Annotated in this window: 57 protein-coding genes, 1 tRNA gene and 1 pseudogene (1 of these 59 running past the window's edge); 37 read left to right on the plus strand and 22 right to left on the minus strand. The window is 43.0% G+C overall.

From position 1 onward, the window contains the following. Positions 1–651: 651 nt before the first annotated feature. The 4 genes from DQQ10_RS15470 to asnS all read right to left on the minus strand — a co-directional run bounded on the left by DQQ10_RS15470 (position 652) and on the right by asnS (position 4,782). Entirely contained in the window at positions 652–1,002 is a 351-nt protein-coding gene (locus DQQ10_RS15470) for a hypothetical protein (RefSeq protein WP_133259666.1), read from the minus strand. Positions 1,003–1,254: 252 nt separating this feature from the next. Beyond that, complete coding sequence (locus tag DQQ10_RS15475; RefSeq protein ID WP_112747803.1) at positions 1,255–2,283, minus strand: hypothetical protein; 1,029 nt, start codon at positions 2,281–2,283, stop codon at positions 1,255–1,257. Between the two features lie 109 nt (positions 2,284–2,392). Further along, positions 2,393–2,929 (minus strand): hypothetical protein, encoded by a 537-nt coding sequence (locus DQQ10_RS15480; protein ID WP_112747804.1) that lies wholly within the window; start codon positions 2,927–2,929, stop codon positions 2,393–2,395. Positions 2,930–3,348: 419 nt separating this feature from the next. After that, positions 3,349–4,782, minus strand: a complete 1,434-nt coding sequence (gene asnS, locus DQQ10_RS15485; protein ID WP_112747805.1) for an asparagine--tRNA ligase — start codon at positions 4,780–4,782, stop codon at positions 3,349–3,351. 310 nt (positions 4,783–5,092) lie between these two features. On the opposite strand from asnS, the gene rpoN reads away from it, so the two are divergent. The 3 genes from rpoN (at position 5,093) to DQQ10_RS15500 (ending at position 8,062) form a co-directional block, all read left to right on the plus strand. After that, positions 5,093–6,547, plus strand: a complete 1,455-nt coding sequence (gene rpoN, locus DQQ10_RS15490) for an RNA polymerase factor sigma-54 (RefSeq protein WP_112747806.1) — start codon at positions 5,093–5,095, stop codon at positions 6,545–6,547. A 1-nt stretch (position 6,548) separates the two neighbouring features. Beyond that, positions 6,549–7,172, plus strand: a complete 624-nt coding sequence (locus DQQ10_RS15495; protein ID WP_112747807.1) for a hypothetical protein — start codon at positions 6,549–6,551, stop codon at positions 7,170–7,172. Between the two features lie 104 nt (positions 7,173–7,276). Next, positions 7,277–8,062, plus strand: a complete 786-nt coding sequence (locus DQQ10_RS15500; protein WP_112748036.1) for an enoyl-CoA hydratase-related protein — start codon at positions 7,277–7,279, stop codon at positions 8,060–8,062. Between the two features lie 137 nt (positions 8,063–8,199). Here the strand turns inward: DQQ10_RS15500 and DQQ10_RS15505 are convergent, their stop codons facing one another. Further along, entirely contained in the window at positions 8,200–8,937 is a 738-nt protein-coding gene (locus DQQ10_RS15505; protein ID WP_112747808.1) for a porin family protein, read from the minus strand. 156 nt (positions 8,938–9,093) lie between these two features. Here DQQ10_RS15505 and DQQ10_RS15510 point away from each other — a divergent pair. The 6 genes and pseudogenes from DQQ10_RS15510 to DQQ10_RS15535 all read left to right on the plus strand — a co-directional run. Beyond that, positions 9,094–9,167: transfer RNA gene (locus DQQ10_RS15510), tRNA-Arg, on the plus strand. 500 nt (positions 9,168–9,667) lie between these two features. Continuing rightward, positions 9,668–10,519 (plus strand): helix-turn-helix transcriptional regulator, encoded by an 852-nt coding sequence (locus DQQ10_RS15515; protein ID WP_112747809.1) that lies wholly within the window; start codon positions 9,668–9,670, stop codon positions 10,517–10,519. Between the two features lie 186 nt (positions 10,520–10,705). Beyond that, positions 10,706–11,200 (plus strand): hypothetical protein, encoded by a 495-nt coding sequence (locus DQQ10_RS15520; RefSeq protein ID WP_112748037.1) that lies wholly within the window; start codon positions 10,706–10,708, stop codon positions 11,198–11,200. 6 nt (positions 11,201–11,206) lie between these two features. Then, the gene (locus tag DQQ10_RS15525) at positions 11,207–11,824 is read left to right on the plus strand and encodes a redoxin domain-containing protein (RefSeq protein WP_112747810.1); all 618 of its coding nucleotides are present in this window, start codon (positions 11,207–11,209) and stop codon (positions 11,822–11,824) included. 39 nt (positions 11,825–11,863) lie between these two features. Continuing rightward, on the plus strand, positions 11,864–12,607 hold the full coding sequence (locus DQQ10_RS15530) for a DUF72 domain-containing protein (RefSeq protein ID WP_112747811.1): 744 nt from the start codon (positions 11,864–11,866) through the stop codon (positions 12,605–12,607). Between the two features lie 171 nt (positions 12,608–12,778). Next, positions 12,779–13,216, plus strand: a pseudogene (locus DQQ10_RS15535) (glycosyltransferase family 4 protein); the annotation flags it as partial. Between the two features lie 199 nt (positions 13,217–13,415). Here the strand turns inward: DQQ10_RS15535 and DQQ10_RS15540 are convergent. Both DQQ10_RS15540 and DQQ10_RS15545 read right to left on the minus strand, forming a co-directional pair. Further along, positions 13,416–13,796 (minus strand): hypothetical protein, encoded by a 381-nt coding sequence (locus DQQ10_RS15540; protein ID WP_112747813.1) that lies wholly within the window; start codon positions 13,794–13,796, stop codon positions 13,416–13,418. 5 nt (positions 13,797–13,801) lie between these two features. After that, the gene (locus DQQ10_RS15545) at positions 13,802–14,035 is read right to left on the minus strand and encodes a hypothetical protein (protein WP_112747814.1); all 234 of its coding nucleotides are present in this window, start codon (positions 14,033–14,035) and stop codon (positions 13,802–13,804) included. 337 nt (positions 14,036–14,372) lie between these two features. Here DQQ10_RS15545 and DQQ10_RS27960 point away from each other — a divergent pair, with 337 nt between their 5' ends. Next, the gene (locus tag DQQ10_RS27960) at positions 14,373–14,870 is read left to right on the plus strand and encodes a hypothetical protein (RefSeq protein WP_165823957.1); all 498 of its coding nucleotides are present in this window, start codon (positions 14,373–14,375) and stop codon (positions 14,868–14,870) included. Between the two features lie 102 nt (positions 14,871–14,972). Next, positions 14,973–16,079 (plus strand): mechanosensitive ion channel family protein, encoded by a 1,107-nt coding sequence (locus tag DQQ10_RS15555; protein ID WP_112747815.1) that lies wholly within the window; start codon positions 14,973–14,975, stop codon positions 16,077–16,079. Positions 16,080–16,099: 20 nt separating this feature from the next. On the opposite strand, the gene DQQ10_RS15560 is transcribed toward DQQ10_RS15555, so the two are convergent. Beyond that, a complete protein-coding gene (locus tag DQQ10_RS15560) occupies positions 16,100–16,561 on the minus strand; it encodes an SRPBCC family protein (protein ID WP_112747816.1) in 462 nt (153 codons plus the stop codon). A 416-nt stretch (positions 16,562–16,977) separates the two neighbouring features. Here DQQ10_RS15560 and DQQ10_RS27965 point away from each other — a divergent pair, with 416 nt between their 5' ends. The 11 genes from DQQ10_RS27965 to DQQ10_RS15610 all read left to right on the plus strand — a co-directional run bounded on the left by DQQ10_RS27965 (position 16,978) and on the right by DQQ10_RS15610 (position 28,391). Then, a complete protein-coding gene (locus DQQ10_RS27965; protein ID WP_165823958.1) occupies positions 16,978–18,102 on the plus strand; it encodes a GAF domain-containing protein in 1,125 nt (374 codons plus the stop codon). 197 nt (positions 18,103–18,299) lie between these two features. Continuing rightward, complete coding sequence (locus DQQ10_RS28315; protein ID WP_262511770.1) at positions 18,300–18,434, plus strand: hypothetical protein; 135 nt, start codon at positions 18,300–18,302, stop codon at positions 18,432–18,434. A gap of 114 nt (positions 18,435–18,548) precedes the next feature. Continuing rightward, positions 18,549–19,322, plus strand: a complete 774-nt coding sequence (locus DQQ10_RS15570) for an alpha/beta fold hydrolase (RefSeq protein ID WP_112747817.1) — start codon at positions 18,549–18,551, stop codon at positions 19,320–19,322. Between the two features lie 226 nt (positions 19,323–19,548). After that, the gene (locus tag DQQ10_RS15575) at positions 19,549–21,513 is read left to right on the plus strand and encodes a tetratricopeptide repeat protein (RefSeq protein ID WP_112747818.1); all 1,965 of its coding nucleotides are present in this window, start codon (positions 19,549–19,551) and stop codon (positions 21,511–21,513) included. Between the two features lie 9 nt (positions 21,514–21,522). Further along, entirely contained in the window at positions 21,523–22,266 is a 744-nt protein-coding gene (locus DQQ10_RS15580) for a LytR/AlgR family response regulator transcription factor (RefSeq protein ID WP_112747819.1), read from the plus strand. Between the two features lie 107 nt (positions 22,267–22,373). Next, complete coding sequence (locus DQQ10_RS15585; RefSeq protein ID WP_133259667.1) at positions 22,374–23,537, plus strand: hypothetical protein; 1,164 nt, start codon at positions 22,374–22,376, stop codon at positions 23,535–23,537. A 185-nt stretch (positions 23,538–23,722) separates the two neighbouring features. Continuing rightward, positions 23,723–24,334 (plus strand): CGNR zinc finger domain-containing protein, encoded by a 612-nt coding sequence (locus DQQ10_RS15590; RefSeq protein ID WP_112747821.1) that lies wholly within the window; start codon positions 23,723–23,725, stop codon positions 24,332–24,334. Positions 24,335–24,339: 5 nt separating this feature from the next. Then, positions 24,340–25,254, plus strand: coding sequence for a PD40 domain-containing protein (locus DQQ10_RS15595; RefSeq protein WP_112747822.1), 915 nt, complete (start codon positions 24,340–24,342; stop codon positions 25,252–25,254). Between the two features lie 64 nt (positions 25,255–25,318). Then, positions 25,319–26,188 carry a helix-turn-helix domain-containing protein gene (locus tag DQQ10_RS15600; RefSeq protein WP_112747823.1) on the plus strand — a complete coding sequence of 290 codons (870 nt, stop codon included), beginning with the start codon at positions 25,319–25,321 and terminating at the stop codon, positions 26,186–26,188. Positions 26,189–26,298: 110 nt separating this feature from the next. After that, positions 26,299–27,504: an epoxide hydrolase family protein gene (locus tag DQQ10_RS15605; protein ID WP_245970434.1), complete on the plus strand. Its 1,206-nt coding sequence runs from the start codon at positions 26,299–26,301 to the stop codon at positions 27,502–27,504. A 101-nt stretch (positions 27,505–27,605) separates the two neighbouring features. Then, entirely contained in the window at positions 27,606–28,391 is a 786-nt protein-coding gene (locus DQQ10_RS15610; RefSeq protein ID WP_112747824.1) for a hypothetical protein, read from the plus strand. A gap of 140 nt (positions 28,392–28,531) precedes the next feature. On the opposite strand, the gene DQQ10_RS15615 is transcribed toward DQQ10_RS15610, so the two are convergent. From DQQ10_RS15615 to DQQ10_RS28430, 5 genes are all read right to left on the minus strand, one after another. Then, positions 28,532–29,902, minus strand: coding sequence for a HAMP domain-containing sensor histidine kinase (locus tag DQQ10_RS15615; protein ID WP_112747825.1), 1,371 nt, complete (start codon positions 29,900–29,902; stop codon positions 28,532–28,534). Beyond that, positions 29,899–30,582: a response regulator transcription factor gene (locus DQQ10_RS15620; protein ID WP_112747826.1), complete on the minus strand. Its 684-nt coding sequence runs from the start codon at positions 30,580–30,582 to the stop codon at positions 29,899–29,901. The genes DQQ10_RS15615 and DQQ10_RS15620 overlap by 4 nt, the downstream gene beginning before the upstream one ends. Positions 30,583–30,603: 21 nt before the next feature. Continuing rightward, the gene (locus tag DQQ10_RS15625) at positions 30,604–30,978 is read right to left on the minus strand and encodes a response regulator (protein ID WP_112747827.1); all 375 of its coding nucleotides are present in this window, start codon (positions 30,976–30,978) and stop codon (positions 30,604–30,606) included. A 406-nt stretch (positions 30,979–31,384) separates the two neighbouring features. After that, a complete protein-coding gene (locus DQQ10_RS15630; RefSeq protein ID WP_112747828.1) occupies positions 31,385–31,912 on the minus strand; it encodes a YciE/YciF ferroxidase family protein in 528 nt (175 codons plus the stop codon). Between the two features lie 119 nt (positions 31,913–32,031). Then, positions 32,032–32,190, minus strand: coding sequence for a zinc ribbon domain-containing protein (locus DQQ10_RS28430; RefSeq protein WP_112747829.1), 159 nt, complete (start codon positions 32,188–32,190; stop codon positions 32,032–32,034). Positions 32,191–32,360: 170 nt separating this feature from the next. On the opposite strand from DQQ10_RS28430, the gene DQQ10_RS15640 reads away from it, so the two are divergent. Beyond that, positions 32,361–33,062 (plus strand): DUF2541 family protein, encoded by a 702-nt coding sequence (locus DQQ10_RS15640; RefSeq protein ID WP_112747830.1) that lies wholly within the window; start codon positions 32,361–32,363, stop codon positions 33,060–33,062. A 69-nt stretch (positions 33,063–33,131) separates the two neighbouring features. On the opposite strand, the gene DQQ10_RS15645 is transcribed toward DQQ10_RS15640, so the two are convergent. Beyond that, positions 33,132–33,893 carry a DUF2490 domain-containing protein gene (locus DQQ10_RS15645; RefSeq protein WP_112747831.1) on the minus strand — a complete coding sequence of 254 codons (762 nt, stop codon included), beginning with the start codon at positions 33,891–33,893 and terminating at the stop codon, positions 33,132–33,134. 103 nt (positions 33,894–33,996) lie between these two features. On the opposite strand from DQQ10_RS15645, the gene DQQ10_RS15650 reads away from it, so the two are divergent. Beyond that, complete coding sequence (locus DQQ10_RS15650; protein ID WP_133259668.1) at positions 33,997–34,416, plus strand: hypothetical protein; 420 nt, start codon at positions 33,997–33,999, stop codon at positions 34,414–34,416. 8 nt (positions 34,417–34,424) lie between these two features. On the opposite strand, the gene DQQ10_RS15655 is transcribed toward DQQ10_RS15650, so the two are convergent. Beyond that, positions 34,425–34,832 (minus strand): hypothetical protein, encoded by a 408-nt coding sequence (locus tag DQQ10_RS15655; protein ID WP_112747833.1) that lies wholly within the window; start codon positions 34,830–34,832, stop codon positions 34,425–34,427. 134 nt (positions 34,833–34,966) lie between these two features. Here DQQ10_RS15655 and DQQ10_RS15660 point away from each other — a divergent pair, with 134 nt between their 5' ends. The 5 genes from DQQ10_RS15660 to DQQ10_RS15680 all read left to right on the plus strand — a co-directional run bounded on the left by DQQ10_RS15660 (position 34,967) and on the right by DQQ10_RS15680 (position 38,332). Beyond that, a complete protein-coding gene (locus DQQ10_RS15660; RefSeq protein ID WP_112747834.1) occupies positions 34,967–35,242 on the plus strand; it encodes a hypothetical protein in 276 nt (91 codons plus the stop codon). 165 nt (positions 35,243–35,407) lie between these two features. Next, on the plus strand, positions 35,408–35,662 hold the full coding sequence (locus DQQ10_RS15665) for a hypothetical protein (protein ID WP_112747835.1): 255 nt from the start codon (positions 35,408–35,410) through the stop codon (positions 35,660–35,662). A gap of 76 nt (positions 35,663–35,738) precedes the next feature. Next, positions 35,739–36,098, plus strand: coding sequence for a response regulator (locus tag DQQ10_RS15670; RefSeq protein WP_112747836.1), 360 nt, complete (start codon positions 35,739–35,741; stop codon positions 36,096–36,098). A 396-nt stretch (positions 36,099–36,494) separates the two neighbouring features. Further along, the gene (locus DQQ10_RS15675) at positions 36,495–37,901 is read left to right on the plus strand and encodes a sugar MFS transporter (protein ID WP_112747837.1); all 1,407 of its coding nucleotides are present in this window, start codon (positions 36,495–36,497) and stop codon (positions 37,899–37,901) included. Positions 37,902–37,981: 80 nt separating this feature from the next. Continuing rightward, a complete protein-coding gene (locus DQQ10_RS15680) occupies positions 37,982–38,332 on the plus strand; it encodes a winged helix-turn-helix domain-containing protein (RefSeq protein WP_112748039.1) in 351 nt (116 codons plus the stop codon). On the opposite strand, the gene DQQ10_RS15685 is transcribed toward DQQ10_RS15680, so the two are convergent. Then, positions 38,329–38,823, minus strand: coding sequence for a molybdopterin-dependent oxidoreductase (locus tag DQQ10_RS15685; protein ID WP_112747838.1), 495 nt, complete (start codon positions 38,821–38,823; stop codon positions 38,329–38,331). The genes DQQ10_RS15680 and DQQ10_RS15685 overlap by 4 nt on opposite strands. 199 nt (positions 38,824–39,022) lie before the next feature. Here DQQ10_RS15685 and DQQ10_RS15690 point away from each other — a divergent pair, with 199 nt between their 5' ends. From DQQ10_RS15690 to DQQ10_RS15700, 3 genes are all read left to right on the plus strand, one after another. After that, positions 39,023–39,520: a VOC family protein gene (locus DQQ10_RS15690; protein ID WP_112747839.1), complete on the plus strand. Its 498-nt coding sequence runs from the start codon at positions 39,023–39,025 to the stop codon at positions 39,518–39,520. Positions 39,521–39,633: 113 nt separating this feature from the next. Further along, a complete protein-coding gene (locus tag DQQ10_RS15695) occupies positions 39,634–40,611 on the plus strand; it encodes a glycoside hydrolase family 43 protein (RefSeq protein WP_112747840.1) in 978 nt (325 codons plus the stop codon). A gap of 76 nt (positions 40,612–40,687) precedes the next feature. After that, on the plus strand, positions 40,688–41,317 hold the full coding sequence (locus DQQ10_RS15700) for a hypothetical protein (protein WP_112747841.1): 630 nt from the start codon (positions 40,688–40,690) through the stop codon (positions 41,315–41,317). A 17-nt stretch (positions 41,318–41,334) separates the two neighbouring features. Here DQQ10_RS15700 and DQQ10_RS15705 read toward each other — a convergent pair whose 3' ends face one another. The 3 genes from DQQ10_RS15705 to DQQ10_RS15720 all read right to left on the minus strand — a co-directional run bounded on the left by DQQ10_RS15705 (position 41,335) and on the right by DQQ10_RS15720 (position 45,245). Next, the gene (locus DQQ10_RS15705) at positions 41,335–42,273 is read right to left on the minus strand and encodes a carboxylesterase family protein (protein ID WP_112747842.1); all 939 of its coding nucleotides are present in this window, start codon (positions 42,271–42,273) and stop codon (positions 41,335–41,337) included. A 283-nt stretch (positions 42,274–42,556) separates the two neighbouring features. Continuing rightward, positions 42,557–43,936, minus strand: coding sequence for an ATP-binding cassette domain-containing protein (locus DQQ10_RS15715; RefSeq protein WP_165823959.1), 1,380 nt, complete (start codon positions 43,934–43,936; stop codon positions 42,557–42,559). Positions 43,937–44,018: 82 nt separating this feature from the next. Beyond that, entirely contained in the window at positions 44,019–45,245 is a 1,227-nt protein-coding gene (locus DQQ10_RS15720; protein WP_112747845.1) for a hypothetical protein, read from the minus strand. 244 nt (positions 45,246–45,489) lie between these two features. On the opposite strand from DQQ10_RS15720, the gene DQQ10_RS15725 reads away from it, so the two are divergent. Together DQQ10_RS15725 and DQQ10_RS15730 are read left to right on the plus strand one after the other, a co-directional pair. Then, complete coding sequence (locus DQQ10_RS15725) at positions 45,490–46,767, plus strand: DUF4270 family protein (RefSeq protein WP_112747846.1); 1,278 nt, start codon at positions 45,490–45,492, stop codon at positions 46,765–46,767. Then, positions 46,748–47,779, plus strand: a complete 1,032-nt coding sequence (locus DQQ10_RS15730; protein ID WP_112747847.1) for a Kelch repeat-containing protein — start codon at positions 46,748–46,750, stop codon at positions 47,777–47,779. Before DQQ10_RS15725 ends, DQQ10_RS15730 begins: the two co-directional genes overlap by 20 nt. Positions 47,780–48,157: 378 nt before the next feature. On the opposite strand, the gene DQQ10_RS15735 is transcribed toward DQQ10_RS15730, so the two are convergent. The 3 genes from DQQ10_RS15735 to DQQ10_RS15745 all read right to left on the minus strand — a co-directional run bounded on the left by DQQ10_RS15735 (position 48,158) and on the right by DQQ10_RS15745 (position 50,758). Continuing rightward, positions 48,158–48,877: a LytR/AlgR family response regulator transcription factor gene (locus tag DQQ10_RS15735; protein ID WP_112747848.1), complete on the minus strand. Its 720-nt coding sequence runs from the start codon at positions 48,875–48,877 to the stop codon at positions 48,158–48,160. Continuing rightward, positions 48,874–49,941, minus strand: coding sequence for a sensor histidine kinase (locus DQQ10_RS15740; protein WP_112747849.1), 1,068 nt, complete (start codon positions 49,939–49,941; stop codon positions 48,874–48,876). The genes DQQ10_RS15735 and DQQ10_RS15740 overlap by 4 nt, the downstream gene beginning before the upstream one ends. Positions 49,942–50,152: 211 nt before the next feature. After that, on the minus strand, positions 50,153–50,758 hold the full coding sequence (locus tag DQQ10_RS15745) for a DUF3347 domain-containing protein (RefSeq protein WP_112747850.1): 606 nt from the start codon (positions 50,756–50,758) through the stop codon (positions 50,153–50,155). A gap of 150 nt (positions 50,759–50,908) precedes the next feature. Here DQQ10_RS15745 and DQQ10_RS15750 point away from each other — a divergent pair, with 150 nt between their 5' ends. From DQQ10_RS15750 to DQQ10_RS15760, 3 genes are all read left to right on the plus strand, one after another. Then, positions 50,909–52,738, plus strand: coding sequence for an alpha-amylase family glycosyl hydrolase (locus DQQ10_RS15750; RefSeq protein ID WP_133259670.1), 1,830 nt, complete (start codon positions 50,909–50,911; stop codon positions 52,736–52,738). A 379-nt stretch (positions 52,739–53,117) separates the two neighbouring features. Further along, on the plus strand, positions 53,118–56,138 hold the full coding sequence (locus DQQ10_RS15755; RefSeq protein ID WP_245970435.1) for a SusC/RagA family TonB-linked outer membrane protein: 3,021 nt from the start codon (positions 53,118–53,120) through the stop codon (positions 56,136–56,138). Between the two features lie 13 nt (positions 56,139–56,151). Then, on the plus strand, positions 56,152–57,671 hold the 5' portion of the coding sequence (locus DQQ10_RS15760; RefSeq protein ID WP_112748041.1) for a RagB/SusD family nutrient uptake outer membrane protein. 166 nt of this gene lie beyond the right edge of the window; the window shows 1,520 of its 1,686 coding nt (coding positions 1–1,520); it begins with the start codon at positions 56,152–56,154; its stop codon lies off the right edge, out of view.

Genomic DNA, 57,671 nt, shown 5'->3' on the forward strand with positions numbered 1-57,671 from the left:
GTGAGCATGACTGGAAAGGTGCACTCACCTACAGAAGGCATAGATCGCTACGAAGCTCATTGGTCGAATGCGCATGGTCTGCCATTCAAAAAGATCCGGTAATGTCGCAGCGATATAATGAACTCAAACAACGACTCACTGGCAAAAGAGCGATAATAGTCATCGCACGAAAATTAATTTCCAGAATATATGCCGTCTTAAAAAACCAGACGCCGTATCAACTAGGATATGCATAAACTGAAATTGAAGAAGATATCAATGATGTCTACAACGTAAACCCAGGAAATAAAAAACAAACCCAGGACCACTTAACACTGTGTGAGACTAGATCTCTTCTTATAGTTTGTGGCCTGGGTTCTTAAACTACCTTACGGGAAACTGTGATCACCGCTTTTCGTGAATCACTAATGGAAGCATGGCAGTTTTTGATTTTTCTTCAAATGAAAGTTACAAAAAGATGAACGCCCTTTCAAGGGCATGGTGAATGGACGCTCCATATCGCACAGGCGAATTACGCGTCCACCCTTGACAGAGCGTTCATTTTTTCGAATACAGCATTTGTAGAAAAATGAATTTTAGTATGCATCCTGAGAATAGAAACACTAAATTCGTCTCAACGTTAGCAAAAGGGATTATTCATGGAAGCTTTTGTTAGCGGTTGTTTTTAATTCTCCACTCTGAAATCGCTCGGTTGAAGAACCTCCGGACTTCAATACTGTCACCGTCAACATAAACCTTAAAAGTCCTTCCGTCATGCATTACAACTTCCAGGTAGGAAGCGTATGTCAACGAACGGGACAGGTCCTTTGTTAAAATGGTATCAATGTCGCTATAAAGGCCAAAGTCTCTTGATGATTTCGTCTCGTCCCTTTTATCAATCCAATAGGATGCTATTCTTTTGTCGGTGAAGAAATTACCACTTGTCTTAAAATCTGATTGCCCATCAAACAGAATCAATGTTTCATCGTCATCCAAAAGCCCCAGTCCTTTAATGTATTTCATGTCTGCTGTCGAAAGCTCTGTCCCTCTTCTTACACTATGGTCGCATGACAACAAAATTGTCCCGATAGTTAGAATTGTCAGTACTAAATTCTTGGAGTATCTCATTTTAAAAATAACCGCTAACGTCTGTGTTTATGCAGTGGTGGGCTTTCGAAAACGTATCTATCCACCGTGACCAAACGTTGATCGAAGATAAAACTTAAAGCTTGCACGCACCCCACCATTGCATAAACATTTTGTTGTGGCTCGTTTTTACAATGTCCAACCTCCTTCACGGTTGTATGTCCATTTCGATTCACGTGTGTCGTACTTGGTCAACCCTTTCTCTTTAAGTTTACTTGTGTCTATCCAGTCCGTCCACTCCAAAATGTTTGTTCTTTTGATCTGGGGTAGATTTACCAGAATATCAATTGCTTGAGTTAATACTTTTCGAGCAAGCTGTCTGTTTACATTTTCAGGAAATGTGAGAACGAATTCTTCTAAGCTGTCCGCGTCACTTAACCCTTTCAGGTCTGATAGTCTTGCCATGTTCTCAATGTAAATCTTCTTTAGGGACTTTGTCCCTGTCAAACTGGGTAATACCTCAACCCGACTCATTCCCTCAAAATGGAGAAACTCAATAGTCTGCTGGTCTATCACAAAACGATAGTCCTCGACTCCCCTAACTCTGCTAAGTCCAATGTATACCAGGCTTGGTAAATGGTTTAAAATGGATAGGTCATCATAGTGCCCAAACATTAATTTGATTAATCTCAATTGCCTGAAGTCCTTTATAAAATTCAAGTCCTTCAGTTTTACACCTCTTAAATTCAGGTTTTCAATATTCTTTAACGACTCAATTTTAGAAATGCCTTTTTTCATTCCATCAATTGAAAGGGTCTTTAAATCACTAAATTCCGAAATGAAACCGATGTCAACTGCAGAACTCTTTGTGTCGGAGATTAACAATTGAATCAAATCACTTTTTTGTCTGAGGGCCGAAAAGTCTTTCGTTAAAAAACTCTGGATTTTAAGATTTTTAACATTTGGTATGTAGTCCATAAACTTCCAGTCCAAGGGGTCATACCAGAAAATTGAGAGTCCAATCTCTGGCCTCTTTGAAAACAGTTTGTCATTCAGAACCTTAAAGGTCTCAGGTTTCGGTTTTTTGAATTCGTAGAACTGTATTGAGTGAATGTAAGGAGTTGTCAGAATGTCCGCGATGTCGTCCTCTACTAGATCGTCATAGATGTTAACATTTCCACTGAAGTCCTTCCATTTTTTCTCTGTCGCTGTAAACATATCTGTCCAGTAAAAATGAGCCACAACGGTTGTATATAAAACGTGCCGGCACGCCAAAATAATAAATTAACATCAACGGTGCCGGCATGTTTTATATATGTTGTTATGCTCAGTTTTTCTTTGTCCGACCTTTCCTGTAGTAATTGAAAGTAGTTAGTCCAGCACCGGCAATTACTACGAGTGAAAGCAAAAATGTCCCCGTCAGAAAACTAAAATTTGACGCTTTATAGTTCTTGCCAAAATGTTCATTCAAAAATTCAATTTGGGTTGAAGCATTTTCCAGAAAGGCATTGTCGTTGCACATGGTAGTATAAAGTCCACCGTCACATTTGTACACCACTACCAAATACTCATAGTTTTCATGAAGGATTCCACCACAACTTCCACCACCTTGTCCACCGAAAATTGTTATCCTATCACTTACCTCTTCCTTGTAGGAGAATTCAACCTCAAACTCAAATGCCACGTCAGGTACATAGTCACTGCATTCTAGAGTTTTTGAGGTCGCAGAGATTACCCTTCCAACGACTATGTCGTATGCCTTGTCGGCATCCTTGTCAATACTTCTTGTTGGACATGTACATGCAAGGCTGTCTACCGCGGTAATAATGAGAATTATTGTCAGTAGTTTTTGAAATCTCATCATCTTAGAAAAATTGAGCATAACGTCCGAATATATGTAATTACCTGATATTTCCTTATAGCGGTGTGGCGCGCTTTAGTGTCGAAAATCGCGTGTTTTAATTGATTTTCTTCATAATACGTTGATATTTTTTTCTGGTACATGCGGTCAAAGCTGCGAGTTTCGAGCTACGAGCTACGAGAAAATGCGGTTGTTGGAAAGCTGCGAGCACCATGAAAGGCGCATTCAACACCAACACGCCAACACATCAGCACGTTCCTAGAAAGCCGCGAGTCACGAGCTTCGTGCTACGAGAACTAAGGCAACGGCTTCTGGGTTCATGGCGATAAAAATGGGATAGCATCCTATTGAAGGCAGCGTCGCGAAACGCGCCGTCGATGACCTTCCTACTTTAAACTTTCTACTTTGAACTTTGAACTATTTTAAAACGCTGCGTTGCCTGGAAAGCGTGGATAAGCAATTACGTCGCGGATGTTTGTCATTCCGGTTACGAACAAGATAAGGCGTTCGAATCCGAGACCGAATCCGGCGTGTGGCGCCGAGCCGAACTTGCGCAGTTCGAGGTACCACCAGAGTTCTTCTTCCGGAAGGTTTAGTTCGTGAATGCGATTGAGTAGGCGTTCGTAACGTTCTTCACGCTGAGAGCCACCAATGATTTCACCAATGCCTGGGAAAAGTACGTCCATCGCTGCAACTGTTTTGCCATCTTCATTCTGTCGCATGTAGAACGCTTTGATGTTCGCAGGGTAGTTATACAGAATGACAGGTTTCTTGAAATGCTTCTCGACAAGAAAACGCTCGTGCTCCGATTGCAAGTCAACACCCCACTCGTGGATGAGGTATTGGAATTTCTTCTTTTTATTCGGTGTAGAGTTTTTCAAGATATCGATTGCCTCTGTGTAGGAGAGATGTTGGAAGTCGTTTTCAGCAACGAACTTTAAACGATCGAGTAGACCGAGTTCGCTGCGTTGATCTTGTGGTTTTGCTTGCTCTTCTTCTTGCGCACGCTTGTTCAAAAATTCAAGGTCTTCACCGCAGTTGTCGAGTGCATAGCGAACAAGATATTGCAGAAACGCTTGCGCGAGTTTCATGTTGTCGTTGATGTCGTAGAACGCCATCTCAGGTTCGATCATCCAGAACTCTGCGAGGTGACGTGTGGTGTTTGAATTTTCGGCGCGGAATGTAGGACCGAACGTATAGATGTCGCCGAGGGCGAGGGCATACGTTTCACCTTCGAGCTGACCAGAAACTGTTAGGTTAGTTTCACGGCCAAAGAAATCTTCTTTGTAGTTGATCTTACCGTTCTCATCGCGTGGCGGATTCTGCGCGTCGAGGGTAGTGACGCGGAACATAGCACCAGCACCTTCGGCGTCAGAGCCGGTGATGATGGGTGTGTGGATGTACGAGAAGCCGCGGTCGTTGAAGAACTTGTGAACAGCGAAAGCCATGGCATGACGAACGCGCATCACCGCACTAAAGGTGTTGGTGCGCGCACGTAAGTGGGCCTTTTCGCGGAGAAACTCCAGCGAGTGTTTCTTCGGTTGAAGCGGATATTGTTCGGCGTCACAGTCGCCAAGAATTTCGAGCGTTGTTACTTTGATTTCACAGGTCTGACCTTTGGCAGGGGAGGGTATGAGTTCACCCGTAACCGAAATACATGCGCCTGTTGTGAGTCGCTTTAAAATTGATTCGTCGGTGGTTGTAAAGTCGACAACGGCCTGAATATTTTGGATTGTAGAACCATCGTTGAGCGCGATAAATTGATTATTTCTGAAAGTTCTTACCCATCCTTTAGCCGTTACAGTTTGTCCTGTTGGTGGAGTAGCCAAGAGTTCTTTAATCTTAATGCGCGTCATAATTCGGTGATCGTTGCTTGTGAAATGGTTCGTTTAAGGGCTTTTTTAGCAAGAATTGACTCTTGCGGGTAAAAAGCAGGTCGCAAAAAACGAAAAAACTTGCCGATTTTCATAGCACAGGCGGCATTACAAACGCTGCTTTCCGAGAACAATTAGTTTGGAGAGATGTTTGATTGGGCATGAATGGCTGTCTGGTTTTGCCCCGGCTTTGTCGGTGGAATGAATAGAGACAGTGCAGTATTTTTATAAATTTGCATGGCGACCCTTCAAAATGGTGGTTGTGCTATAAAACGAGGTTCAAATATTCTTCATGCAAAAACTTGGTCTTAGTCAAAGCTTATCTCAGAAACTGTCGCCCCAGCAAATTCAGTTTATCAAATTGCTGCAGGTACCTACGGCCGAGCTTGAGACCCGCATCGAGGAGGAACTTGAGATCAATCCCGCGTTAGAGGAAGGTGAAGATCAGGAACGAACGGAAGACAATAATAGCCAGGAAGAGACTGAGTTTCAGGAGTCGTCGGGAAGCGAAGAGGAACTTGATATTAAAGACTACCTCCGCGACGACGATTATAGCGGCTATAAGATGCAGGGCGATGGCGACGATGAAGACGACCGCGATATGCCACTGCCGATGTCTACGTCCTTGCATGAGCAGTTGATGAGTCAACTCGATTTCCTTGGATTAGAAGAAAAACAATATGCGATCGGCAAACAACTCATTGGTAGCATTGAGAGTGACGGTTACATTCGCCGCGAACTCGAAGCCATTGTGAATGACCTTGCTTTCGCACAGGGCATCGAGACAACCGCAGAAGAAGTTGAGGTTGTTCTAAAAAACATTCAAACGTTCGATCCTCCCGGAATCGCGGCAAGAAATCTTCAGGAGTGTTTGTTGCTCCAACTCGATCGCATGGATAATGGCCACGATATCGATGTGGCCGTTGCCAAACAGATCATCACGGAGTGCTACGACGAATTCACCAAGAAGCACTATCAGAAAATTCAGAAGAAGTTGGATACGGAAGATGAAGATTTTGTGCGCGATGCCGTCGAATTGATCATCAAACTTAATCCGAAGCCGGGTGGTGGTAGCACCAATACAGCGGTTAAAAATCAGTATATCATTCCCGATTTTATTGTCACCAACAGCAATGGTAAAATTGAGTTGGCGTTAAACTCCCGTAATGCGCCAGAGCTGAGAATAAGTCGTTCCTATACTGAAATGTTCAAGGCTTACGATAAGAGCAATAAACGCGATAAAAAACTGAAAGAAGCGGTATCGTTTGTGAAGCAGAAACTTGATGCTGCGAAGTGGTTTATTGATGCCATCAAACAGCGCCAACAAACGTTGCTTCGCACCATGAAGGCCATCATCGATTTTCAATATGATTTCTTTTTGGAAGGCGATGAGACGAAGCTCAAACCCATGATCTTAAAGGACATTGCCGGGATGATCAATATGGATATTTCGACCGTGTCGCGTGTTGCCAGTAGTAAGGCAGTGCAGACTGACTTCGGAATTTTTCCGTTGAAGTATTTCTTCTCGGAAGGTATTGCTACAGATTCGGGTGAAGAAGTGAGTAGCCGCGAGGTAAAACAAATTATCAAAGATATTATTGAAGCGGAAGACAAGAACAAGCCGCTTTCTGATGATAAACTCGAGAAGATCTTAAACGACAAGGGCTATAACATCGCCCGTCGTACTGTTGCTAAATATCGTGAGCAACTTAATATTCCCGTTGCGCGGTTAAGAAAAGAACTATAGTATGAATCAGATCGCGCGTATTGTTTCCGTCATCTTTCATCCGCTTTTATTACCTACTTATTGGACGATCCTGATGGCGAAAGTTTTGCCGCGTGGGTTAGCACCTTTCATTGAGGCGCAACACCTTCATTTGGTAGGACTCATGTTCATTATGACATTCTTCTTGCCGGTGGTATTCTTCGGATTATTAAAAGCTATTGGACTGATTCCTGCCATGGACATGCATCACCGTAAAGACCGCGTCAAGCCGTTTATTTTTATTACGCTGTGGTATGCCATTGTAGCACTGCAAATGCTGTTACGCGATCAGATCACCCTGAATGATAGCTTCATGAAGTTTCTGATCATCATCGATGTGCTCGTCTTTTTGGGAACATTATTTACATTTTTCTTTAAGATCAGCATTCATTGTATCGGTATGTGGGGATTGGTAGGGATGTGTTTGGGATTAAGTTTCTTTCAAGAAGACAATACCTTGCTCATTCCATTGGTCGTATTGCTGTTGCTTTCAGGGATCGTGATGTCGTCGCGCTTACAACTCAATGCCCATACGCCGAAAGAGATCGCTGCCGGAAGTATCGTCGGGCTCGTGGTGAGTGTTGCAGCAGTATTTATTCTTTTCTAACAAACTTTGAATTAATCGTTGGGTAATGAACCTGATGACAATTCACACATCACGATTAACGATTAACGTTTACCGATTAACGCCTCATGATTAACGAAAAAGAAATGAACGCATACAAATTCCTTACCCTCGAAACAAAAGACGGCGTTGCTACACTTACCTTAAATCGCCCGGAGGTGTTCAATGCACTCAATGATGAGATTACCTTTGAGATGCAAGATGCGTTAAAAGCCATTGCCAAAGATGATGCAGTCCGTGTAGTTGTTTTGACAGGTTCAGGAAAAGCATTCTGCTCGGGACAAGATTTGAAATCGGCAGCGGGACAGGAGAAGCGTTCGTTTATGGAGTCGCTGCACAAGCGTTACAATCCCATCGTGCGTGCGATGCGTAATTTGCCGAAGCCCATCGTTGCGCGCGTCAATGGCGTGGCAGCAGGCGCGGGATGTTCGCTGGCGTTGGCATGCGATATCATCGTGGCGTCGGAAGATGCTTCGTTGATTGAAGTGTTTATCAATATCGGGCTGGTTCCAGACTCAGGCTCTTCGTATTTCCTCCCGCGACTTGTCGGTATGGCAAAGGCATTTGAATGGGCAACGATGGGGACGAAAATCAAAGCAACAGAAGCAGCGCAATACGGCTTGATCAACAAAGCTGTACCTGCCGATCAATTGGACAATGCTGTGGCTGAATACACCAATTACTTCGCGAAGGCACCAACAAAATCTATTGGCCTGATCAAGAAGATGCTCGCCAAGTCAGCAACCTCATCCTTAGATGAAATGCTCGACTACGAAGCGTATTGCCAGGAGATAGCGGGATCATCCAACGATTATAAAGAAGGCGTGAAAGCATTCCTGGAAAAACGTAAGCCGGAGTTTACAGGCCGCTAACCATTTGACTAATCTGCAGCGTACGTCTGATTAGTTCTCCAAAATAAAATTACCCGGACACCAGCAGCGACGCCACTGGTAACCGGGTAACTGGCAACTGGACAACCGGAAACTTGTTAACCGGCAACCATGTCATTTTAGAACGACGATAATGAAATACCGATCGTGAATGTGTTGAAATTGTCAGGGCGAACTGCAGTGCCGCCTTCGCCTACCCATGGACCTTTATCTGTCTCGAACAAGCTATTCAGGTTGTAGTAAGTGAACACGCTGAAGTTTCCGATGCCGACGCGGCCGGTAAGACCATAACGGATTTTATTTAGATCGAAAGACTGATTGTCTTTATACTTTTTGACTTCGCCGTCTTCTCTATATTTTACTTTCGTGAAAGCATCATAGAGGACGCCGACACGACCACCCACAGCAATTTTAAAAGAGCGTGCCGGATCATCAGGGCGCGTGCGATACACAAACTCAACTGGTATTTCGAGGTAGTTCGTAATCAGTTTTGATTGTTTTAAGCGGAGAAGACCAGTCTCTTTTGGTGTCTCGAGAAGCAAAGAGTCGTTTGCATACATGAGTACGCGGCCATCTTTAAATTTCCAACGCTCGAGGCTAAGTCCGATACCCGGAACAAAGCTGAAGCGTGATTTTAAGATTCGGATGTCGTACGTCCAATAAAAATTGAGTGTGCGCGAGCCCCAAAATGCTTTGTTAAAATTGTCTGGCGCACCTTTGGCTTGGTTAAGGCCAAGTTCGAGTACGAATGTTCCAGGAATATCGGGTCTTTTTGAAGTTTTCTTAGTCGTGGTTTCCTGGCTAAAGGCAGGCGAAAAGACGAAGGCCAGGAGGCTTAATACAATGATTTTCTTCATTATTGCGTAATTACTGTATAAAAGAGGTTCAAAATTAGCTTTTTTGTTGGCAGAGACAAGTCAAATATTTGGCTGACTCAATTTATTCTCTACATTTGCAGTCCAAAATTCACAGAGCCAAACGCAGATCACCGGATCTGCCAAGTTCGTGAAACCGCACTCGTAGCTCAACTGAATAGAGCATCTGACTACGGATCAGAAGGTTTGGGGTTTGAATCCCTACGAGTGCACGAGTGAAAGACGCAAAGCCCCGACGATAGTCGGGGTTTTTGTTTTTTGTTGGGTCGCCAAGTGTCTCACTTAAGCGGCACAACGGAAAACAAAAACCAAGCGCAGCGCGGCTTTGTCTCTTTTGGACCTCTGCAAAGGCCGGGATCGTGCAAACCAATCCCTACGAGTGCACTCCTTAAAAGACCGAACACCCTTCGGTCTTTTTTTATTCCCACCGTATTGCCTTGGGCCTCGGTGCTAACGCAGGGAGTCGCGGCAGTGGTTGCTTAACGTTCTGTCGGACCCATCCGTTGCTGCTAGTGATGTGCGCGCCGGAAATAAAGTTGTATCTGGTGCCACGAATCTTTCTGTGATAGCCATGGTTTAAAACGTCGAGATCTTTATTCGTGTACAATTATTCCGTCCCATTAAGATTTAGTTTAGTTTCAGGGGCCGCGCATGTCCATTAAACGATGTGTACACGTGAATCATATCCTCGGGATCATCATAAAAATCGCAGATGGTTATTGACTACAAAAAAATAGAGCTGTACGGAAAGCCACTCATGCAGAAGGTGGTTTTGAAAACTCCCTTTGAATTTGAATTTCCGGTTTCAGATTACGCTTGCTTTTTGTTTTCCTTGCAAGGCGAGATGTATTTCCATATCGACGATGATCAAGTCATCGTGCCCACCAACTATTCGTTGTTTCTAAACTGTTTCGACAACGGAAAGAAAATAACCAATTCAAATGCAGAAGCTAGAAATGAGTTGGTCGTCATCAGTTTTCATCCCGACATCCTCAAAAAGATTTACGAAAAAGATCCGCCATTCATCCTCCAACAGCCCATTAATAGAATATCGAATCAGTCGAGTGAAAAAATCAACAACGACTTTTTAATACAAAAATATATCGAGGGACTGCTCTTTTATTTTGAGAACCCATCTTTGGTGAACGATGAAATCTTAATTCTTAAATTGAAAGAAATTGTACTACTCTTGTCGCAAACACGAAATGCGAGCATTATACAAACAATATTGTCCCAACTCTTCTCGCCTGTCGCTTATACTTTCAAGCAAGTAATCGAGGCTCACATATTTTCGCCAGTAAGTATCGATGATCTCGCCAGGAAAACGAACCTGAGTGTTTCATCCTTTAAGCGTGAGTTTGCTAAACATTATGATGACTCGCCAGCGAACTATATCAAAAACAAAAGACTTGAGCGTGCGGCGGAATTGTTGTTCGCTACCGATAACCGCATTACAGATATAGCCTTCGAATGTGGTTTTAATGATCTCGCCAATTTCACAAAAAGCTTCCACGATAAATACAACGTGGCTCCTTCAAGTTACCGCGGAAAAAATGAGCGGTAGTTGAGAGAATAGCCAGTTAGCCAGTTGCCGGTTAGCCAGTTACCGGATAGCCAGTTGCCGGTTAACCAACATGTAATCGGGTGACCCAAATTGCCAAACACTTGAACTAATTTACCAAGCCCTTCTGTGTTTTGAAGTTCATTTTTGCATCGTCAAGCAATCATAAACTTAACAATCACAGGTTACATGGTACTCACAAATCTAGGAATTTTTCATACGATCATCGGCGTTGCGGCAATAGTTGCTGCGTTGACGTCATTTATCAAACATGGTAAAATCAATATCGCGGCGTTATCTGGGAAGATATATTTCTATGGAACAGTCGTTGCTTCATTAACAGCGCTGGGACTATCCAAACGTGGCGGTTTAAATCCAGGACATGCTTTTGCACTATTCATTTTCGTGTTGGTTTTAGTAGCCTACTACTTGCACCTTCGTGAGAAGGGAAATAACCGCGCACGTTTCGTTGAAAACTTTTGCTTTTCGTTTAGTTTCTTTTTGTCGTTAATCCCGACTGTAGCCGAAACATTTCAGCGTGTTCCAATAGGGAGTCCGTTGGCAAAAGATCCAGCAGATCCGGTCATTGGAAAAACACTGCTGGTGCTTTTCGTCTTCTTTGTTGCAGGATCTATTTATCAATATAGAACTCAAAAGAAGATCAATACTTCTATTGCTAAATAATTTCTCATGACAATTCTAAAAGATATGAAACTACACGATCACCAAACAGCGATTGATTTTACAGTCGCAGATATTTACGGAAACAAAATCAGCTTGTCTGACTTCAAAGGAATGAAGATTCACTTAGGTTTTTTTCGTAATGTAAATTGTCCGTTCTGCAATCTGCGCGTTCATCAATTGTCGAAAATGAATAAGACATTTGAAGCACATGGATTAAAGCTCATATACTTCTTTGAAAGCGATTCGAAACTACTCCGCAAGAGCATCTTTCACCAGGAGATATCCCCCATTCCATTGATTGGCGATCCACAGAAAAAAATCTATGGACAATACGGTGTCGAGGCGTCTGCTTTTAAAATGATCAGCACCCTTTTTGTAAAAGGTACAATGAAGGATCTAAAGGCATCCAAAGCTCTGCAGTTGCCAGCGGAAAAAGATAAGGATGCTACATTAACGTTGATGCCTGCAGACTTTTTGATCGACGAAAACTTCATCATTCAAAAAGCACACTATGGTAAAAACGTAAATGATCACATCGCTATCGAAGAAATAAAAGCATTCGCCGGTATAGGTGTTGCTGAGTGTAATGGAAGCGGCAATATCAGCGCTCTGGGTGGATGCTGACATCGTACGCGCTGGTATGTTAATTTGAGCAACGTTACGATGAAACATGGCAACATTTACATCGGTACGTCAGGCTGGCATTATAAGCATTGGACAGGTTCATTTTATCCGGCCGGCACTAAACCATCTGATCAGTTCAGCTTGTATAAAGAACACTTTAATGCTGTCGAAATCAATAATTCCTTCTATCGATTGCCGTCGCTCAACGTTTTTAAAAAATGGCACGCTGAGAGCCCCGAAAAATTCTTGTTCGTCGTAAAGGCAAATAGGTTTATTACGCACAATAAAAAATTGAAGGATCCTGAAGAAAGTATTAAGCGTTTTTTTGACAACGTAAAATTTCTTCGCAAGAAACTCGGGCCGATATTGTTTCAGCTACCGCCATCGTGGAAGAAAAACGTTGTACGTATCGAATCATTTTTGGAAGCACTGCCGAAGCGATACCGCTATGTGTTTGAATTCAGGAACAGTACTTGGTACGATGAGGATATTATTCAAGCGCTTCGGCGACATCGGAGCGCATTCTGTATTTATGAGCTCGCTGGTCATCTATCGCCGGTGTTTATTACGGCCGATTTTGTGTATGTGAGACTTCATGGTCCGGGTGCCGGTAAGTATCAAGGAAGTTACACTGACAAGCAATTGGCGGAATGGTCTAAGCAGTGCGAGGAATGGAAGCGTGAGGGATTAGACGTATTTATTTTCTTTGACAATGATGAAAAAGGATATGCGGCGTTTAATGCGAAGGCATTTCAAAAAATCGTCTCAAAGCATAAACCATGAAATAACAGCTTAATCAATTCGCTGTTAGATGATATGTTGGAAGCTATTCCTCATTGGATCCGAATCGAACCAAATGGACGCGACAGGTTTTAATCAAACATTATCAGGTCGATTCCACAAAGATATCCGTTATTCACAATGGTATTGTGAAAAAAAACAAGCCACAATTTTCCGGGGGCAAAGTTAGGTTCACACATCATCACTTTCTTGGCTAGGATAACGCATCAAAAAGGACCACGATATTTTTTAGACGCAGCCGTGGAAGTTCTCAAGGAGTTTCCAAAAGCACGTTTTGTCGTTGCTGGTTCAGGGGATCTGTTCGGGGAAGTAATTGAGCACGTAGCACGAATGAAGCTTTCGGCGAAGTTTCATTTTACTGGATTTTTACGAGGCAGTGAGATCGATCGGATCTGGGCTATGACCGATGTGTATGTGATGCCTTCTGTTTCCGAACCTTTTGGGATAACACCATTGGAAGCAGTGCAGGCGGGTGTCCCGGTCATCATTTCAAAGCAGTCAGGTGTTGCTGAAGTAATGCCGAATGCAATTAAGGTTGATTTCTGGCGTACGGATCAGCTGGCTAAGGAAATTTGTCGACTGTTGCATTAGCCCTACCGTTGCAAATAGGATTGCGGAAAACAGTCAAAAAGATTTGCAATCGCTTACTTGGAATAACGCAGCAGAAAAGCTGATTAACATATATAAGGCCGAGCTTAACGTAGCTGCTTTCGACCACACTCAACAACGCGACGAAATGAATGCATTGAAGCCATTCTCAATGCCTGTTAAAACGAAAAGTATGCTTTAGTTATCTTGGGTGACGACCATTTGTCGCATAATATAAATGGTAGATCCATGCGAGTAGGAAAACGCATTCAACCGCAGCATCCAGCAAATAAACGTCTGATATCACATCATTAAGCGCGTATACTAAGTCGATGCCCATAAAGGCAAGTGCTGTACTTGCTCCAAGGATTATCAAAGGAAATGGCTCGGCTTTGAAGCATAGAAAAGACAGCATTGTTAACGAGATAGGAAGAAGCAACGCACCGACTGTCTTAACAAGCCAAATGTCAGTTTTGTAACCGGTGACAACCATGAAGCTAACGATGTCGACCAGCGGCCACAATGAAGTTACAAGAATGTAGACCGCATGGATGATCAACGTTAGCTTCAGCCCCTTTGTCATATTGATTAATCTCCTGGAGATGATTGTTTTCCTCCGCCAGTTTTCTTTTCTGAAACATCCGTCGAACGATTACGTTGTTCGTTGGCATTTGATTGAGGCCCCGTAGATCTATATTCATTTTCAGTTTTGATCTTCTCATTCAACGCTTTATCAATGGCCGACTGGTGTGTTGTAAATGCTGTACCCGTTCCGTCGTCTTTAGTATTAGTAGTGTTAGTATTTTCTTTCTGGTTTTCCATAATGTTTGGTTTTATGTGGATTGCTCTCGTACCCTTGGGTAGAGAAAAAACTAGTCCATCTAAAATGAAACATCGTAGCGGTAAATTTCACCGCAAGGAGTGGCGTAAACGTAGACGATCATCACCACGGAATTTTTTGAATGCTGATCTGATCCTTTAGAAGAACGGCTGTAGAAAGTTTTCTAATAACGCGGTTAGTGATAAAAAAATGCTTGGAAAAGAGTATGCCACGATCAAACCAAATGCGCAAAGAAGCTCCCCTGCGTGCAAGCGTTCACAAACAATTAAGGGTGGGCATGATGTTATATGGTGTTGATGTAAAATAATAAAGTATAACATGATAAAACATCTTTTAGCGGCCGCACTTATAGTAAGTGCTTCTGCGGCAGCAACTGCACAACAGCAATCAGCCGATTCGACGCGAAGAACACAGCCGTCAGAAAACCAACAGCAACCAAGTAATCAGTTCAATAGCCGTGACTATACACAGATGCAATCAAGTGATGTTCCGCAATCGTTGCGCACGACGCTACAGGGCGATACGTACAAAGGATGGGAACGCGGCAAGCTGTATCGTCGTAACAATGGTGACGGTTATTACTTGAGCACAGGTTCAGGTACGAACACTCAAAATTATTATTTTGATAAGAATGGCAAAGCTATTCAGCGCGGCGCTTCTGGATCAGATCGCTCCAACTCGTCAGGTGCGGGCGTGGGTCCTGGAACAGGTAATGAATCAGGCTCTGGTAGTGGATCTGGATCAGGTTCTGGTAGTGGATCTGGATCAGGTTCTGGTAGTGGATCTGGGTCAGGTTCTGAAAAACCAAGACAGTAGTTTTTTATTATTAATTTCTTTTATGTAAAGGGCGCCGGCTTTAGTCTGGCGCTTTTTTATTTGGTCCCCCATCGAGGCATCATCTTTTTTGACGCTGACCGCATGAACGACTTCCTACAACAAACATATTACGGTAACACCGTGGCCGATTACGCTATTGTTATCGGTGTTTTACTATTTGCTTTCATCTTTCTTAAGATTTTGAAGCGCGTCGTAATCACTCGTGTCAATAAAGTGGCGCTTCGTACAACAAATACGTTTGATGAATACGTCGTTCACAGCATAGACAGCTTCGCGTTGCCTATCTTGCTGGTCATCGTTGTATATTCAGCATTAAGCTTTTTATCGTTATCAGGCCGTGTAGCGTCTGTTATTGATATCGCCTCGACAGTCGCGATTACGTATTTTGTGCTCAGATTAATTTCGTCGCTCATCCTGAGATTGTTGGAGACAAGAATTCGCGGTCGGGAACATGGGGAGACCAAAATTAAACAACTCGGCGGATTAATGTTGGTAATTAATATTGTGATTTGGATCGCTGGGATTGTTTTTGTACTTGATAACATGGGCAAAGACGTTACCACCATTGTTACCGGCCTTGGCATAGGTGGTATTGCAATCGCGCTGGCTGCCCAAAACATTCTCGGGGATCTGTTTAACTATTTCGTGATTTATTTTGATCGACCGTTTGAAGTCGGCGATTTTATTGTCGTCGATGATAAGATGGGCACTGTAGAATATCTCGGTATCAAGACCTCCCGCATTCGAAGCTTAAGCGGCGAAGAGATTGTAATCGGCAATTCTAATCTAACAGGTTCTCGCATTCACAATTTTAAAAGACTCGCCGAGCGGCGTGTAGTGTTCACGTTGAATATAGATTATCGCACACCTGCAGAGAAGTTAAAGTTGGTACCGGACCTTATCCGACTTATCATCACGCGTCAACCCAATGTTCGATTTGATCGTTCTCATTTCGCGACCTACGGTGATTGGAGCTTAAAATTTGAAACCGTATACTTCGTGTTAGATCCCGATTACAATAAATTTATGGACATTCAGCAGCAGATTAACTTTGACCTATACGCCGCGTTGGAAGACCATCAAATATTTATGGTCACTGGCTTCCATATGTCACTGGCACCACCATCGCAGCCATCGGCAGTGAAGCAGGAAGAAAAGAAAGATAATGGGCTGGTAGAAAAAACTTAATTGACTTTTGAACAGCAACATCACGCCTGATTCTCTGCCAGCTTCTTAATATGTTCGAGTGCGTTTCTCCAAGATGCATTCATTTTTTCGAAGGATGAGGACGCAACATCTGCTTCAATTTTTAGCGTAACGGATTTCTCATTTGTGGTTACTGTGTATTTTTCTCCTGCGCCATGCAGGGCTTGAGCACTTTCTGATGTAAAGTCTTCGTAACCTGAATTAAGAAGTCCTTTGTAACTGATCTCAAGCGTAGTGTGTGTTCTCTTTGTAATTACGCCGATAACACCGCTTTGGAAATCATCTAGGTAAAGTACAAAGCTGCCTTCTTTCCAGTCGGACTGAATAACCGTGAGCGATGGAAATTCTTTGCACCAGGAGTCTACGCCAGGGCCGCCTGTAATCACCTTCCATACCGCTTCCGCGGGAGCGTTAACGCTGATGTCCAATTTTATTTTTTCTATTGCTATAATTCGTTCACTCATATATTCACATTTGACCGTTAGTATATCGCCAAATGTGAATTGACTATTATCAATTTAAATGCTAATGCAACCACGAGATCCATTCTATATTAATCGAGGGCAGAAACACGAAGTGGCATAAAATTGTAGATGCGATTTATCTCACGCTGGCTTGATGTAATGCGTCTAAGACATTTATGACTATTAATTTTTTGGAAACTATTATTTGTGGAGATTTTAGGATATAGTTTTTGGATTCTTGTTTGTGAGAGCGAACAGCATTGAACAACTATAATACGTAGTTCTTGGTATTGCTGGCTTCACTACGTTTAAGTAATTTTTGATTGTGCGAAAGGCACTTTGCGTCTCATGCTTGTTTTGCTGACATGTTTCAACTTATGCAACTGTCGGCTGTTCTGTAAACTTAATACGGTTGTATGGCAGTGAATGAACATGCTAGGTTAGTCGAGTTGTTGGAATATCAAATTCTTGATACAGCGCCCGAGAAGGATTTGGATGACCTGATTGAAATCGCATCGGCGTTATGTGAAACACCAATGTCGTTGATCACCTTCATTGACGAAAAGCGACAATGGTTTAAGGCCGCGAAAGGAATTGATGGCACAGAAACATTACGAGAAGATTCTTTTTGCGTGCATGCACTCAACAAACCCAAAGAAGTACTCGTTGTACAGGATCCCTTGAACGACGATCGTTTCAAACATAATCGTTATGTGGTCGGGCATCCCAATATTCGGTTCTATGCTGGCGCTCCCCTCGAAACACCGAGTGGTAATGTGCTCGGTACGTTATGTATCATAGATGATAAACCACGGGAGATTTCAGAAATACAAAAACGTGGCTTGCAGTTGCTGGCTAAGAAGGCCATGGACTTTCTGAATGCACGTAAAACGTTATATCAACAAGGCGAGGAGATTGCTGCAAATAGTGCACGCTTGAAAAAGTTAACGGATCTGGCGCCTGGGTGTATTTACCAATTTGAAATGAATAGAAGTCATGAATGCTTTGTTCATTTTGTGAGTGACGGTATTTCTCGGCTTAGCGATAAACTAACGCCCGAAAAAGTTAAATACGAGACCAAGGCATTTTATAATGTAGTTCATGTAGACGATCGCGTTAAGCTGCGTCAGGCGTTACAAAAATCGTTTGAACAACTCGTCGATATCAGCATCGCGTTTCGCGTTCCGGTAGCCGATGGCACAATGACGTGGTATTGGGCGAAAGCCATTCCAGAACGCATACCCAGCGGGAATGTAATGTGGTACGGCGTATTGCAAGATATCACCGATAGCAAAGCCTACGAGGAGGCACTCGAACAAATTTCTTTTGACATTTCCCACGTGCTGCGACGCCCCGTAGCGACCATGCTCGGCTTGACTTCTGTGATTGAAAAAGAAGATCTCACGCGAGAACAAATGCTGGAATATGTGAAGTACATCAAAATTGTTTCTGGTGAGATGGATAACTTCACACGCAGGCTTAATCAGATCTACTACGACAAAAAGCAAAATTGGCAAGCACATCACACGCAGGACCACTGATACATTCCGCTAATATTCTCTTGTGACATTCTGATCACTTCCTTTCTTATTAGTTCAGAGCTATTTACGACGCTTGAACTGCGCGGTAGTCTTGTTCATCCTTTGATTGATGTGGTAATTTTTGTTTCATGGTGAATGGTTAAACGCTCACCGTGCCGCAAGCCACACGTCGATCAATACCGGACAAATATTGAGCTATGGAAATTGGAGATAGAGCACGCACACCGCTTGAAGCTTTTTTATATAGGGAAAGAAAAACACCAGACACAATTTTTCTTTCGCAGCCGATACTGGAAGGTTTTAAACGCGCCATTGCTTTTACCGACAACTAATGCGACGCTCCGGAAGCCTCCTGCAGGCGCGTGACGTCAATCAAATTAGCACTAAATAGCCCTATCGCGGTGTAGGATGGTTTTGCTCCTTTGAAAAAAAAATACTAATAGAATATGGATAGGAAAAAGTTTTTAGTTGCAAGTGCTCTCGCTGTTGGACTTCCCGGTGCAGTATTGTCTTCATCGAAGGAGGCCAGGAAAAAAAAGTTTGTGCTCGTGCATGGCGCGTGGTTTGGAGGATGGTGTTGGAAAAAACTAACGGCATTGCTACACGCCGCGGGTCATTCCGTTTATGCACCAACGCTCACAGGCCTAGGTGATCGCGCACATCTGTTGAACGCTGATGTCAGTCTTGATACACATATTGAGGACATTGCTTCGCTCATTGAGTTTGAAGATTTAGAAAATGTGACACTCGTAGGGCACAGCTATGCGGGCATGGTTGTAACGGGTGTTGCCGAGAGAATTCCTTCGCGGCTATCTTCTGTTATTTACCTCGATGCTTTTTTGCCAGAGAATGGGAAGGCATTGGTGGATTACGTTCCTCCAGCACCTCCATCACCTCCGTCGGCTGAGCCATGGCGCGTAAAGCCGATGACAACGGCCGAGGGTTTTGGCATCACTGATCCAGATGACATCGCATGGGTGAATAAGAGGCTTCGCGATCAACCGTTAAAAACAATTCTTCAGCCCATTCAAACAACAGGGAAAGATAAGGATGTAAAGAAGTCCTATATCCAGTGTTCAGAAACACCGTGGTTTTCCGAAGCTGCAGCACGCGCGAAGAAAAAACAGTTTATTACTTATGAACTATTCGGTGGTGGGCATAATGCGATGATCACGAAACCAAAGGAACTTGCTAAAATTCTTTTGAATGACAGCATCTAACACGAGCGCATAGCCTCAACGTTAACACGTGGATAAAAAGACCGGATAATGATTCGGTCTTTTTTACTTGTAGGCCGACGACCTGTCGGTTTTGGTGGTTGCTGGCTCGGCAATGGATCATTGATCGGATGCCATCTACGGGCGCAATGCTGTCCGGGTTTTTCCCCTTATCGTCGGAGTAGACAAAATCTTTAAATCGTATTCTTAAATTTATCTACTACCCAATATGCGTTACGTCATCTTCATCATGCTAGCCGTGGGATTTTCGACCACGCTTCAGGCACAGTTGAAACTGGATAGCCTGCTTAATCTGTTGAGAAATAATCCAAAAGAGACCGATAAGTCCACCATTTATGGACGAATTGCATGGGTATACATTGCCAAAGGAAATTATGATGTCGCACGCCGATATGCCGATAGTGTTCTTGATGTTTCCACGAAGCTTGATGATAGCGTTGGAATCTACAGAGCGCACTACTACTATGGTGTTATCGGACGCTATACAGGTGAACATGCTTCGGCGCTAGACTACCTGGGAAATTACTTAAGATTCCATGCGTCGAGAGGCGATTCATCGCGTGTGGCAGGTGCATTGTTCCAGATCGGTGTCGTGCATTCACACTATGGAAACTACGAAAAAAGTCTTGCTGCGCATCAGCGAAGTCTCCGTATTGAGGAAGATGCGAAAAATGCATACAGTGTGGGAAATACGCTCAATTCCATAGGAACAATCTACAAAGAAACCAAATCGTATGATCTTGCTATCCTTAATCTGCGTAAGTCCCTTGTCATTTTCGGCACACTTCAGGAATGGTCGGATATGACTAATGCATTAGTCAATCTAGGTAACACCTATTCCGAGCTCAATGAATTTGATAGCGCCATGTCGTACTATCGGCGAGCGATCGAGATCGATAAGCGGATCGATAAACAGCGTGGTGTCGCGGTGAGCTATGCAAACATTGCCTTTTTATTTGACAGGATGGGAGAATTTGATAGTGCGCTAGTATATCACCACAAAGGTCTGGCAATACGTGAAAAATTTACGGACGCTGAAGATCTAACACGAAGCCTCATCGGTGTGGGACGCGGCTACATTAAACTGGGCCGTTATAAAGAAGCTGGTCCATATTTATCGCGCGCGCTTGAACTCAGTACGCATACGAATTCGAAACCATTGCTGCGCGACGTTCACATGAACTTTGCCGAAATGTTTGAAGGAATGAAAGATGAAAGGAATGCGTTGAAGCATATTAAACAATTTCAAATCTACAAGGACAGCATATTCAATGACGAAACACAGCGGAAGATAACGGAGTTGGGCGTAAAGCACCAGTTGTCGGACAAAGTGAAACACATTGCGTTACTTGAGAAAGAAAAACAAATTCAACAACAGCAGGCAGCACGCGAGGCGACGATCAAGAACGCCTTAATCGTGGGAAGTATTTTGATTGCCATTTTGGCTGGCGCAGCTGTTTATGCATTTCGTCAACGACTGTTGTTGGTGAGCAAGGATAAGGAAATTCAAGAGGTGAATCTGCGGCATCAGCTTAGCGAGTTGAAAATAAAAGCTTTGCGAGCACAGATAAATCCGCACTTTATGTTCAATTGCCTCAACTCAATCAATCGGATGATCGTGCGGGGTGACAACGAAAATGCCTCGATATATTTGAAGAAATTTTCCAAGCTGTTGCGGCTTATCGTAGAGAATGGCGAAGAGAATCGTGTTTCATTGGATAATGAGCTAACATTGATCGAATCATATATTCAATTGGAAGAATTACGTTTTAAGAATAAGATCGGCTATGAAATTTCTATCGATGAAGGTATCGCGCGGGAGAGCACGTTTCTTCCGCCCATGATATTGCAGCCCTTTGTAGAGAATTCGATATGGCATGGTTTAATGAATAAAAAGGACGACGAGGCCGGGAAGATTAAGATTGCCGTAAGAGAAGAAGATGAAACATTGCTGTGCATGATTGAAGATAATGGCGTCGGTCGCGACAAGTCACGTGAGTTCAAAGAAGATATTCCGGGTAAGACACATTCTGTGGGGATAAACATCACAGAAGAAAGATTGAAATTGATTTCGCGTGAAAGGTTGAATCAATGGATCAAGATCGTAGACCTAAGGGATGGTGGAAACGAAGCTATCGGCACTCGTGTGGAGATTAGGATACCACTTTCATAAATGCGATGAATGATTAAGACAATCCTCATTGACGACGAACGCGACGGTTTAGAAGATCTACAAGATCTGATCAAAAAGTATTGTACCGATATCAACGTGATCAGTGTCTTTTCGAATCCGTTGGAGGCCCTCGCTGCCATTCGCAGACTGAACCCAGACCTGGTTTTTCTCGACGTTCAAATGCCCGGCATGTCTGGATTTGAATTGCTGGAGCAGCTATCACCCGTATCGTTTGACGTTATCTTTGTGTCGGCATTCGATCGATATGCTATCAAAGCTATCCGTTTCAGTGCGTTAGATTATCTTCTTAAGCCAGTAGATGTAGATGAGTTGATGCGCGCTGTGACACGGGTGAAGGAACGAAAGTCGGGTGCGAAATTTTCAATACAATCGGCACTTCATAACGCGTCGTCCAGGACGGGTATTGTCGAGCAGTTAGCCGTACCAAGCACAGAAGGAATTGATTTCTTTAACACAAGAGACATCATCTACTGCAAGGCCGATGGTTGCTACACAACGCTTTACCTTACCGGAAAACAATCAAAGGTGGTAACGCGTGTACTTAAAGACTTTGAAGATTTCTTGTCGGAATCTGGTTTCTTTCGTGTACATAATTCTTTTCTTATCAATGTGAGTCATGTGAAGAAATACGTTCGCGGAGAAGGAGGTCATGTCGTATTGACCGACGATCATGAAGTTGATATCTCCAGACGACGTAAAGAGGAGTTTCTTTCGATACTCAATAAAATCTAACGCAGGTGTTGCCGGTAAAAGCCGCCATTTACTTAACCAAGTCTGCCAGCTACTGAATCGGGCTAAGTCGTGTTCAATGTTAGCTTAGATTAGCTCAAAAAGACAAAATGAAAATCTTCATGAGCTTGCCACGCGCAGCCAGGTTCGTTGTGCTGGCCGTAGTATTAATGTGTTGTTCGGATCCGAGCGTTGACCCTCCGGAAGAAGGCGGTAACAACGAACCATTGTCGCCAGAAAAGGCTGACGCAATAATGGAAACTTTTTCATTTATTTCAGCTGCTAAAGTCACCGGGAATTTACCGTCGGTTTCGAATACGACGCTCACAAAAACATCGAGTAGAGATACAATTTACACACTACCTGGTGTGCGCGATGTTCTTCGTATTTCGCATCCAGAATCACGAATCGTGAAAGGCGTGTATTTCGCTGTATCTGGTTCAACATTTTATTACAATGTAGAGATTGAGCGCAGAGAGAGTACCGACACAGTCGGGATAACATATTTCGATATAGACCCTGTGAAAATTAATGATGAAATTTCGGATGGATCAACCTCACTGCCCGTCGATATTATTCCTTATGACGAAAGCAATCAACCCATAGACATTATCGAGCGGGTGATGACAATCGAAAAACCAGGTGATGCCTGTAATATCCTTAACCACACCTGGTTTTGGCAATGGTCGATGTTGACTGATCCGACAGGGCATCCGTATAATTTGAATACACGGGGCGAAAGAAATATGAACGAATACATCTTCAAAGATTGCTGCCTTGGTGTTCCCGCTTGTCCTGTATACGACGAAAACCAAGACCCCATCTATGATGTGGAGATTCCAATCTCACTTTACTATACGATCGTGGCGGAGTGGTTTCGTTTCCATTCGGATGGGACCTTTGATCGGCAGACACGTGAACAAGAAAGCTATATCAGCAATCCAGGTGACGATCCCTATACATTCGATCCCTGTTCATGGACACCGGAAATCGATCATCGGATGGAAACTGTAAACTACTGGGGTACGCATGACTACGCGCCTGGTGATAATGTCATTACTTATCTAGCCACGGGTAGCACGTGCCCGCAAGGAGAAATAGGTTGCGGCTATGCCGGATCGGTTTCAAATGCGCAGCTCATCACTACGTGTCATGTGATGGCGGTCATAAAAGGATCGGAGGGAGGTAAGTCGGTGAAGTTACTCGCCCGAGGAAGCTCAAGCGAAAGCGATGTCGAACAAGATATTTTGGATATGGATAGATTTTGGGAATGAATTTGTTGAGGTTAGGATCAACATTTTTTCAGAAGCGAAAAAGGCCGAGTTCTTCGGTCTTTTTTGTTTTCATTCTACTTAAGGATGACGATATCGCCTCAATTACTAAAAATATACTTTACCTAACAATCGTGTTTTAATAGTAAAATACATATTTTACGTATAAAAAGTAATTTACTGGTAAAATGATAAGGACGCTGGAAACGCTGCAACTTGATGGTGGGTTGCATGCATTTGATTTTATCAACACGGTAAACACGCGCCATGGAGAGCCTGTATTTGAGTACCTGAACACCTTTGAAGATCTATTGTCGTGGTCAGGCAAGGCAGGCATCCTTCGGCCAAAGCAGTTGCAGTGGTTACGGCAAGAAGCAGGTCTACGACCTAAGGTAGCGGCGGTTAAACTCCGTGAGGCCATTGCTGTTCGCGAGAACCTGTGTCTTCTTTTTTCATCCATTGCAAATGGCAAAGTGCCGGACGCATCGGTCGCATCGAACTTTAACGATCGACTATCCGTAGCTTTCAAGAATCTTAATGTACGGTTCCGTTCAGCTGCAGTTGATATTCATCTTCACCGCGAAGAAATATCTTTCGATGAACCGTTAAACCTCATCATGAAATCTGCTTTCGATGTCTTAACCGAGGGTGATTTCCATCGCATAAAGGAGTGTCCGCGATGCGGATGGATATTTTTGGATACATCCAAGAACGGAAAAAGAAGATGGTGCAATATGAACGTTTGTGGAAGTCGCGAGAAGGCGCTTGAGTATTATTATCGGAAATCTAAAAATGCATAACGACGATGAGTTTACTGAAATCAATAGCCACAGCACTTGCCATGATCACGATCGCGTTACAGGCATGGCAATGCACGACAGACAATAAGCAACGCAAGAATCGATATCCTCATCCGACGCCAGACTCTGTTGCATTAACGTTTCTTCCTGGTATCGTCAGTGGAGATTCACTTGACTTCAATGCTTGTTTTTCTCCGGATGGTGAACGTTTTTATTTCTCGCGGTCACGGCATGGGAAGTGGGTGATTTACATGACAGAATATAAAGATACCACGTGGGGAAAGCCTGTGTTGGCACCTTTCTCAGATACAACGTATTCACAAGCGGATCCTTTCATCACCGGGGATGGGACGCTGCTATTCATTTCAAATCGTCCACGCGATATGCGTGATTCGATTGCCGACTATGATATCTGGTCCGTACGTTTGCAAGGCGATGGATCGTGGACAACTCCCGTGAATGTGGCCGCCGTAAATTCAGATAGCACGGAGTATTATGTGTCTGCATCAGCGAATGGCAATTTGTATTTTGCTTCGAATCGCGAAGGGACGTTGGGATCGCACGACATTTATGTGAGCCGTTACGTTGATGGTATATACACGACGCCTGAAAACCTTGGTCCCGCTATAAACGCGACGGTGATGGAGCACGATCCAATGATCTCGCCCGATGAACAATATCTGATTTTTACCTCGGTTGATCGGGCTGACTCTTACGGGAGTGGTGATCTATATTATTCCCGTCGCGGTAGTGACGGTGTCTGGACACAAGCTCAGAACATGGGTAGCAGAGTGAACACAAATACGTACGAGTACTGCAGCTACCTGACATCTGATGGTGCGTATCTGTTTTACAGTACTAACTATGACGTGAAATGGATTAGTACGAAGTATCTTCTCACGGCGATAAATCGAAATTAAACTATCATGATACTTATTGGATTAACTATATTGCCATAGTCCGTCAGTAATTAATGTATTGGTGATGCAGAAGAAATTCAACCTGAAGTCATTTAACCTGTATGAATATTTAAAGCATCAAAATGCGCATAGTTTCAATTTGCCTTTCTTTTTGGCGGATCGACATACATACAAGAATGCTCACGTCAATTTCCCGTTTCGAACATTTGCTTACGGATTGGGGATCACTTATTCTGGTAAAGGTGATGTGTTTAAAATCGGTAGTACAGATTATTCTCTCAAGGCACGGTCACTGACCACCATCGGGCCGGGTATGGTTTGTCAGTGGGCAGGGAATTATACCGCTGAACACGATACTGTATATTTTACTGAGGAATTGCTGGAGGGAATCAATGCAAAGTCATTCCTCCATACATTGTCTTTTTTCTTCCACGGTGGCAATCATGTACTCCAATTGACCGACGATCAAGTTGACAAGTTAAAGTCTTTGTTTACCACATTGAAAATGTTGAAGGACGACAAAGATGCAATTCCGGGCATTGTTCATTCGATGTTGGTACTGGTGAATTCATTTCATGCGCTTCAAAGCAATAAGCCGAAAAGTCCCACGGTGTCGCGACGCGAGGAGATTACACATGCATTCAGAAAGTTAGTCGCGCAGGATTTTACCAAGCACAAGGAGGTCGCTCACTACGCAACAAACCTCAGTATTACACCCAAGTATTTAAGTGAGGTACTCCAAACCGAGTTAGGCAAGAGTGCAAAAAATTTCATCGATGAGTTTGTGATGATGGAAGCGAAAAGCTTGTTAAAACAAACCACGATGTCTATACAAGAAATATGCTATTGGCTCGGCTTCGAAGACGCTTCATACTTCACCAAGTCATTTAAGAAATTCTCTAAGTTTACGCCGAAAGAGTATCGCAAAGCGTAGCAATTCGGTGTTTGGTGAAAGAACCGAAATTTGTACCATTTCTACCGACATGTTATCAATTCGCATAGGGGCTTGATGTCATAGCTTTGTTTTAACAAAACAAAAGACCTATGAACAAGTTGTATGTAGTCATGTTCATGCTCCTGCTGAATGTGACGTTTTCTTATTCACAAACAAAAAAAGCACCCATCATGAAGAATGTAACAGAATTTAAAGTAGCGATACCTCAGTCGGTATTAGATGATTTGAAAAGCAGATTGAAGAACACACGTTGGCCAGGTGAGGCAGAAGGCTCTGGTTGGAATTTCGGCACGAGTGAATCCTACTTACGTGAACTATCGCAATACTGGGCAAACAGTTATGACTGGCGCAAGCATGAAGCACAGCTTAATAAATATCCGCAATACATCGCCAAAGTTAACGGCACGAAAATCCATTTTCAATACATCAAAGGGAAAGGTAAAAACGCGAAGCCGCTCATTCTAACACACGGTTGGCCTGATAGCTATTATCGTTTTCATAAAATCATTCCCCTTCTTACGGAAGGAGAGCAAAGTTTTGATCTCGTGATTCCATCTGTTCCAGGATTTGGTTTCTCCGATAAGGTAGCGCTTACCAGTGAGGCTGTAGCTGATCTTTGGAAAGCACTGATGACAGAGAACTTAGGGTATGAAAAATTCTTCGCTGCTGGTGGCGACATCGGCATGGGTGTAACAAAGGCGCTCGCCTCGAAATATCCCAACGTAGTGGCTGGTGTACATTTCACTGACGTAGGATACCCAATGGGACAGGAAGATCCTTCGACGATGACGGAAGCAGAAAAACAATTCGCAGGCTTTGTGCAGCAATGGTGGTACTCTGAAGGTGCCTACGCCATGGTACACGCAACAAAACCGCAGTCACTTGCTTATGGCTTGAACGACTCACCGGTAGGCCTTGCTGCGTGGATATTAAGCTTCGTCAACGCTGGGGCTACACCTGAATTGCTCGAACAAGCTATGGGCGGGAAAGATGAATTCTTGACCAATGTGATGATCTACTGGGTAACACAAACAATTGCCACATCAACGCGCATGTATAAAGTGGATGCGATTGCACAATGGAGTGGTGCACAACAATTGCAAAAAAGTAACGTGCCCGCTGGCATAGCCTTGTTCCCGAGAGAGGCACAATTCCCACAAGAATGGGCCGAACGCTCTGTGCGCGTGGTAAGCTTCAAGAAAATGAAGGACGGTGGTCACTTCGCAGCATTAGAAGTCCCTACAATTTTTGCCGACGAAATCCGAACGTTCTTTACAGTATTAAATAATCCGTAAAAGTTGAAAGATCCCGGCAGTTTTACCGGGATCTTTTTTTGTGTTATTGGTGTGTTCAAAATTTAGTAGCTTCAGCCCCGAATTACCATAACCCCGATAATATGTCAATATCAAAGTTCGAATTGCTGTTGTGCATCGCTTTTCTCAGCGTCGTTTTCAGTTGCTCGGAAAAATATGAAGAAAAAGGATTCGCCGTCAGCGCATCTACATCTTCGGAAGACGACACTGAAAAGCCGGATGGTATTGCCAATGATTCATTGATTCTTCAAAGTCAGCCCACCGATGTGTTGTTGACAGGATATCCTCAATATCGATTGACCACTATTTATAAAATCAATTACCGACGTGATAGCACTACCTATATCGGTGAGAACGATTATTACGGTGGCTATGAGGGCGATCGCGCCGAGGGTAATGCATGGCATTATAACTTCATGCCGGGACTAGAAGCGTTGACTGGCTACAATATGATCAATGTCTCTCACTTCAATGCAGAAACCAATGCTTCAAAAAATCTTTTCGAAAAGCCGGTGTTGATGCGCACGTTGTACTATCCGTCATTCTCGAAAGACACACTCAATTATCAACCGGTGCGCCGTAATTATTTTCTTGCTTCGGTGTATGATGAGGATACCAACAAAGATGGTTTTATCAATATCAAAGACCTTCGGCGACTTTATTATTTTGATATTAACGGAAGCAATAAGAAAGCATTAATACCCATGAACTATTCCGTGGTTAAATCGCAGTACGATCAGGGCATTGATCGCATGTACGTATTTGCGAGATTAGATGCAGATGCTAACGGCAAAGTAAATAAGCAAGAATCTATACATATTTTTTGGGTTGATCTTAAAAATCCCCTCTTGACGGGAAGACAATATTGATTGCGTGGTTATGTCCCGAATAGACGCGCCATCAACAACAATGTAAAAAGCGCTAGCAACGCGAAGATACCAATGTCTTCGCGTTGTATTTTTTTAGGTCTTATTGTATTCTTTTTGCTCATGTTGTTGCTAGTTAGTCTTCATCCAATACAAGGTAGCGTAATGGCAATGGTAGTACCTTTATTAACTTCGGATGCTATCGCGATGCTTCCTTTGTGCAACAGTAGAATTCTCCTTACCATCGATAGTCCTATGCCGTGACCACGATACCCTAACGTATTGCTACCCCGAAAGAAGGGTTCAAAGATTTTTTGAAGTTCGTCGTGAGGGATACCAATGCCGTTATCGACAAAGGTGATTTTTACCCCACCTTTGCTAGGAGAGATGTTGATTTCGCAACGGTGGTCGTCAGCGTATTTGCAGCTGTTCTCCATCATATTAGTAACCGCAGTCTTGATCAGTTGCTCATCAGCAATAATGGTGAGATGTTGTTCGTCATCAAGTGTTTCATCAAGATTCACATTCACAATGTATTGCTCCTGATATTTAAGAAGCTCCTCTTTGGCTTGCCAGATTACTTCATCAATGCGAATTGGCTGCATCTTTCGCTCGCGTTCCTCCATCGATGATTGCGCAAGCAAAAGCAGTTTGTTTGATAAGAGGTTCAGCGATTTGATGTCTTCTAAAACTGAAAGAATTACCTGCTTGTATTTCTCGGGACTTCGCTCATTAAGGAGCGTTACTTCGAGTTGTCCGGTGATAGAAGTTAGCGGTGTACGTAGTTCATGGGAGGCATTGGCAATAAAATTTTTCTGTGTAAGGAAGGAACTTTCTAAACGTATAAGCATATCGTTAAACGTATGGCTTAACTTTGCGATTTCATCTGATCCATTGCCTTCGTCTAATCTTTTATCGAGGCTTGATATCGATATTTTACTCACCTGATTTACAACGTTGGCGATCGGTTGAAGCGCCTTGCCCGCGTATAGCCATGCCGTAATGGTTACGACGATCACACTAACACCAAATACACTCATTAAAATGATTAACAAGTTTTTTAGCTTTTTGTGACCATAGATGTCGATGGCGGCAGCGATGATTACAAACTTTCCACGCTTTCCTGTGAATACAAATCCGAGCACTTCATGCTCCCCTTCAAGAGAGCGTATTTCATCTTCTGTTCGAACAGCGCTAAGCATGGAATCGGTAACCGTAACAGCTTGTACTGCCCCTGTAGCAAAAAGGAGGGAGTCTTTTGCATTGTAGATCAAAATCGTTTCCGATGGCAGATTGATCGGATTGTCTTTCTCGATCTTTGTAAGTAGCGCTGTGTTTACTTCATCAACGTCAATAAACAACGTGGCTGTATTGATGGCTTTATTTTGAAGACGCGTATAAAACTCGTCTTGGCGATATGCGGCAGAGAAGATGTATATCATGAGCAATCCCGAGATTAAGATAATCGCTGTGATCGCGATAAATCGTAATGTCAGTTTTGTTCTGATGTTCATGGTTGTTGAATTACATATCCTAAGCCAATTCGTGTCTGAATCAGTTTAACCGGGAAGTCGCGGTCGATCTTTTTACGAAGAATATTGACATACACTTCGACGACATTTGTACCCGAATCGAAATTAAGGTTCCAGACTTCCGCTGCGATGTCTATACGCGACATGACGCGCCCTTTGTTTTTGATGAGATATTCGAGCAGTGAAAACTCTTTTGCTGTTAGCGCAATAACTTTATTTCCCCGTAATGCTACTTTCTTGTCGAGATCCAACTGCAGATCGCCAACGCTTAGAAGATTGGCCTTCTCAACAACGCTGGAAGCCTGCGAACGTTTTGTCAATGCTTTTATTCGCGCCAGCAATTCTTTAAACTCAAACGGTTTTACCAAATAATCATCAGCGCCAGATTCAAAACCAGCGAGTTTGTCGTCGGTTGTGCCCAGCGCCGTAAGCATGAGTATCGGCAAAAAAGGTTTTTCTTTTTTTATCGTCTGGCAAACTTTTACACCATGGATGCCAGGAAGAATCAGGTCCAGCAGGACGATGTGAAATTCGTTGTCGAGTGCAAGTTGTTGTCCAGCGGCGCCATCGCGCGCAATACGAACGTCATGACCTTGTTCTTCTAACCCGTGTTTGAGGAATGTTGCTACTTTTTCTTCGTCTTCAATTACGAGTATGTTCATGAGCGGTTTTTGGATTAGACACTATCGACCAAAGTAAGGTGCGAGTATTTGACGGAGCGCGTCGCGTCTTGTTTTTGAATATATCGCCGAAGCACCAAACTTCGTAGCTTTTTCAATTATTTCCGTGGAATAGTTTGACGTGAGCATCACCACTGGAATGCCGCTGAATTGTGGAATTTTTTTGATACGTTCTAGAAACTGAAATCCGTCGATTACCGGAAGTTCAAGCGATACAAAGATGTAGTCGGGCGTTAAATTTTGACTGATCAGCGTAAGGAACGCTTCTTCCGTGTTGGATACAGCGAAGCATCCCGCAGTGCTCGATATTTGGTGAACAGTGTCTATGAAATAGTCTTGATCATCCGGATCGTTGTCGATATGCAAACATGATTTCATGCGGTGAAATTTTATAGAAAAGCCCACCGAACGTCTTTTGATGGGCTTTACTGTAAACTACTTTGACTCAAAAGTACGGTAGCCACCTAAAGCCGATATAAAGACGAGATTAAAAAGGTATTAAAAAACGTTTCAACTTCTGACTCCTGACTCCTGTCTCCTGATTACTTACTTCTTACTTCTTACTTCTTACTTCTTCTTACTGATACGCCAAATGGTTAAGCACCATGTTCAGAATCATCACAACAACGATGATGATCACTGGGTAAATATTTTTCATATAGTCTTAATTTTGTTTTGAATTATCCACATCGGGCGATATGGCAATTATCATAATTAAAGTTTGGTGCCAAAAAAAGCCAGGATTTACCTGGCCCAATATTGCTTCGATAAAAATAGAATAGCACTATCGTGCTTCATTTCTTGCGTCTTGATTGATGAGTGTTTCTGCTAAGTTTGAAAGGAGCATGTCCGTTTCTTTTTCCTCTTGCAATGTCTCTTCTAATAATGTAGCAATTTGGCTTCTGTCGATTGTTCGTGCGATCTGCCGTAAGCTACCGTAGGCGGCAATTTCGTAGTGTTCTACTTTCTGCGCCGATACGATGAGTCCAACGTCGCGGGTGTTACTTCCTGCCTCCGTATCTTGAATGACAGATTCGCCTTCTTTCAAGATACCATCCATTGCTTCACATTTTTTTGCTTTTGGTTCTTCACCCAACAACGTGAATATTTTTTCAAGCCGTGCAATTTGATCGATGGTTATATGAAGGTGATCTTCAAACGCCATTGCAAGATCTGGTGACGTTGCTGCTTTCTTCATTTTGGGAAGTGCAACGGTAAGCTGCTTTTCAGCACCATAGATATCTTGTAGCTCTTCTATAAAAAATTCCGTCAACGGGAGTTTGTTCTGTTTAAGGCCTGATCCATTTTCCATAACGCTAAATTTTATAAGTGGATTTTTTATCAAGCGTTAAAAAACTTATACCACGTTGTGGATTGTTGTCGAATCGGTTCATTTTCAAACAGAATCGTGGCTGTTTGTTTGTCGACTCGTTAGAGCGTAATCACGTGGTATAGCATGAGGATTATAAGAATGATAGCGAGAATCTTCCAGACCACGCTCGTTTTTGGAAACAGATATCCGCAGATAGGGCAGGTGGACGCGTTTTCGTCGATTTGCATAGCGCATGATGGACATTCTTTCTTCTTCATAAGGAGATGTAAACTTTACACATCGAAGATACGCGATTGAATTATTTTATTGTCAGGGTTGCACGTTTAAAGTCGCCAGATTGCTGTGGTTGGCACCGATATTTTCTTGTTGTAACACGACCACACGAATGAACGTGGTCAGTTAAATAAAAAAATAAAGTTTAAAAATCATGAAAAAGATTGGTGTAATGTTTTCAATAATGCTGGGTGCAATAGGTTTTGCAAATGCACAGAAGCCAGCTGTTGTGACAAGTAACGAAAAAGGGTGGCAGCACATTGGACAAGTTTCGGCAAGTTTTAAATCACAGACTGAATCCATTGAAGTAATTGGTGCCGATGAATTCACTTCTATCAAAATTAAGGTGTCTGAAGCACCATTGCATATCGATCAATTAAAGGTTGTTTATGAATCTGGTGCGATCGAGGAAATCAATGTAAGAAGCCAAATCAATGAAGGCACCGAAACTCGTGTGATCAACTTGAAACATCCCGACAGAGATATCGCGCGTGTGACATTCACGTATCACACCGTTGCGAATTCTAAGGGTGAGAAAGCTGATGTTCAACTTTATGGGTTAAAAACAAATCAACCTGCGGGCGCCGATACTTACCGAGATGAGAAAGAAGAGATGAAAGAGGACGCTCGTGAAGCAAAAGAAGATGCAAAGGAAGCGACGCAATCTGCTGGTGATAAAGTTTCAGAAGGTGTTAACGATGCTGCAGCTGCTATCGCCGATCAAAAACTTAAGCACAAAGTAGGCCCTGGTGGCGAAACAGTTTACCTTGACGATAATGCTAAGTATTACTACATTAACAACCAAGGTAAAAAAGTATTCATTACCAAAGCGCAGTTGCGCGATAAGCCTGAGTAAGTTTGGCTTTTAAAAAGAAGAGCAGCGTTTCATTTCAAACGCTGCTCTTTTTATTTGTCACACAATTCGTTATTGTGTAGTGGTAGACCTGAAATCTAAGTTATGGAATACGGCGACACGTGCCGCATGCGACGACACATAATTGTTACCCGAGGCTTCTTGCTGATAAACGTTTAGGTACCCGAGTTGCACATTTAGATTTTTTGTGAATTGATATCCCATCCCCGCGAATAATCGATTTTGATCAAACGTGTTGTAAACTGTGCGATCACCGAAGTTCAAGAACAGTTCATTGCCGAGTGAGATGAAGGGTGTTTTTGCAACAATTTCTTTTCCTTTCAATGGAATGAAAAATGAGAAATTGTAGCGTATACGAAAATTGTAGTTATAGCCATCTTGTTTTTCGTCAGCGACTACTTTCTCATTGAAACGTTGCTCGAAGCGAAGCCACTGCAGCGTTGTTAATCCAGAGTATTTTTGTGTCCACCAGATTTGCTGCCACGGCCTGTGTTCGTTGCGATGGGTCTCCATGCCCTTTGCTGGAAAATGATGGATATAGCCGTAGCCTACATTTACACGAAGGTTGTCTTTGATGAAGTATGTGATAGCAGGACGAAACAGAAATTGGAATGATCGATCTGCAAAGTTGTCGGTGAGGCGATGTTGGACATCAAGCCAAAGACCCCATTTATTGCTGAGACGGGTTTGGTTGAAGTAGCCGACCCAAAGCTGTTCGCGGTGGTGAATATTTTTTTCTGGTGCTTGCGCATTTACCACCATCGGCGTTAATGCAAAAGCGATGATAATAAGCGTTCTAAGTTTGTAAATCATTTTTTGATGTTATCTATACGTCACGCGAACTTAACAAAACCGTAATAGAAAATCATTGCCACCTGCCTGCGGATTCATGACTTTTAATGAAAATGTAATTCTTATGAATCGAGTTTTTATCATCGCCTTAATTCTGCTGATTTCACTGTCTTCTTTTACAGGAATTGAACGATCAATGAACACTCATTTGATCGGTTATTGGAAGACGCAAACGGTAAAGGACGAGCGATTTAAAAACCTTACATTTCACTTCTCCGACGGTAAGATGGAAATCATCGGTGCTACTGGCGTAATTGCGACGGGCACATTACATCAGTTTAAGGAAGAGGTTGCCATTGCTTCGGATCCGTTTATATACGAGCAACAAGAAAAGATGGCTTTGATAATAAATTCAACCGTTTCAGGTGTGTCGCTTCCAAAAGTTATTAGCGTACGCAGCCTCTCAAAAGATAAAATGCAGGTGTCATTTCTTGACGGGAAATTTAACCGGTACTTGACGCTCAAAAAGAAAACGACATTGTAACCGTGTTGTTATTGGCCTGACGAAATTCGGCTACTTACCACGTTGTCTCTACTAGCCAGATGTATTTGCACGAGGTCCTCTAGAATGAGTGACAGTAGCCAAAAGCGCCACGCTAATCCAATCAATAAAATATCCCATTTAATACCGGGGCTTGTGATGAATACGATTAGCAGAAGCATCGGTATTGAAAATATTCCCTTGTAAAGGTTGATGATAAACTTCCGTGAGCCTTTTCTGCGATGTGGTGATCGCTTGACGTGGATGAACAGGGACAGTGCAATGAGGATAATCGCTATTATAATGTCGGTGTAGGCAATTGATGACGATGCAATATTGGTTAGCGATGCTGCGATGGGGAAGGCTAACGAGATCAAGAATGTAAAACAGAATGCAGTCAGTCGCGAAGTCTTCTTCATTGAATTATAATTTCATCAATAATAGTCATGCGATGTTTTCAGAGCATGACGTAGCGTAAAACTTAATATTATCTTTATCTCCGTTGATACACGATGTGACGTGATTTTCGAACTTTGTGTTAGAATCGATGCATATGGATGAGAAGCAATTGGTCACAAAAGATATTTCCGATAGAATTGAAACGGCCTTTGGTCAGGCTTATGCAGATCTTGAAATTGGTGAACCGCCGAAGAAAATTCGTAAGAGCATCTCTAATGCGGTAAAGAAAATCGTGCGCGAGATAAAGTCACATCTTAAGGATGAGATTAAGCGGAATGCGAAACTTCAGCTAAAAGAATTGAAGAAGTTGCGCAAAAAGAAAAAGAAGAGAGCGCAGTTTAAGACGTTGATCAAAAAGAATTCGAAGTAGCGTTTACTGTCGATGCATGCGAAATGTTTCAAATGAGGAAACAATTTTACGTTGAAGTTGACAAAGAGTGAATGTTAAGTTTTTGTTACGTGATATCATATTCAAGTAACAATCTTTAGTTTTGGATGCACCACATAGCGATAATCAGTCGCTAGTATTTTGTTCATGACTAGACCTATCCACGATCAGAAGATATTATTTGCAGCAGCACTTCGTCCTTTTTTGGAAATGATTGAGCACAAAAAGCGACGCATGGATCTTACAGATTGGAAGGTTTATGTTAACCGCTTGATCGATGCTATTATCAATAATCCGGAACAATATCTTGGTCAAAATCTTCCTTCGCGCGAAACAACAACGACAATCGTCTTAGAGATTTTTTCAGAAGTCTGTCACGATGTGTTTCATGAGCTCACATAACGTACATCGATACTTCATACATCCTTAATCGACGCGCATTCTCCAGTGTGTAGTTTCGCACTGACATTTTTAGTTCATGAGAATTTTAGTAGTTGAAGATCAACAGGTCGATAGACTGATTATCAAAAAACAATTGTCACCCGCGTTCGACGTGACAACGTTGTCATCGGCAATTGAAGCAAAAGTATTTGCGCGCAACAATACGTTCGATGTAGCACTGCTAAATGTCTTTTTGCAAGAGGACATGGATGGCTTGGAATTGTTAAAAGATCTTGAGGTAATCTCAGCGCAGTCGTTTCTTGCCTTGGCGATTTCTGCGCATGTTGATGACTCACGATGCCAGCGGTTACTAAACTCCGGTTTCAAGGCGTTACTTCCTAAGCCTTTCGAGCGTGAGGAGTTCGAGCGACTCGTCGCAGTGTTTCTTGCAGCCTAGACGTTGCGGCTTGCAACCTGTAGCTTATAACTTTTAGCCTAGAGTTTGTAGCTTGTAACCTCAACGTTGCGGCTTGTAACCTGAAGCTTGTAACTTGCAGCTTGTCGCTTGCAGCTTGCAACTTGTGGCTTATAACTCGTAGCCGCCTCCGCCATCCAAGTGGTGAAATCCACGTAAGATGTTGATTGATAATCGTAAAGCCTCGATACACGGTGCACACGAACGGAAATGGTAAAACATTCTTCTTACTAACCATAGTTAGCTAAAATACATTTGGACACTTTTTATTATTACGTTTTCATTTCGCGCTTGCGGAAATGGAGTTGTAAAGTATTTCTAGAAATCGCAAATTGCCCGGCTAAACCAATTAACCAATCCAAATTTTAACCCAAATACATGGCATCAATAGTTAATCAGAACGTTCTCACGTCTACGGAGGGCGTGGAAGCCGGCAAAAGCAGCAAGTTCCTCGTGCCGCTTATTATCCTTACTACATTGTTTTTTATGTGGGGATTCATCACCTGTATGAATGACCTCCTCATCCCATTCTTGAAAAAAATCTTCGACTTGTCAACGGCAGAATCAAGTCTTGTGCAATCTGCATTCTTCGGAGCATACTTTGTCGTGTCGTTACTTTACTTTTTATATTCAATCAATGTTGGTGATCCGCTCGCTAAGATTGGTTATAAGAATGGTATCATTATCGGATTGTGTACCGCTGCGGTAGGTTGCTTTTTGTTCTACCCTGCAGCTGAAATTAAAGTGTTCGGTTTATTCCTCGTAGCATTGTTCGTGCTTGCCGCCGGAATTACTATTCTGCAAATGGCAGCTAACCCATACGTTGCGTTGCTCGGCCCTCCTTCAACAGCATCAAGCCGATTGAATATGACGCAAGCGTTTAACTCACTCGGTACCACAATCGCCCCAGTGATCGGAACGAAATTGATCTTCGAAGCAGTAGGCGGTAAAGAATTTATGACAGCCGACGCGGTAAAAACACCATACATTTTTCTTGGCGCTACATTGCTGGCCATCGCCGTCATGATCAGCTTTTCGAAACTCCCGAAGTTTACAGGTGATAAAATTGAAAAAGGTGTTGGTGTATTGAAGTTCTCTCACCTCACACTCGGTGTTATCGGAATCTTCATGTACGTAGGTGGCGAGGTGGCCATCGGATCATTCTTGTTCCAATACTTCGAAGAGTTGATGGGCTTTACTGAACTCCTTGCAGGTACATACATTGCTTACTATTGGGGAGGTGCCATGGTTGGTCGTTTTATCGGCGCTATCTCGTTGACGGGCCTCGCAAGTACACAAAAATATTCACTCATGGGGTTGATCACAGTGATCGCTGTAACCGCAGTATATTGGATCACCGGTGAACTCCAAACCTCATTGATCGTGCTCGGAATGATCGTGGGTAATATCATAGCGTTCCTTATCGGTCGCTCTATTCCTGCAAAATCATTGGCCGTGTTTTCAATCGCCGTCGTAGCGTTGTTACTTGTTACCGTTTTCTCAACCGGCGAAGTTGCACTTTGGTCTGTGCTTGCTATCGGACTTTTCAACTCGATCATGTTCCCAACAATCTTTACACTAGCCATTGCTGACCTCGGAAAATATACCAGTCAAGGATCGTCGTTGCTGGTAATGGCCATCGTTGGTGGTGCAATAATTCCTCCTGTAATGGGTCTTATTATTGACGCGATCGGTGCACAAACAGCATTCTTGTTCCCGGCGCTTTGCTACTTGTATATTTTCTACTACGGTGTGAGTGGACACAAAGTGAAAATGAAAGCGTAGGGTCAACACCATTTCAAATGAAAGGTGGCAGCGATGTCGCCTTTTTTTATTTATTTCAACGTTTAGAACATCGATCACCTATGGCCAAACAAAAGCATAAACAATTCCGTCTCAGACTATGGGTAGATGTGAATGACGAAAAGTTATTTGGACCAGGACGAGCCGAACTCCTGCAACTCATCGATGAAACAGGATCGATCGCGAAAGCAGCAAAATCGATGGGGATGTCGTACAAAAAAGCTTGGGCTATGGTCGACGAAATGAATGCCAAAGCAAAAGCTCCTTATGTCGTTCCGCAAAAAGGGGGAACACAGGGCGGCGGTACAGAACTTACTGCCGAAGGGAAAGCCGTTGTGAAAGCGTATCAGAAAATTCTCAGCAAACTAAACGCTACGTTGGAAAAAGAAGCATCCTTCTTAGACCTTGTTTAGGGCTGCGCGAATAAAACGCGAATCGTTGTAACTTCTCGAATCCATCGCGCCGGTTTCTTGTCTTGTGGTGCAATAATCCGAAATGGTCCTTCTCCTTTGGGAAGCGAATGATCATCAACCTGCGTTGCTACGAGCACTTCATGTGCAGAAAATGAAGGATCGATTTCCGCAAGCGAATACACCACTTCGTAACCGTCTGCGGCCTTAATGGCTACATACTTCGTGAGATTCTCTCCGCGAAGTTGATTGCCCAATGTTACGTCTACACTGTCGAGAAGCGTGGCCAGTAATACACCTTTAAATTTCCGCATACGACCATCGCGATCCTTCACCACAACTTCGTGCTGTGGAAAAAGATTTAATTGTGTTAGGGTTACTTTTTGTGCTTGCAATACTTCACCTTCTATCGAGAGGACCGATTCAGATGATTGTGCTAATACGACTGACCTGAAAAAGAGTAGTATGAAGATAGTCGCCTGTATTTTTATCATTTGTTATCGATATGTACGCTTGTATATATCGCAAAAATATGCAGCCGCCAGCAATACTGCATTACGTAGATTTAAAAAAAAGGTCACTTATGTCCGGTCATTCAGCGCATTGGGCATGATGTTCGTGTAACCGGTATCGTATCACGGCATTTATTTTTTTATCCGCTATCTTTAATGGAACAACCAAACAATCACGATCATGGCAACAGTACAAAAAATAACACCGAACCTGTGGTTCGATCATGAAGGCGAAGATGCAGCAAAGTTTTACGTATCGATTTTTAAGAATGCTAAGTTGGGAAGAGTGACGCGTTATACTGAGGAAGGATTCGAGGTTCACAAACGTCCTGCAGGTTCTGTGATGACCGTCGAATTCGAAATCGAAGGCCAAGCGTTTCTCGCATTGAATGGTGGCCCCTTTGTCAAATTCAATGAATCGATTTCGTTTATGATTAATTGCAACACGCAACAGGAAGTTGATTATTACTGGGAGCGATTAGGCGAAGGGGGAGATCCAAAAGCGCAGCAATGTGGATGGCTGAAGGATAAATTCGGTGTGTCATGGCAAGTCGTACCCGTGAAATTAAATGAGATGATCGCTGACACTGACGTGAACAAGGCCAATAAGGCCATGCGCGCCATGCTGCAGATGAAGAAGATAGACTTACATGCACTTGAGAAAGCCGTGAATAGTTAAGCCCTTTAGTGTAAGATCTTCACCATCGATATCGGAGTTTGTTCGAAAAGTATTGTTTCGACTTTCTCCGTTACACTTAATAGGTTAATTTCCAGTTCTATTAAATAAACATTATGTCGTTATCCAGAATCGTTTTCGCAGCACTCATCCTGACCAGTAGTCTTGCCGTTGCACAGACCAAGTCATCCTCTGGCAATCCACTTTTTGAGGGTTGGTATGCGGATCCTGAAGTAACCTTATTCAAAAACGAGGTGTGGATATATCCAACCTTCTCTGCGCGATATGAGAAACAGGTTTTTATGGATGCATTTTCATCAAGCGACTTAGTACAATGGAAAAAGCATGAACGCATCATTGATACAGCTGCGATAAAGTGGGCGAAGCGTGCCATGTGGGCCCCAGCGATTATTGAGAAAGAAAAAAAGTACTACTTGTTTTTCGCGGCCAACGATATTCAAAATGATCAAGAACATGGTGGTATTGGAGTAGCCGTTTCCGACAAACCTGCTGGACCATTCAAAGATTATCTGGGCAAACCGTTGATTGATAAGTTTCAGAACGGCGCACAACCTATCGATCAATTCGTTTTCCGTGACGACGATGGAACGTATTACATTTATTACGGTGGGTGGAGACATTGTAATATCGCCAAGTTAAACAACACATTCACCGGGTTCGAACCATTTGAAGATGGTAGCACTTTCAAAGAAGTTACACCATCAGGCTATGTTGAAGGGCCATTCATGTTCAAGAAAAATGGCAAGTATTATTTCATGTGGTCAGAAGGTGGCTGGGGTGGCCCGGACTATTGTGTTGCTTATGCGATTGCAGATTCGCCGCTCGGGCCATTTAAACGAATTGGAAAAATTTTGCAGCAAGATCCTAATGTGGCTACGGGTGCTGGACACCACTCCGTGTTACATCTTCCGAAAAAAGATTTGTGGTACATCGTTTACCACCGCCGTCCTCTAGGAGAAACACATCCCGATCACCGTGTAACGTGTATGGATGTACTGGAATTCGATAAGGATGGATTCATCAAACCAGTGAAGATTACCAAAGAGGGCGTAAAGAAGGTATCATTGCGCTAATATTCTGATCCTGCTTTTCGAAAGCAGCCAATACTAAACTGATCGATCGCTCGTTTTGTTGGTATACCCCAATAAAATGAAAAGATCAATTCTCCTTTGCATTGCGATCTTTACGGTAGTTTTCGCAACCGACATCGTCTTTCAAAAGCATATTCCGACGGCAGCCGTAGTAGAACCTGCTGTAATTCCTGTTAACCACCAGCAAACTTTACCCAAAATGAATGTCGCAATCCTCAAGGTGATTGAGGAGAGCGGTGCGACCATTGCCTTTAGTTATAGCAAAGTAGTTTGTACTGAATTTGTCATTGGTGTGTTGGATCGCCTCATTCCGGTTACTGCAAAAATTAAGAAAGACATCCGCATCATTACAACGCAAGATTTGGAAACGTTGGTAAAGGAAGATGCACAAGTGATCAAGGGTGTTCAAACGGCACTCGTCAATGCGGGTATTGGTACCGTTGTAGAACCGCACAACGCCATGGCTGGTGATCTTGTGCAGTTTTGGAATTTGTCGGTTTTGGGGCCGTATGGTCACTGCGGTTTTGTTGTCGAGAGCAAGCCCGGCGAATATCTCACCATGTACTCGTCGCATCCCATTACCGGTGGTTTTGGTAAACAAACTTTTCCATGGCCCGAGAAAATATACTGCGTCCGACTCGAAGCACAAAAAAAGCCGCCTCAACATGAAGCGGCTTCTAACCTATAAGCTTTGATTACCCTTTCTTAGTTTGTTCTCTTGTATTTGAACATCCAATCGGTGAGCTTCTGATTGAAGGCATCATACAATGGGTTTGCCGTTCCAATACCCGATCCTGAGTACGTTCTCGTCCAGCAGTCATGACCAACACCGATGAATCCTGAAAGCTTTGCTTTGTAAAGTGGTGCTGGGCTCTGTGCATTGTAATTTGTAACAAATGCTTTTGATGTATTGAAGTTTGTTACATCGCTTTCACCTACGAATGCCCAAATTGGTGTTTCATCGTGCATCTTGTAACCTTTGCGTGCGCCGTATGAAGCAACAGGTGCTGCGGCTGCGATGTAGCTTGACGCATCATCAACAAGGCTGATATAATCCCATACACCGTTACCACCGTGGCTCAAACCTGTTAAGTAGATGCGGCTCGGATTAATTCTGTATTTTGTAATGATGTACTTGATGAAATTCTTCAAGTAGTTTGCATCACCACCACCCCAGTTGTTAGAGTTACCAACAGACAAATGGAATTGAGGAGAGATTACGATCATTGGATAAGACGTCTTCCAAGTTTTGTTTGCAATCATCTTCGGAATACCTTGATTCAACACACGGCTAAGTGTTGTTTTTCCATCGCCGCGTTCAGATTTACCGTGTAAGAAAATCAATACTGGGTATTTCTGTGTGTTCGAAGAATAGCCGCCTGGAGTGTAAGCGTAATATCCGAATGGCGTTCCGTTTGTACCCAGTGTTACAGCTTTCTGTGTTCCACCTGTATCAGGCGGCAGCGCTGTAAGATCTGAATAGCTGCTGGTAGTAGACCTGGCATTAATATTTTCTGTTTCAACTGTAGTAGTTGCTTCCGTAACAACTGGCGTTGGATCTAAAGATTCGTCACCGCAGGCAGACAAGCTTAAAAGTCCAGCCACAAAAAATGGAACGAAGATTGTTTTTCTTAGATTTTTCATGCGTAGAGATTTTTAAAAAAATGGTTGTTGGAAAAAATTTTAAGTAAAAAAGTTTCTCTATAGGCTTCGTTTCTTGTGTGTTGGTATTTGTTTTTCTGAAAGTGATGCAAAGAAAATATCTTTAGCACCCCTGAGGCAACCTTGCGTCGATGAACGGTCAAGATCATCTGCTCGAAAGTCGTTTCGAGCAATGAGGAAAAATCCGGTATTTTTTTCGCGACAATCAATCAGCTATTCTTGCTGCAAGCGGCAATTTTCATTGGGGAATTATCACATCAGTTTATTATTGAAGATGCAATCTGAACTGAGTCCAATGTTCTACATCTCTGATGTCGTGCGTGATCATCACCATCGTGACGCCCGCTTTTAACTGCGAAGACAAAAAAGAATTTAATTTCGTCTTACTCTCGTTGTCGAGAAATTGAAACGGCTCATCGAGCAACAATAAATCTTTCGGCGCGATAAAACTTTTCATTAATAGAAGCAATTGGAGTTGACCAGATGAAAGATCCTTTACAGGTAGATCGATGAATGTATGTGCATTGAAATGATCCAGAAGCACCTCAATTGATGACGGTTTTTCCTCAAGTAAAAATTGTCGAGCGGTTTTACTTACTGTCGCTGCATTAAAATAATGCAATTGCTCCGGGCCGAGATAGGTTATTCGCTTCTTAATATCCCACATCGATTCACCGCTACCACGTCGCTTTCCAAATAAAAATACTTTCTCACTGTACGCCATCGGGTGGTCGGCATAGATCAAACTAAATATCGTCGTTTTTCCAGAACCATTTCTTCCCGTCAGTGCCCAACGCTCGCCTTCGTTGATCTTCCAATTCAGGTTGTCAATAATGGTATGCTTCCCGTATTTGATTCGAACACCTTGCATCTCCACGATCGGCTTGTCATTGTTGAGCGCTGTTTGCTGATTTTTAGGAATCGTCGGTTCAGCACGTTCAGGTTCAACTTCGTATGCTGAATTGTCTATCACGCAAAACTTGTCCAATACAATTTGGCGATCAATTATCTTCGGAAGTTGATCGCCGTGATCGGTCATGATAACCTGAATAGAAAAGCTCTTGGCCATGTGATCTATGAAATCGCATAAATCTTGACGACTTTGCGAATCGAGCCCGTCGAGTGGATAATCTAAAAGCAGAACTTTGGGAATGTTCTTCATCAAGGCGCGGATGATCAATACTTTTTTTAATTGCCCATTTGAAAGGCGCGTAAGCTCGAGTGGCAACAATTGTCCGATATTGAAGCTTGCTGGGAAAGTGCTCGCATCGAATTTTGATTCCGCACCCAGGAAATCTTGTACGGTGGGAAGTTGTACATCACCGATTGTATAGTAGCGTTGCTGATAGAAGAATTCCGGATGCGTCGATAAAGTCGATTGCAACGCATGTGTCGGAATGTAATGAATGTGTTGCTTCCGCAGATAGAACCGTTCATCCCAAGTTAGGTCGGAACCGATAAATGAATATTCGACGGTTCCGGATGTCGCATGAACAATACCTGCTATTGACTCCAGGAGCGTGGTCTTTCCTGAACCATTGCTTCCACGAATAATGTAATGATGGTTATCTTCTATAATTAAATTAAAATCCTTTAAACGTATTTGTCCCCGACTTGAAATCGTGACATCATGGAATGTGATCATAGCGGCAAAATACATCACACGAATTAAATCATGTATCCGCCGGAATAAATAATGTTATAAACAGTTGTTCGTAAGCGTGATGCTAATCAAATCTTCGTTTATATCCCCACAAATCACGAATCACAATGTCGAGCATAAACTTTTGTGTACGCTGTTGAATAAGATTGTTGGATGTTGTGCCGAAGTTATCGTAGTTGTATGTAAGATTGATTGTCGACTTCCCATCGAGAACAGGAATGCCAGCGCCGAATGAGAATCCATAATTCGTGATCGAATTGCCACGGATTTTCATGTAATGATTTTGCATGTAGACACCAGCTTTTAAACTAATCAGCCCCAAGTATGATTCGGCGTTTTCGTTTCCCAGATAAGAATAACCGAGGCTCATGCGCCATGTATCCTGGAAGGTTTTGTCGCTAGTAGAATAACTTGCTTTAGACCATTGCCGGAATACAGCATCCGCAGCGATGAGCGATCTTTTTGTGCGGAAGGATATTCCTGAGCCAACGGTTCGCGGCATCTTGTAGTCTGTGTTTGTTCCCGCTTGCGATGTGAGGGTGTCGCCATCCGTGTTATACAGTGTTAGGTCACTGTTGCCGTTTAACTTCAAACCATTCTGGAATGTTGCTCCCCATATTAGCGATCGATGATTTTTAAAGGGCATGCGATATTGTATGCCATAGTCAATGCTCAGTTTATTGGTGAATATTTTATCATCAAGTTGTAGTCCTTCAGTACCAGATCCTGTAATAGATTCACTTCTGTTGATCGATCCGAAAAGATAGGAGAGGTGAACACCTGCCGAGAAGTTGTTGAATATTTTGAATGCGTTGCCCCAGTATAATTGACTTATATTTCCTGATCCCGTGTAACGATAGTTGGCTTTGCTATTGTCGGCAACCGTCTTTGTTGTTAAGATGTCATATGAGACGCTGCTGTATGGAGAAAGGCCAAGCACGGAGGCCCATCCAGGTTTAAATCGAAACCAATAGTTTATGTTACTCAATCCACCGTTAATTTTTGACACGTTCATGGCGTTAGTCGTGTAACGATTATTCTCCGCATACATACCAATCTCAAACACATGTGTTACCGGCTGCGAAATCGATAAATACGACGCGGGGTTCATTGTATTTAGATTGGCGTTGTCTTGAATGCCGATTCCTGTTCCACCCAAGCTTCTATTCAATGACGTTGTTCTTTCATTGATGATACCGATACCATACGTTGAGTATGGCGAACTGGATGAATTTTGTGCGCTTACATAGAGTGACGTAAGTATTAACGAAGCGGTAATAATATTTCGCATGGATAGAATGATGAATTAGAAATCAAGATGAAAGCTATTGCGAATAAGTTTTGAGTTTCGAATAAAGAAGACCAATGATTCGATTTTGTCTACGCAATAAGCAATTGTGTCGAAAAGTAATTTTTGTTCAAATTATAAGTGCTTGCGATAAAAAGTAATGAGTTGGTAGATGTGTTTGCCGCGTTAGTCTATTCTGATTTGTCGTTCGAAGACGAGCGTTGTTGTTTTGACGCAACTGAAAAATATGAGAAAGATTTGTGTAGTACTCGTGTTCGCGTTGCTAAGTTCTTGTATGAATGACGCATCAGAAATCGGCGCTGACTTTTTTAACGAAGGCGCACTAGACGTCGCGATGATTGATTCGGCGACTGTGAAATTGTCGACCATTCAATTTGAAGCACTAGCAACGAACAGTGCGTCGCGGATGTTACTTGGATCTCACGTTGATGAAAAACTTGGGCGGATCTCAGCGACCGTTTTCTTTCAAGCCGGCATTACAAGTGACATTAACTTTAAAGATGAACCTTACGCGTTCAGTCATGCGGCGCTTGTGTTTTATTATGATGGCTATTCGTATTACGATACTACGCAGACTATTACACTGAATGCATTCCAGGTTGCTGAACCGATCACGCTTGATGACAACGGTATAATAAAAAATTCAGATCGTTTTGATGTTGACGAAACACGACTGGGTTCACTAACATTAATACCCAAGCCGCATCGCAGCGATTCATTAGAGATTCCCATTGCCTCTTGGTTTGGAAATACATTGTTTCAAAAAGCAATGATCGGCGATGAGGATTTGCAGACGAACGCAGATTTTATTAAGTACCTTCATGGCATTTGTGTCATGCCAGACACAACTCAATCCGGACCAATCCTTGGATTTACGGCGTCACCAGAACTAAGGCTCTACTACTATGATAAAAGCGTGACGCCATCGCAGCTTTCATACATTGCTTTCAAGGCAAATTCCACTTACTCTTTTACCAGCATTCAAAGCGATAGAACCAATACATTATTGACCAATCTACCTGATGAACGTGGAAGACTTGACGCCAGTCTCACCGCGGACCAATCCTATATTCAAAGTGGTAGTGGCCTAGCGTTGCGTGTAGACATGCCGTATTTAAGGACACTTGCACAAAATGAAAACTTTTTTGTGACCACTGCCATCTTGGAGGTGTTTCCGGTGCGGAAATCTTTTGATGAACAAACAAACATTCCGGGAACGCTGTTTGCGTATCCAATCAACAAGCGAAATGAAATTACAAGCGATGTTTATTATACCAGTACACTTCGCCGTGATACGGACCTCGGACGCAATACGTACTACCAAGTCGATGTTACGCAGTATGTGAAGACACAGATAGCACTCGCGGAGTTTAACGAGAATGCGTTACTGTTTATTCCATCGGGAGACGACTATAACGTTGGCGTAAACCGAATTTATTTTTCAAATCCCAATTCAGAATATAATACACGTTTAAAAATTTATTATGCAACAATCAATCGGTAAAATAAAAGCAACCCTCCTTGCGTCCCTCATGTTAATAGTTGTTTTTGCTTGTAGTGATAGCACAGACGATGATAGTGACACCATCGGCAATTGGACGAAGACAACGCCGTTTAAGGGAAGACCACGGTCTGGCGCCATTTCATTCACTATCGGTTCGAAGGCCTACGTTGGCTTGGGGTACGATGGCGACGAATATTTGTCTGACTTTTATGTCTATGACTTGGCTTTGGGCTATTGGGAGACAAAGAAAGCTTTTCCTGGAACGCTTCGCGAACGTGCAGTGGCGTTTAGTGTCGATGGAAACGGGTACATCGGACTCGGCTATAACCGTGATGAAGATAAAGAAGAGCTCGGCGATTTTTGGAAGTACGACCCGGCCGATGACGAATGGATTCAGGTGAATGATTTTGAAGGAACGGCACGCTATAATGCGGTAACATTCACGATCGGCAATAAAGCATATGTCGGTACAGGTTATGATGGAGATAAATACAACAGCGACTTTTGGGAATATAATGTTAGTGAAGATTCATGGACGGAAATTGCAAGTTTCCCAGGTGAGAAAATTGAATCAGGCTTTGCATTTGTAATTGGCGCAAACGCGTATGTCGCGGGTGGGAGAAATAATGGATTATATAATGCTGGCTTTTGGATGTTTAATGCGGAGAGTAGAACGTGGACAAATAAAGCGCCTGATGATGATGCCTCCGACTATGATGAGTTTGAGCTTGCAGTAGCACGTCATGACGCTGTTGCCGTCACGGTAGATGATCAAGCATACGTGATGTGCGGATATTCGTCGTCGGGCGTGGCGTCAGGATCTGTCTATGTTTACGATGCCGTGACCAACGAGTGGGGAGAGAAAACTGCTTTCGAAGGGGCCGCGCGAATTATGGCCGTTGGATTTACGTTGAACAACCGTATTTTTCTAGGTACTGGGCAGAATGGATCAAGCAGGTTCGATGATATATGGGAATTTAAGCCCGGAGAAGAATACGACGAAACCAATTAGCGCTGTGCAGTAGTCTTGTGTCAGGAAGAAATAGGAGATGAGATATGCGACATTAAATACGCAATCGTTTTTAGGTGTGTCGGTATCTCTCTCTCTATTTCTAAAATTAGAATGCATGCAAAAAAACTAGTCTCGGGGACTAGTTTTTGTAATGTAATGTAAAGGCAATGTCGTCGACTTAAGTTACGGAGACATAAAAAATGCCACCCCAACCCTTTCATTCCTGAAGGGTCAGCCCGCGAATCGAGTTCCCTTCAGGGGCCAGGAGTGAAAACGAATCCATACCTGAAGGAGGTGCTTAAGTCAACGACATTGAATGTAAAGGGTTAATTAAAACCACTACTAACCTTCTACTTAACCTTTGGAACACGTCTCTCTTTATTCAAAAGATTTGCGCTTTACGAAATCGTGAAAAGGTTCCTTGTATTTGTCTGCAACAGGAATGGTGACGCGCCCAAAAATAATTTCATTGCGTTGAATGGTATGGATCTTTTCCAGGTTGATGATGAACGAGCGATGTATTCGCATAAATTTCGCGATGGGAAGTTTTTCTTCGAGTATCTTCAAACTCATCAATGACATGATGGGCCGCTCTCGTCCTTCAAGATAGAATTTCACATAGTCTTTTAAGCCTTCAATGTAGTTGATTTCGTCGTAGCCGATTTTAAGAATTTTGTATTCTGATTTAACAAAGAATCCGTCGGTCTGAGATTCTGATGTGGCGGGCTTTAGCTGCTGCATCATTTCAAACCAAACTTTAGTTCTGTTTGTCACTTCTAGAAATTCGGTATAGCTGAAAGGTTTTAGTAAATATCCCTGAGCATTTACCTTGAAGCCTTCGTGAGCATATTCCTCAAATGCAGTGGTGAAGATAACTTTAATTTTCTCGTCGAGCGTTTGAGAGAATTCTATTCCAGTAACATCCGGCATTTGAATGTCGAGAAACAAGAGTTGTACGTTGTTTTTCTCCATGGCCAGTAGTGCTTCTGATACACTATTGCAACGTGCTACCAAATTGAGGTAGGGGGTTTTCTTCACATATCCTTCAAGAATGTCGAGCGCGAGTGGTTCGTCGTCGACAAGTAAGCAATTGATCATAGGTTTACCGTTAAGATTGTCTGATAGTAAAAATGCGCTGTGTTGATATTCATTGAATGCGATCCTGGGTAAAGCAGTCGCAATCTTTTTTCTAAGTTTTCGAGGCCAATACCGGATCCACTCCGGTCGTTGTCTCTTTTAGGAAATGATGTGTTCATGATGATAAATACAAGTCTTCCTTCGGAGATACTCATGGTCATATTGATCTCCGATGGTTTGTTTGGACTTATGCCATGCTTAAAGCTGTTTTCGATGAGCGATATAAACAGTAGGGGCGCGATCATGTAACCGCGACAATCGCTTGGAAATTTATACGATACATGAACGTTCGTATTCACGCGCAACTTCATCAGGTCGATGTAATGGTGCATGAATTCAACCTCTCGCGTAAGTGACACAAACTTCTCGTTACTTTCATATAGCAGGTATCGCATCAACTTGCTGAGTTGATGAACGGCCTCCTGTGCTTTGTCTTGGTTTACGATGATCAAACCATAGATATTGTTGAGTGTATTGAAAAGAAAATGTGGATTTAATTGATTTTTTAGATTGGCGAGTTCTGACTTGAGATGTTCGCGCTCAAGATCTCTCAGGATGTCCTGCGAACGAAACCATTTCGTCGTCGTGCGTATGGCGACGCTTGCGCCTGTTGTAAGCGCGAATCCAAAAAAAGCGCGTAGGATCATTTCTGTTTGCGATGGGTGATGCGATCTCGAAACACCATTTTCTCGAACGTGCTGAAATGCGGTTTCGTGAAATTGATTTCGCATCATCTGCTGACGCCTGAACTCCATGCTAATAATGCAAAGTGAGTACAATACGATGTTTGCTGTGAAAAAAATGAATAGTCTCTTTGTGAAAAGAAAGACCTTAATAAGAAAGAAATAATTTGCGTAGAAGACGAGTCCGAAGAACAATGGAAATGTTAGCGTCCGTAAATATTGACCGAGTGAGATCGTAGCATTATTTACCGACAGCAATGGCATGGCCAATACAAAGGACCATCCAAGAATATGCACGCCAATGATGCTTAGCTTGCGTGTTTTTTTTGATATGTACTCCACTGCGTAAAAAAAAAATTATTTGACGAATGCTTTTGCCAAACGTAGCGGAGAGAGGAACATTTACGCTACAGAGAGAAACGCTGCAAGTACCCTAGTATCGACGAAGCGGCGAAAACAATAGATGTAGCGAGGGGTGTGTAGAAACCTGGTAGGTATAGAAGATGATCCGACGACGAATAAAAAAAAAAGGGGTTTTTAAGTGCCCCCTTGTTTATTTTAATGTTTCCTTCACGACGCCGCATGTGAGCATCTGATCACCAAAATAGGGGTTTCTTATTTTAGACTGATCACTTAACCAGTACGCGCCCTCGTTGTTGAAAGCCATCGGGCAATATTCATAATAGGCTTCTTTTCCACCCAAACCAAACGCCTTCACCGCCTTGTAGAAATTGTCTGATAATGTACGAAATGATTTTCGCTGTGCTTCAAGATCTGTGGTCGCTTGAATTTCCTTCAAGGCATCTTGCAACGGCGATAGATAGGTCATCCAGTCGTTGTGTGCTGCACCCGAAAGTAATTTCATGTCGACTTTGGCTAATGCCGCGTCGGCCGCAGAAGCTTCTGCTTTTACCTTTTCAACATCAGATGCAACAAAGGCATCTTTTAGTTTTATATAGGCTGTAAAAAAATCAGATAGTTGCGATTGAAATGTCGCATCCACTTTAAACTGTGGTTCACTTACAGGTGTCGTTTTCTCGTCTTCTTTCTCCGCTGTTGCAGCGTGCTCATGCTCGTCTTGCTTTTGTCCACCACAATTAGTGAGTGTTAGAACGAGTGCACCGAATGTAAATGCTAGAAATAATGGTCGTGTTTTCATGTCAGTAAGTTGCTTAATTTTTTGTGGTTTTCAAACCAACGCTTTGCATGCGAAAGTAAACTGCTGCTGGACATCAATCTCTTGCCTTACGTCTTGAAGAAAACAGCGTGCAATTGGGTGTTTTTTTTAATATTTGCGCATAAACCCAAAATGATGCGTAAACCAATTTACCTTTTCTTGTTGATGGTGCCCCTCGCCATTCAAGGTCAATCTGTAAGTGAGCCACCTCAGTGGGCAAAGTCAGTAGTGTGGTATGAACTCTTCGTTGAAAGATTTTACAATGGCGATAAGTCTAATGATCCGACACCGTCCGATATCAATGTCCCTAACCAATCGGAAGTTCCTGAAGGTTGGTCAGTAACACCGTGGACAACCGACTGGTATGCTATGGAGCCGTGGGCGAAAAAAATGAACAAACATTTTAATGAAGTTGTAACCTTTAGAAGATATGGTGGCGACCTTGAAGGCGTTCTTCAAAAGTTGGATTACCTAAAACAACTGGGAATTACGGCACTTTATTTTCGCCCGCTGAATGATGCGCCGTCGCTGCACAAGTACGACGCCCGATCTTATCATCACATCGACGCGAACTTTGGTCCTGATCCTGTAGGCGATCGTAAAATCATTGCATCGGAAAATCCCAATGATCCCACAACATGGCAGTGGACTTCTGCTGATAAACTTTTTCTTAAAGTGATTGATGAAGCCCATAAACGTAATATGAAGGTTGTGCTCGATTATTCCTGGAACCATACCGGGATCATGTTCTGGGCATTTCAAGATATTTTAAAGAACCAAGAAAAATCTGCATACAAGGATTGGTACATGATCAAATTGTTTGATGATCCAACGACGCCATCAAATGAATTTGCTTATGATGGTTGGATCGGTATTCAAAGCCTGCCCGAAATAAAGAAGGTTGATGTTACCACGCTTCGGCGTGTAGGCCACCCGTATGAAGGTGATATTCTGCCAGCGGCAAAGAAGCACATGTACGACGTTTCCCGTCGATGGCTCGCGCCAAATGGAAACACCAAACAAGGCGTTGACGGTTACAGACTCGATGTTGCGGACCACGTAGGGTTAAAATTCTGGCGTGAATTCCGAAAAGAAGTTCGCAGCATTAAACCCGACGCATATCTAGTAGGAGAAATTTGGTGGCAGAAATGGCCTGAAGAGTTTATGAATCCGGCGCCATACACCGGTGGCGACGTTTTTGATGCGGTGATGTTTTATCACGTGTATCGGCCGGCACGCTACTTCTTTGCTAAAACTGATTTTGAAATCGATGCAAAACAGTTTAAGGACAGCCTAGTGTTTCAGTGGAATAGAGTCTCGCCGGCTACGCGCGATGCCATGATGAACGTGTCAAGCTCTGCTGATGCGCCGCGATTGCTCACAGATTTTTTCAACCGCTCCAAATACAAAAAAGCAACTAAGCCAGGTGACGATCCTTCCTTTAAGACAGGAAAGCCTGATCGCGAGTCTTATGATAGATTGAAGCTTTACCTTATTCATGCGTTTACAAACTATGGTGCGCCACATGTTTACAACGGCGAAGAACTAGGGATGTGGGGAAGTGATGACCCCGACGATCGTAAACCGCTATGGTGGAAGGAGTATACCTTCGAACCGGAGAACAGAAATAATTTTCAGCCAACATCGGCGGCTTATGATCCGGTGGGATTCAATGCGGAGATGTTTGAACATTACAAGAAATTGATTGCCATCAGAAACTCCAAGCCAGTTTTGGTGGACGGGAAATTTGAATTTTTAACAACACAAGGAAAAATGTTGTCTTATGTCCGTCGCGATGGAAAACACAAAGACATCGTTGTGTTGTTTAACCTTGAGGAAAGTGAAAAAGATTTTCAAGTTCCCCACGCGCAATATGTTGATCTGATGACAAACAAAAAAGTCAAAGGTTCGACCATTAAAATGAAGCCGTATTCCGGCTTGGTACTAGAGGTAGTCAAATAAAATTAAGATCAATTCACGTCAAGGAGGCCTACCGAAAGATAGGCCTTTTTGTTTTTTACACATGTCGTGTCTCGTGGCTGGTAACTATTCCTTAAAATATCGTTCACATATTCTGAAGTCGTCATAATGTTGTATTCATGTAAGATCATCTTTCGATAATGTTAGGATAATATTAATGGAGTGACGATGCGAACGTCCTTCATGCAACCGTTCGTTGTTGTTATTTCTTTTCGTTGAAAGCCTTCAATGCTATTGATGTTTTGTGAAGAGGTTCTTAAAACGTTAACAAAACTGTAATCGCGTTTCTAGCACAATCGTGCCGCCAGATATTTCTATTTGCAGCGAATTCTTATAAACCCTAAGAACCTCGAATGAGCCTATGCAAAAAGTTTATCTAAAAATCTCACAAGTAACGGTGAACATGACGATGCTCCTCAAGTGCGCCATGTTCATAGCGCTGATGTGTGCTACCTGCATACAAGCAGCGTACGCTGGATCGATTCCCGCTGTAGCGGTTTCAGGAACTGTAACGGACGATCTTGGAGCACCACTACCGGGTGTCAGCATCCTTGAAAAAGGGACTGTGAATGGTACTGTAACCGACGCCTCTGGAAAGTTTTCATTAACAGTAAATTCAGAAGAATCAATTCTGGTATTTTCATTTGTTGGGTTCGTTCCTCAACAAATCGTTGTGGGTAGCCAGTCCGTTGTAAATGTTCAATTGGTGGGAGATCCTACCACGCTGTCTGAAGTTGTTGTTGTAGGCTATGGCACGCAAGAAGCAAAGGATGTTACGGGCGCCGTAAGTTCATTGAAGAGCGAATCTTTCAATAAAGGTGTGATCAATTCACCCGAGCAACTTTTACAAGGTAAAATTGCTGGTGTAAACGTAGTATCAGCAAGTGGTGAGCCTGGTACGACGCAGTCGATCACTGTACGTGGACCGGGCGGTATAAGAACTGGTAGCACGCCGCTATTCGTCGTCGATGGCCTCGCGTTGGATAATTCAGGCACAGGCGGCGTAGGTGTTAATCCCTTGAACTTTATCAATCCACAAGACATCGCTTCAATCGATGTGTTGAAGGATGCGTCTGCCACGGCGATTTATGGATCACGCGGTGCAAACGGTGTTATCTTGATTACGACAAAGAAGGGAAAAGCTGGTGTGTCTAGCATTTCGTATGCATTCGACTACGGTATTTCAAAAATGGCACGGAAGATCGATGTCTTCAGCGCAGATGAGTATCGTCAACGTGTACCGGAAGCTGGTGGTGTATTGGAGGATTCACTTGCGTCTACGGATTGGCAAGACGAAATCACACGCGTTGCCTACACAAAAAATCACAACGTCAACTTCAGCGGTGGATCAGAAAAGTTTGCATACTATGCTTCACTGGGCATGCAAGATCAAGAAGGTGTCTTAAAAAATAGTGAACTAAAACGTTATACCGGAAGGTTGAACGTAAGCCAGAAGTTTTTATCAGATGATCGTATCGCGGTAGATCTCAATCTCAACGCCACGCAGACCACAGCACAACGCCCGTCTATAGAAGGTGTGATTGGAACGGCGTTGTCTGCAAATCCAACGTACCCGGCATACGACGAAAATGGCGACCCATATCGTTACCCCTCGGGTATGAATCCACTCTTGTCACTTGAGTTGAACAAAGATATTGTTACCACGAATCGTGTGATCGGTAACATTTCTCCTTCGATTAAATTGATTAAAGGACTGGAGTATAAACTCAACTTTGGTATTGACTACGCTTCATCCACGCGCGACAATCGAATGAAGGCGAATACATTGCCACCGCAAGATGGAAGGCTCGAATCTACATTCGGAGTAAACAGCAATAGCCTTATCGAAAACTACCTGACGTATACTGCAATCAAGAATCGGCATGCGTTTTCTGCCTTGGTAGGACATTCGTATCAGAAATTCTTTATTCAATCACGAACATTCAGCGTGAATAAATTTCCAGTCTCTGAACTTGACCCCATCAACATTCCAGGTTCAGGTCAAGATTTGACACTCGCCAACAACAGGCCTACTGGTTATGCTACGCGCAATGAATTGCAGTCGTTCTTTGGAAGGGCCAATTATGAATTCAATAATCGTTATCTACTCACAGCAACCGTACGGGTCGATGGTTCTTCTAAATTTGGTGAGAATAATCAGTATGGAACATTCCCATCGTTCTCGTTGGGATGGAGAATTTCAGAAGAAGAATTTATGAGTTCAATTCCTGTTAGCAACCTGAAGCTAAGACTAGGTTGGGGGCAAACTGGAAATCAAGAAATTCCTTCTAAGATTACGCGACAATTATTTATATCTACGGTAACGGGTAGTACAAGCTATCCGCTCAGTAATGCACAACCTGGGCCAGCAGGAACGGTTTTCTCGCGACTCAGAAATGAAGACATTCAATGGGAAGTATCCACACAAACAAATATTGGTATTGACTTCGCTTTCTTACGCGGTGCACTTTCCGGATCTGTCGATGTATTTAACAAAGTTTCCAACAACATTTTGCTCGAAACAAATTCGTTCGATCCGCAACCATCGGATAAATATTGGATGAATGTGGAAGATATGGAGATTTCGAATAAAGGTTTAGAGATTGCGTTGAACTATGATTACGTTGCGACGAGTGGTTTTGGATTCAGCATTGGTGGAAATACGACGTTCATCAAGAATGAAATATCCAATTCACCGTTTTCCATCATCGCGTCGGGCAATGCAACAGGTTCGGGCTTGACATCAGCGACAATTAACGGCTACGTTAACGGAGAGCCTATTGGTACTTTTTATCTAAAAGAGTTCCTCGGCGTTGGCGAAAATGGTAAAAGTATTTTTAACGACCGCGATAGTGATGGGTATATCACCGACAGAGATAGAATTGCGGCAGGATCAGCGCTCCCAAAGGTTATGTATGCTTTCAATGCAACTGTGCGCTACAAGGGCTTTGATTTGACGGCTAACTTCAATGGTGTTTCTGGAAATAAGATCTACGACAATACGGAAAATGCTTTCTTCTATAAAGCCAAAATATCAAAAGGCGTAAACACAACGGATGCTGCTTTCGAATATCCGCAGGAGTCTGCAAACAACGCAGCCGACGTGTCTACACGCTTCTTGAAAGATGGATCATTTCTTCGTCTCAACAACCTTGCGCTTGGATATAATTTGAATCCGTCTGCGATCAAACTCGACAATTGGATCAAGTCTATCCGTTTTTCGGTGACAGGCCAGAACTTGTTTGTGATCACTGACTACGATGGTTATGATCCGGAAGTAAATATCGATCGTACGGTGTCGGGTGTTACTTCTTATGGTATCGATTACCTCAGCTATCCGAAAGCGCGTACAATCATTTTAGGTTTAAATGTTTCATTCTAAGAATACTATTCATATGAATCGTAAGATATATTTGATGATGACAATTTTCTGTGCGCTCATGTTTAGCTGCACAGATTTAGAAGAGGATGTTCTGGATGAATCATCCGTAGAAAATTTGACAGACAAACAAATTGCAGATGGTTTTATCAGTGCTACCTATGCACGCATGTCCGATCTGTTTACGCATACAAATTATTTCAATCTTCAAGAGATTTCAACAGATGAAGCGATTCTTCCGTACCGCGGTGGTACCGATTGGGGTGATAATGGTATCTATATTGCCATGCATCAGCATACGTATCAATCGACGGATCCGAACATCAATTCGACATGGAATTGTATTCTTCAAGGTACATCACGCGCAATCACTGCGATTACACGATTGCCACTACTCAAGGATCAGAACGTGAATCTTTACATAGCAGAAGCCAGAGGGATGCGAGCCTACTACGCATTGCTTTCTCTTGACCTTTTCGGGATGATTTTCATCAAAGAATCTGAGGAAGGCCTCGGTAAAATTGTAAGAGGACAGGAAGCGATTGATTATATCGAAAAGGAACTTCTTGCGATCGAGAATGAAGTGAGCAACGATGTAGGCCCGGGAAGAATTACGCAAGGTGCGGTGTGGGGAATGCTCGCGAAGCTTTATCTGAATGCAGGCGTGTACCGCGACCGTTATGCGGCGACATTCAATTTCTCTGGTGATGATATGGATAAGGTGATAACCTACACCAACAAGATCATCAACTCAGGACGCTACCAATTGTCGGCAAATTATTTCGCAATCTTTAATGACGATAATCACGACAACAAGGAGTTAGTGTTTGCACTTGATCAGCGCGCTGACGTAAATGGTCACAACCGTCTTGCTTATTTTTCACTCTCTGGCGATCAATTTCCGTTGGTTGCTTTTCCAAGGGCTAATGGAACGGATGGTCCTGGTATCACGCCCGACTACTACGATACGTGGGAGCAGGCTTATGCGCCAGAAGATCCCGCAGCAAAAGACCCGAGGTTCTACCAACAAAACATGGCGATTTACACGGATCCATCGGCGACATGTGTTGCCGCCGCCGATTACAAAATCAACCGTGGAATTTTACGCGGACAACAATACGGACTCATTCGCGAGAATGGAGCTTTTGTAAAGTGTGGTGATGGTACGTATAAAGTTGGCCCGCTTTCAAATGTGACGCGTAACAATCCAAACCTGCCTGTTAATTTCACAAAACAAATTGACTTTACGGCAGCAGGTAGTAACTACAGCACAGGATATCGTGTAGAGAAATACGAGTTTGGAAAGAAGTCTGATTCGGGCCGGAATAAAGGCGATGCTGATATTGTTTTCATTCGTCTCGCTGACGTTTATTTGATGCGCGCGGAAGCATACTTGAGAAAAAGTAACGATGCAGCGTCCGCACTCGCCGATGTGAATTTTGTACGTGCATCACGAACAGCGACTACACCTCCGCCTGCACTAGCGTCGATGTCACTCGATCTACTCTATCGCGAAAGAGGATTCGAATTGTATTG

Origin of the sequence: Pseudochryseolinea flava (assembly GCF_003286915.1) — a bacterium.
GTDB lineage: Bacteria > Bacteroidota > Bacteroidia > Cytophagales > Cyclobacteriaceae > Ohtaekwangia > Ohtaekwangia flava.

Excerpts from the sequence above, each read along its gene's own strand:
- DQQ10_RS15470 (WP_133259666.1), bottom strand. The coding sequence starts at position 1,002 with ATGAAATACATTAAAGGACTGGGGCTTTTGGATGACGATGAAACATTG.
- DQQ10_RS15475 (WP_112747803.1), bottom strand. The coding sequence starts at position 2,283 with ATGTTTACAGCGACAGAGAAAAAATGGAAGGACTTCAGTGGAAATGTT.
- DQQ10_RS15480 (WP_112747804.1), bottom strand. The coding sequence starts at position 2,929 with ATGATGAGATTTCAAAAACTACTGACAATAATTCTCATTATTACCGCG.
- asnS (WP_112747805.1), bottom strand. The coding sequence starts at position 4,782 with ATGACGCGCATTAAGATTAAAGAACTCTTGGCTACTCCACCAACAGGA.
- rpoN (WP_112747806.1), top strand. The coding sequence starts at position 5,093 with ATGCAAAAACTTGGTCTTAGTCAAAGCTTATCTCAGAAACTGTCGCCC.
- DQQ10_RS15495 (WP_112747807.1), top strand. The coding sequence starts at position 6,549 with ATGAATCAGATCGCGCGTATTGTTTCCGTCATCTTTCATCCGCTTTTA.
- DQQ10_RS15500 (WP_112748036.1), top strand. The coding sequence starts at position 7,277 with ATGAACGCATACAAATTCCTTACCCTCGAAACAAAAGACGGCGTTGCT.
- DQQ10_RS15505 (WP_112747808.1), bottom strand. The coding sequence starts at position 8,937 with ATGAAGAAAATCATTGTATTAAGCCTCCTGGCCTTCGTCTTTTCGCCT.
- DQQ10_RS15515 (WP_112747809.1), top strand. The coding sequence starts at position 9,668 with ATGGTTATTGACTACAAAAAAATAGAGCTGTACGGAAAGCCACTCATG.
- DQQ10_RS15520 (WP_112748037.1), top strand. The coding sequence starts at position 10,706 with ATGGTACTCACAAATCTAGGAATTTTTCATACGATCATCGGCGTTGCG.
- DQQ10_RS15525 (WP_112747810.1), top strand. The coding sequence starts at position 11,207 with ATGACAATTCTAAAAGATATGAAACTACACGATCACCAAACAGCGATT.
- DQQ10_RS15530 (WP_112747811.1), top strand. The coding sequence starts at position 11,864 with ATGAAACATGGCAACATTTACATCGGTACGTCAGGCTGGCATTATAAG.
- DQQ10_RS15540 (WP_112747813.1), bottom strand. The coding sequence starts at position 13,796 with ATGACAAAGGGGCTGAAGCTAACGTTGATCATCCATGCGGTCTACATT.
- DQQ10_RS15545 (WP_112747814.1), bottom strand. The coding sequence starts at position 14,035 with ATGGAAAACCAGAAAGAAAATACTAACACTACTAATACTAAAGACGAC.
- DQQ10_RS27960 (WP_165823957.1), top strand. The coding sequence starts at position 14,373 with ATGATAAAACATCTTTTAGCGGCCGCACTTATAGTAAGTGCTTCTGCG.
- DQQ10_RS15555 (WP_112747815.1), top strand. The coding sequence starts at position 14,973 with ATGAACGACTTCCTACAACAAACATATTACGGTAACACCGTGGCCGAT.
- DQQ10_RS15560 (WP_112747816.1), bottom strand. The coding sequence starts at position 16,561 with ATGAGTGAACGAATTATAGCAATAGAAAAAATAAAATTGGACATCAGC.
- DQQ10_RS27965 (WP_165823958.1), top strand. The coding sequence starts at position 16,978 with ATGGCAGTGAATGAACATGCTAGGTTAGTCGAGTTGTTGGAATATCAA.
- DQQ10_RS28315 (WP_262511770.1), top strand. The coding sequence starts at position 18,300 with ATGGAAATTGGAGATAGAGCACGCACACCGCTTGAAGCTTTTTTATAT.
- DQQ10_RS15570 (WP_112747817.1), top strand. The coding sequence starts at position 18,549 with ATGGATAGGAAAAAGTTTTTAGTTGCAAGTGCTCTCGCTGTTGGACTT.
- DQQ10_RS15575 (WP_112747818.1), top strand. The coding sequence starts at position 19,549 with ATGCGTTACGTCATCTTCATCATGCTAGCCGTGGGATTTTCGACCACG.
- DQQ10_RS15580 (WP_112747819.1), top strand. The coding sequence starts at position 21,523 with ATGATTAAGACAATCCTCATTGACGACGAACGCGACGGTTTAGAAGAT.
- DQQ10_RS15585 (WP_133259667.1), top strand. The coding sequence starts at position 22,374 with ATGAAAATCTTCATGAGCTTGCCACGCGCAGCCAGGTTCGTTGTGCTG.
- DQQ10_RS15590 (WP_112747821.1), top strand. The coding sequence starts at position 23,723 with ATGATAAGGACGCTGGAAACGCTGCAACTTGATGGTGGGTTGCATGCA.
- DQQ10_RS15595 (WP_112747822.1), top strand. The coding sequence starts at position 24,340 with ATGAGTTTACTGAAATCAATAGCCACAGCACTTGCCATGATCACGATC.
- DQQ10_RS15600 (WP_112747823.1), top strand. The coding sequence starts at position 25,319 with ATGCAGAAGAAATTCAACCTGAAGTCATTTAACCTGTATGAATATTTA.
- DQQ10_RS15605 (WP_245970434.1), top strand. The coding sequence starts at position 26,299 with ATGAACAAGTTGTATGTAGTCATGTTCATGCTCCTGCTGAATGTGACG.
- DQQ10_RS15610 (WP_112747824.1), top strand. The coding sequence starts at position 27,606 with ATGTCAATATCAAAGTTCGAATTGCTGTTGTGCATCGCTTTTCTCAGC.
- DQQ10_RS15615 (WP_112747825.1), bottom strand. The coding sequence starts at position 29,902 with ATGAACATCAGAACAAAACTGACATTACGATTTATCGCGATCACAGCG.
- DQQ10_RS15620 (WP_112747826.1), bottom strand. The coding sequence starts at position 30,582 with ATGAACATACTCGTAATTGAAGACGAAGAAAAAGTAGCAACATTCCTC.
- DQQ10_RS15625 (WP_112747827.1), bottom strand. The coding sequence starts at position 30,978 with ATGAAATCATGTTTGCATATCGACAACGATCCGGATGATCAAGACTAT.
- DQQ10_RS15630 (WP_112747828.1), bottom strand. The coding sequence starts at position 31,912 with ATGGAAAATGGATCAGGCCTTAAACAGAACAAACTCCCGTTGACGGAA.
- DQQ10_RS28430 (WP_112747829.1), bottom strand. The coding sequence starts at position 32,190 with ATGAAGAAGAAAGAATGTCCATCATGCGCTATGCAAATCGACGAAAAC.
- DQQ10_RS15640 (WP_112747830.1), top strand. The coding sequence starts at position 32,361 with ATGAAAAAGATTGGTGTAATGTTTTCAATAATGCTGGGTGCAATAGGT.
- DQQ10_RS15645 (WP_112747831.1), bottom strand. The coding sequence starts at position 33,893 with ATGATTTACAAACTTAGAACGCTTATTATCATCGCTTTTGCATTAACG.
- DQQ10_RS15650 (WP_133259668.1), top strand. The coding sequence starts at position 33,997 with ATGAATCGAGTTTTTATCATCGCCTTAATTCTGCTGATTTCACTGTCT.
- DQQ10_RS15655 (WP_112747833.1), bottom strand. The coding sequence starts at position 34,832 with ATGAAGAAGACTTCGCGACTGACTGCATTCTGTTTTACATTCTTGATC.
- DQQ10_RS15660 (WP_112747834.1), top strand. The coding sequence starts at position 34,967 with ATGGATGAGAAGCAATTGGTCACAAAAGATATTTCCGATAGAATTGAA.
- DQQ10_RS15665 (WP_112747835.1), top strand. The coding sequence starts at position 35,408 with ATGACTAGACCTATCCACGATCAGAAGATATTATTTGCAGCAGCACTT.
- DQQ10_RS15670 (WP_112747836.1), top strand. The coding sequence starts at position 35,739 with ATGAGAATTTTAGTAGTTGAAGATCAACAGGTCGATAGACTGATTATC.
- DQQ10_RS15675 (WP_112747837.1), top strand. The coding sequence starts at position 36,495 with ATGGCATCAATAGTTAATCAGAACGTTCTCACGTCTACGGAGGGCGTG.
- DQQ10_RS15680 (WP_112748039.1), top strand. The coding sequence starts at position 37,982 with ATGGCCAAACAAAAGCATAAACAATTCCGTCTCAGACTATGGGTAGAT.
- DQQ10_RS15685 (WP_112747838.1), bottom strand. The coding sequence starts at position 38,823 with ATGATAAAAATACAGGCGACTATCTTCATACTACTCTTTTTCAGGTCA.
- DQQ10_RS15690 (WP_112747839.1), top strand. The coding sequence starts at position 39,023 with ATGGCAACAGTACAAAAAATAACACCGAACCTGTGGTTCGATCATGAA.
- DQQ10_RS15695 (WP_112747840.1), top strand. The coding sequence starts at position 39,634 with ATGTCGTTATCCAGAATCGTTTTCGCAGCACTCATCCTGACCAGTAGT.
- DQQ10_RS15700 (WP_112747841.1), top strand. The coding sequence starts at position 40,688 with ATGAAAAGATCAATTCTCCTTTGCATTGCGATCTTTACGGTAGTTTTC.
- DQQ10_RS15705 (WP_112747842.1), bottom strand. The coding sequence starts at position 42,273 with ATGAAAAATCTAAGAAAAACAATCTTCGTTCCATTTTTTGTGGCTGGA.
- DQQ10_RS15715 (WP_165823959.1), bottom strand. The coding sequence starts at position 43,936 with ATGATCACATTCCATGATGTCACGATTTCAAGTCGGGGACAAATACGT.
- DQQ10_RS15720 (WP_112747845.1), bottom strand. The coding sequence starts at position 45,245 with ATGCGAAATATTATTACCGCTTCGTTAATACTTACGTCACTCTATGTA.
- DQQ10_RS15725 (WP_112747846.1), top strand. The coding sequence starts at position 45,490 with ATGAGAAAGATTTGTGTAGTACTCGTGTTCGCGTTGCTAAGTTCTTGT.
- DQQ10_RS15730 (WP_112747847.1), top strand. The coding sequence starts at position 46,748 with ATGCAACAATCAATCGGTAAAATAAAAGCAACCCTCCTTGCGTCCCTC.
- DQQ10_RS15735 (WP_112747848.1), bottom strand. The coding sequence starts at position 48,877 with ATGATCAATTGCTTACTTGTCGACGACGAACCACTCGCGCTCGACATT.
- DQQ10_RS15745 (WP_112747850.1), bottom strand. The coding sequence starts at position 50,758 with ATGAAAACACGACCATTATTTCTAGCATTTACATTCGGTGCACTCGTT.
- DQQ10_RS15750 (WP_133259670.1), top strand. The coding sequence starts at position 50,909 with ATGATGCGTAAACCAATTTACCTTTTCTTGTTGATGGTGCCCCTCGCC.
- DQQ10_RS15755 (WP_245970435.1), top strand. The coding sequence starts at position 53,118 with ATGCAAAAAGTTTATCTAAAAATCTCACAAGTAACGGTGAACATGACG.